At 72.3% G+C, this 57671-nt stretch carries 44 protein-coding genes and 2 pseudogenes (1 of these 46 running past the window's edge); 17 read left to right on the forward strand and 29 right to left on the reverse strand.

The annotated features are described in order from the left end of the window. Window positions 1–323: pseudogene (locus ACH4S9_RS36675) on the reverse strand (DNA-directed RNA polymerase subunit alpha); the annotation flags it as partial. Between the two features lie 163 nt (window positions 324–486). Here ACH4S9_RS36675 and ACH4S9_RS36680 point away from each other — a divergent pair. After that, complete coding sequence (locus ACH4S9_RS36680; RefSeq protein ID WP_311727027.1) at window positions 487–708, forward strand: hypothetical protein; 222 nt, start codon at window positions 487–489, stop codon at window positions 706–708. Between the two features lie 245 nt (window positions 709–953). On the opposite strand, the gene ACH4S9_RS36685 is transcribed toward ACH4S9_RS36680, so the two are convergent. Continuing rightward, the gene (locus tag ACH4S9_RS36685; RefSeq protein ID WP_398375940.1) at window positions 954–1484 is read right to left on the reverse strand and encodes a DUF6928 family protein; all 531 of its coding nucleotides are present in this window, start codon (window positions 1482–1484) and stop codon (window positions 954–956) included. 180 nt (window positions 1485–1664) lie between these two features. Here ACH4S9_RS36685 and ACH4S9_RS36690 point away from each other — a divergent pair, with 180 nt between their 5' ends. Beyond that, a complete protein-coding gene (locus ACH4S9_RS36690; RefSeq protein WP_311727025.1) occupies window positions 1665–2225 on the forward strand; it encodes a hypothetical protein in 561 nt (186 codons plus the stop codon). 42 nt (window positions 2226–2267) lie between these two features. Here the strand turns inward: ACH4S9_RS36690 and ACH4S9_RS36695 are convergent, their stop codons facing one another. Next, window positions 2268–2609 carry a VOC family protein gene (locus ACH4S9_RS36695; RefSeq protein ID WP_398375943.1) on the reverse strand — a complete coding sequence of 114 codons (342 nt, stop codon included), beginning with the start codon at window positions 2607–2609 and terminating at the stop codon, window positions 2268–2270. A 26-nt stretch (window positions 2610–2635) separates the two neighbouring features. Between ACH4S9_RS36695 and ACH4S9_RS36700 the strand changes: the two are divergent. Next, a pseudogene (locus ACH4S9_RS36700) lies at window positions 2636–3085 on the forward strand (aldo/keto reductase); the annotation flags it as partial. A 722-nt stretch (window positions 3086–3807) separates the two neighbouring features. On the opposite strand, the gene ACH4S9_RS36705 reads toward ACH4S9_RS36700, so the two are convergent. The 4 genes from ACH4S9_RS36705 to ACH4S9_RS36720 all read right to left on the reverse strand — a co-directional run bounded on the left by ACH4S9_RS36705 (window position 3808) and on the right by ACH4S9_RS36720 (window position 7151). Then, window positions 3808–4815: a DMT family transporter gene (locus ACH4S9_RS36705; protein ID WP_398375944.1), complete on the reverse strand. Its 1008-nt coding sequence runs from the start codon at window positions 4813–4815 to the stop codon at window positions 3808–3810. Between the two features lie 8 nt (window positions 4816–4823). Next, complete coding sequence (locus ACH4S9_RS36710) at window positions 4824–5432, reverse strand: TetR/AcrR family transcriptional regulator (protein ID WP_311727020.1); 609 nt, start codon at window positions 5430–5432, stop codon at window positions 4824–4826. Between the two features lie 260 nt (window positions 5433–5692). Then, complete coding sequence (locus ACH4S9_RS36715; protein ID WP_385349096.1) at window positions 5693–6133, reverse strand: PaaI family thioesterase; 441 nt, start codon at window positions 6131–6133, stop codon at window positions 5693–5695. A gap of 61 nt (window positions 6134–6194) precedes the next feature. Further along, entirely contained in the window at window positions 6195–7151 is a 957-nt protein-coding gene (locus ACH4S9_RS36720) for an SMP-30/gluconolactonase/LRE family protein (RefSeq protein WP_398375947.1), read from the reverse strand. A 292-nt stretch (window positions 7152–7443) separates the two neighbouring features. Here ACH4S9_RS36720 and ACH4S9_RS36725 point away from each other — a divergent pair, with 292 nt between their 5' ends. After that, window positions 7444–8508 (forward strand): LacI family DNA-binding transcriptional regulator, encoded by a 1065-nt coding sequence (locus ACH4S9_RS36725; RefSeq protein ID WP_311727015.1) that lies wholly within the window; start codon window positions 7444–7446, stop codon window positions 8506–8508. Here ACH4S9_RS36725 and ACH4S9_RS36730 read toward each other — a convergent pair. The 4 genes from ACH4S9_RS36730 to ACH4S9_RS36745 are packed head-to-tail and all read right to left on the reverse strand — an operon-like array spanning window position 8471 to window position 13150. Next, the gene (locus ACH4S9_RS36730) at window positions 8471–9877 is read right to left on the reverse strand and encodes a glycoside hydrolase family 32 protein (protein ID WP_385349089.1); all 1407 of its coding nucleotides are present in this window, start codon (window positions 9875–9877) and stop codon (window positions 8471–8473) included. The genes ACH4S9_RS36725 and ACH4S9_RS36730 overlap by 38 nt on opposite strands. Beyond that, the gene (locus ACH4S9_RS36735; protein WP_311727013.1) at window positions 9874–10728 is read right to left on the reverse strand and encodes a carbohydrate ABC transporter permease; all 855 of its coding nucleotides are present in this window, start codon (window positions 10726–10728) and stop codon (window positions 9874–9876) included. The genes ACH4S9_RS36730 and ACH4S9_RS36735 overlap by 4 nt, the downstream gene beginning before the upstream one ends. 14 nt (window positions 10729–10742) lie before the next feature. Beyond that, window positions 10743–11744, reverse strand: a complete 1002-nt coding sequence (locus tag ACH4S9_RS36740) for a carbohydrate ABC transporter permease (RefSeq protein WP_398375948.1) — start codon at window positions 11742–11744, stop codon at window positions 10743–10745. Further along, entirely contained in the window at window positions 11741–13150 is a 1410-nt protein-coding gene (locus ACH4S9_RS36745; protein ID WP_385349084.1) for an extracellular solute-binding protein, read from the reverse strand. Before ACH4S9_RS36745 ends, ACH4S9_RS36740 begins: the two co-directional genes overlap by 4 nt. 165 nt (window positions 13151–13315) lie before the next feature. Between ACH4S9_RS36745 and ACH4S9_RS36750 the strand changes: the two genes are divergently transcribed. Together ACH4S9_RS36750 and ACH4S9_RS36755 are read left to right on the forward strand one after the other, a co-directional pair. After that, the gene (locus ACH4S9_RS36750; RefSeq protein WP_398375951.1) at window positions 13316–14932 is read left to right on the forward strand and encodes a glycoside hydrolase family 32 protein; all 1617 of its coding nucleotides are present in this window, start codon (window positions 13316–13318) and stop codon (window positions 14930–14932) included. Window positions 14933–15184: 252 nt separating this feature from the next. Further along, entirely contained in the window at window positions 15185–16717 is a 1533-nt protein-coding gene (locus tag ACH4S9_RS36755) for an FAD-binding oxidoreductase (RefSeq protein WP_398375953.1), read from the forward strand. Window positions 16718–17330: 613 nt separating this feature from the next. Here ACH4S9_RS36755 and ACH4S9_RS36760 read toward each other — a convergent pair. The 6 genes from ACH4S9_RS36760 to ACH4S9_RS36785 form a co-directional block, all read right to left on the reverse strand. Next, entirely contained in the window at window positions 17331–18113 is a 783-nt protein-coding gene (locus ACH4S9_RS36760; protein WP_398375955.1) for a GntR family transcriptional regulator, read from the reverse strand. Then, window positions 18110–18652 carry a GntR family transcriptional regulator gene (locus ACH4S9_RS36765; RefSeq protein ID WP_398375957.1) on the reverse strand — a complete coding sequence of 181 codons (543 nt, stop codon included), beginning with the start codon at window positions 18650–18652 and terminating at the stop codon, window positions 18110–18112. The genes ACH4S9_RS36760 and ACH4S9_RS36765 overlap by 4 nt, the downstream gene beginning before the upstream one ends. Window positions 18653–19246: 594 nt before the next feature. Beyond that, window positions 19247–20647: a cysteine hydrolase family protein gene (locus ACH4S9_RS36770; RefSeq protein WP_398375959.1), complete on the reverse strand. Its 1401-nt coding sequence runs from the start codon at window positions 20645–20647 to the stop codon at window positions 19247–19249. 15 nt (window positions 20648–20662) lie between these two features. Then, entirely contained in the window at window positions 20663–22213 is a 1551-nt protein-coding gene (locus ACH4S9_RS36775) for a hypothetical protein (RefSeq protein WP_398375962.1), read from the reverse strand. Continuing rightward, a complete protein-coding gene (locus tag ACH4S9_RS36780) occupies window positions 22191–22970 on the reverse strand; it encodes a hypothetical protein (RefSeq protein WP_398375964.1) in 780 nt (259 codons plus the stop codon). The genes ACH4S9_RS36775 and ACH4S9_RS36780 overlap by 23 nt, the downstream gene beginning before the upstream one ends. A gap of 32 nt (window positions 22971–23002) precedes the next feature. Then, window positions 23003–23689: a hypothetical protein gene (locus ACH4S9_RS36785; RefSeq protein WP_358847900.1), complete on the reverse strand. Its 687-nt coding sequence runs from the start codon at window positions 23687–23689 to the stop codon at window positions 23003–23005. A 352-nt stretch (window positions 23690–24041) separates the two neighbouring features. On the opposite strand from ACH4S9_RS36785, the gene ACH4S9_RS36790 reads away from it, so the two are divergent. After that, window positions 24042–24764, forward strand: coding sequence for a 4Fe-4S cluster-binding domain-containing protein (locus tag ACH4S9_RS36790; protein WP_398375966.1), 723 nt, complete (start codon window positions 24042–24044; stop codon window positions 24762–24764). Window positions 24765–24810: 46 nt separating this feature from the next. Here ACH4S9_RS36790 and ACH4S9_RS36795 read toward each other — a convergent pair whose 3' ends face one another. Further along, on the reverse strand, window positions 24811–25986 hold the full coding sequence (locus ACH4S9_RS36795; RefSeq protein WP_398375967.1) for a macro domain-containing protein: 1176 nt from the start codon (window positions 25984–25986) through the stop codon (window positions 24811–24813). A 229-nt stretch (window positions 25987–26215) separates the two neighbouring features. Here ACH4S9_RS36795 and ACH4S9_RS36800 point away from each other — a divergent pair, with 229 nt between their 5' ends. From ACH4S9_RS36800 to ACH4S9_RS36815, 4 genes are read left to right on the forward strand one after another with little or no spacing between them, the layout of a single operon-like run. Continuing rightward, window positions 26216–28741, forward strand: coding sequence for a protein kinase (locus ACH4S9_RS36800; RefSeq protein ID WP_398375969.1), 2526 nt, complete (start codon window positions 26216–26218; stop codon window positions 28739–28741). Continuing rightward, a complete protein-coding gene (locus ACH4S9_RS36805) occupies window positions 28738–30399 on the forward strand; it encodes a hypothetical protein (RefSeq protein WP_398375972.1) in 1662 nt (553 codons plus the stop codon). Before ACH4S9_RS36800 ends, ACH4S9_RS36805 begins: the two co-directional genes overlap by 4 nt. Beyond that, window positions 30399–32516 (forward strand): AAA family ATPase, encoded by a 2118-nt coding sequence (locus tag ACH4S9_RS36810; protein WP_398375974.1) that lies wholly within the window; start codon window positions 30399–30401, stop codon window positions 32514–32516. Before ACH4S9_RS36805 ends, ACH4S9_RS36810 begins: the two co-directional genes overlap by 1 nt. Next, the gene (locus tag ACH4S9_RS36815) at window positions 32513–33100 is read left to right on the forward strand and encodes an FHA domain-containing protein (protein ID WP_398375976.1); all 588 of its coding nucleotides are present in this window, start codon (window positions 32513–32515) and stop codon (window positions 33098–33100) included. Before ACH4S9_RS36810 ends, ACH4S9_RS36815 begins: the two co-directional genes overlap by 4 nt. 46 nt (window positions 33101–33146) lie before the next feature. Here ACH4S9_RS36815 and ACH4S9_RS36820 read toward each other — a convergent pair whose 3' ends face one another. The 4 genes from ACH4S9_RS36820 to ACH4S9_RS36835 form a co-directional block, all read right to left on the reverse strand. After that, the gene (locus ACH4S9_RS36820; RefSeq protein WP_398375978.1) at window positions 33147–33779 is read right to left on the reverse strand and encodes an RES family NAD+ phosphorylase; all 633 of its coding nucleotides are present in this window, start codon (window positions 33777–33779) and stop codon (window positions 33147–33149) included. Between the two features lie 26 nt (window positions 33780–33805). Further along, entirely contained in the window at window positions 33806–34492 is a 687-nt protein-coding gene (locus ACH4S9_RS36825) for a hypothetical protein (protein WP_361192505.1), read from the reverse strand. Further along, window positions 34489–38016 (reverse strand): CHAT domain-containing protein, encoded by a 3528-nt coding sequence (locus ACH4S9_RS36830; RefSeq protein ID WP_398375980.1) that lies wholly within the window; start codon window positions 38014–38016, stop codon window positions 34489–34491. Before ACH4S9_RS36830 ends, ACH4S9_RS36825 begins: the two co-directional genes overlap by 4 nt. A 111-nt stretch (window positions 38017–38127) precedes the next feature. Further along, on the reverse strand, window positions 38128–38295 hold the full coding sequence (locus tag ACH4S9_RS36835) for a hypothetical protein (RefSeq protein ID WP_398375981.1): 168 nt from the start codon (window positions 38293–38295) through the stop codon (window positions 38128–38130). A 171-nt stretch (window positions 38296–38466) separates the two neighbouring features. Between ACH4S9_RS36835 and ACH4S9_RS36840 the strand changes: the two genes are divergently transcribed. Continuing rightward, window positions 38467–39663, forward strand: a complete 1197-nt coding sequence (locus ACH4S9_RS36840; protein ID WP_398375983.1) for a sensor histidine kinase — start codon at window positions 38467–38469, stop codon at window positions 39661–39663. After that, window positions 39651–40295 (forward strand): response regulator, encoded by a 645-nt coding sequence (locus ACH4S9_RS36845; RefSeq protein WP_398375984.1) that lies wholly within the window; start codon window positions 39651–39653, stop codon window positions 40293–40295. Before ACH4S9_RS36840 ends, ACH4S9_RS36845 begins: the two co-directional genes overlap by 13 nt. A 38-nt stretch (window positions 40296–40333) precedes the next feature. Here ACH4S9_RS36845 and ACH4S9_RS36850 read toward each other — a convergent pair whose 3' ends face one another. The 5 genes from ACH4S9_RS36850 to ACH4S9_RS36870 all read right to left on the reverse strand — a co-directional run bounded on the left by ACH4S9_RS36850 (window position 40334) and on the right by ACH4S9_RS36870 (window position 48534). Then, entirely contained in the window at window positions 40334–42430 is a 2097-nt protein-coding gene (locus ACH4S9_RS36850) for an FtsX-like permease family protein (RefSeq protein ID WP_398375986.1), read from the reverse strand. A 66-nt stretch (window positions 42431–42496) separates the two neighbouring features. Next, on the reverse strand, window positions 42497–42910 hold the full coding sequence (locus ACH4S9_RS36855) for a hypothetical protein (RefSeq protein WP_398375988.1): 414 nt from the start codon (window positions 42908–42910) through the stop codon (window positions 42497–42499). Then, complete coding sequence (locus ACH4S9_RS36860) at window positions 42907–43701, reverse strand: ABC transporter ATP-binding protein (RefSeq protein ID WP_398375991.1); 795 nt, start codon at window positions 43699–43701, stop codon at window positions 42907–42909. Before ACH4S9_RS36860 ends, ACH4S9_RS36855 begins: the two co-directional genes overlap by 4 nt. Before the next feature lie 136 nt (window positions 43702–43837). Continuing rightward, a complete protein-coding gene (locus ACH4S9_RS36865) occupies window positions 43838–44191 on the reverse strand; it encodes a hypothetical protein (protein WP_398375993.1) in 354 nt (117 codons plus the stop codon). Further along, window positions 44188–48534, reverse strand: coding sequence for a DUF6531 domain-containing protein (locus ACH4S9_RS36870; RefSeq protein ID WP_398375995.1), 4347 nt, complete (start codon window positions 48532–48534; stop codon window positions 44188–44190). Before ACH4S9_RS36870 ends, ACH4S9_RS36865 begins: the two co-directional genes overlap by 4 nt. Before the next feature lie 263 nt (window positions 48535–48797). Here ACH4S9_RS36870 and ACH4S9_RS36875 point away from each other — a divergent pair, with 263 nt between their 5' ends. Beyond that, entirely contained in the window at window positions 48798–49691 is an 894-nt protein-coding gene (locus ACH4S9_RS36875; protein ID WP_398375998.1) for a D-alanyl-D-alanine carboxypeptidase family protein, read from the forward strand. An 81-nt stretch (window positions 49692–49772) separates the two neighbouring features. Here the strand turns inward: ACH4S9_RS36875 and ACH4S9_RS36880 are convergent, their stop codons facing one another. Then, window positions 49773–51176, reverse strand: coding sequence for a serine hydrolase domain-containing protein (locus tag ACH4S9_RS36880; RefSeq protein WP_398376001.1), 1404 nt, complete (start codon window positions 51174–51176; stop codon window positions 49773–49775). Window positions 51177–51364: 188 nt separating this feature from the next. Between ACH4S9_RS36880 and ACH4S9_RS36885 the strand changes: the two genes are divergently transcribed. Both ACH4S9_RS36885 and gdhA read left to right on the forward strand, forming a co-directional pair. Continuing rightward, on the forward strand, window positions 51365–52096 hold the full coding sequence (locus ACH4S9_RS36885) for a TetR/AcrR family transcriptional regulator (RefSeq protein WP_398376004.1): 732 nt from the start codon (window positions 51365–51367) through the stop codon (window positions 52094–52096). A gap of 89 nt (window positions 52097–52185) precedes the next feature. Next, a complete protein-coding gene (gene gdhA / locus ACH4S9_RS36890; RefSeq protein WP_398376006.1) occupies window positions 52186–53529 on the forward strand; it encodes an NADP-specific glutamate dehydrogenase in 1344 nt (447 codons plus the stop codon). 16 nt (window positions 53530–53545) lie between these two features. On the opposite strand, the gene ACH4S9_RS36895 is transcribed toward gdhA, so the two are convergent. After that, window positions 53546–57205 (reverse strand): hypothetical protein, encoded by a 3660-nt coding sequence (locus tag ACH4S9_RS36895; RefSeq protein WP_398376008.1) that lies wholly within the window; start codon window positions 57203–57205, stop codon window positions 53546–53548. A 238-nt stretch (window positions 57206–57443) separates the two neighbouring features. Between ACH4S9_RS36895 and ACH4S9_RS36900 the strand changes: the two genes are divergently transcribed. Beyond that, window positions 57444–57671, forward strand: partial view of a hypothetical protein gene (locus tag ACH4S9_RS36900; protein ID WP_398376009.1) — the beginning only. It continues 576 nt past the right edge of the window; only the first 228 of its 804 coding nucleotides appear in the window; it begins with the start codon at window positions 57444–57446; its stop codon lies beyond the right edge, outside the window.

The raw sequence follows: 57671 nt of genomic DNA on the forward strand, positions 1-57671 counted from the left end.
GCGGCGGTGACCAGACCCGGGCCCTGCTTGCGCAGGTACATCACGACCGGCTCGTCGTGCTCCGAGGAGACGACCAGCTGCTTGATGTTGAGGATGAGGTCGGTGATGTCCTCCTTGACGCCCGGCACGGTGGTGAACTCGTGCAGGACCCCGTCGATCCGGATGCTGGTGACAGCAGCGCCGGGGATCGACGACAGGAGGGTGCGACGGAGGGAGTTGCCGAGGGTGTAGCCGAAGCCCGGCTCCAGCGGCTCGATCAGGAATCGGGAACGGAACTCGTCGACGACCTCTTCGGTCAGTGACGGACGCTGAGCAATCAGCACGAGGTATTGCCTCCAGTGTTTTGCGCCCGCTATGTGACGCCGTAGACACCACGAACGGTACGGGTGTCTGCTGGCCGGTCGGCAGGCTCAGCTCTTGCTGGAGTGGAGTCCAACGATCGACGAGGCAGCCACCAGCGCGGTTCGTAGGCGCATACTAGGGGCAATGACAAAGCCTGCTGCACCGAAGCGTCATTTGCCCACCAGCCCCTTCAAGGCCCCGGTCACGCCGGCCCCCAAGCACTTCGCCGTGGGCGACCAGGTCACACACGACATGTACGGCCTCGGCCGAGTGATCGGCATCGAGGATGGAATCGCGGCGCTCGTGGATTTTGGCTCGGAGCGAATGCGAATCCTGAGCCCGTACGCCAAGATGACCAAGTTGTAGGACCGCTGTGCCCGGCCACGGCACGCCAGGCCCCTTCAGGGACCTGTAACGAAAGCGAGACCTCTCATCGAACTGACGTCGCTGTTCTCCGCCCTGGAAGGGCAACCCCGCGGTACCACTCCGGCATCGCCGCCTCCTGCGACAAACCCCTTCCAGGCCCCGGACTTCGGGGAAGACGAGACCTTCCTGCCTGAGGAGGTACAGGAGCCCGCCCCGGGCATGCGCGCGGCGCGGACGAAGGCTGCTTAGCTCCCACGTGTGCGGTGGGCGGAGCCAGGCCCGTTCGGGTCCCGGACTCGGAAGCCGTGGAGTTCGATGCCGTCCGCGTCGACGTCGTCAGGTTCGGGACGGCCTTCCTGAATGAACCCGCAGAGCGCGCGCAGCGCGTCCTCACCAAGTTCCAGGGGATGGAAGGGCAGCGGATACGGCTCGTCGTCCTCGTCCGGCCAGGGGACGACGTCCGCCGGGCGCTCCCCGGCCCAGTAGGGAAGCTCGAAGGGGAACGGCTCCCCGATGTTCTCGATGATCCCGTCGTCCGGCGACAGGCTCAGGGAGCGGATGAGGCGTCCGTCGTCCCACACGGCGAACGCGAACCAGTCGACCACACTGTGCATCGCATGCAAGATCAACCGTCGTCCCGCGCTCGCGGCGACCAGATGCTCAGGGAGCCGCGACGGGGAATCGATCATCACACTCCGGTCGCAGACGATCTCGACCCCGGGCCAGCTCGCCGCGCAGGCCGTGCCGTCCCACCCGCCGCAACAGGCTCGGCGCATCTCCCTCGGCAAAGACGAGCAGACCGGTCTTGGCCCCCAAGGCCCCTCCCCACGGCAGCAACACTCAACAGTCGTCGCACCGTATCCGCCGGCTCCGACATCGAAGCCCCACGCAGGTCCTGACGCCGAACAGCTCTCCGCCGACCGCGCGGTACGGTCCGGTCTCGATCACGTCTGGCTATGCGGGTGGAGGCGCCGTCGATGCGTCCTGCGGGTGTCGTTCTGGAGGAATCCGAGCGGTCGCAGTGGAACTTCACGCCCTTCGTGGGTGTCGGTCCGCTGCGGTTCGGGATGGACCACGACGAGGTGGTTGCCGCGCTGGGCGTGGATCACGCCTCTGTCTCGGTTCCCGGTCGCTGGGCAACGTTCCACCTCCCGACCTCGCGCGGGGCGGCCCTCACGGCGTACTACGCGGACGGCCGCCGCCTCCACGGCATCGCCGTCGACGCTCTCCATGGCCCTCAGGTCACCATGGACGGCTTGCAGTTGGTCGGGCAGGTGCCGTCAAAGCTGGCGGTCCTCTTCGTCGACTACGTGGTGTCCCAGGGATTGAGGGAGGACGTGACTTGGTCCCAGGAGGGCGATCCCGGGGCGGATGAACTCGGGCTCGTGCTGCGCGCGCAGCGTGCCGGAGACATCCTGCTCACGCGTCCGGTCTTCGTGGCTCGTGAGTGGGCCAATCGCGCCTCGGACAACTGGGAAGGGCCCATTCCGCAGGAGGAGTGGCGAGTGCACGCGTGACATGAGGCCGAGTGGCCATCACTCGCGCGTCGGCCTCGGATTTCAGCGGGTCCAGGAGCGGGAGCAGAGGACGAGGCGGTAGCCGTCGGGGTCCGCGACGGTCACGCCGTGCTCGCCCCAGTACGGGTTGTGGGCGGTCACGCGGGTGCCGCCGGTGGCGAGCAGGCGGTTCACGAGATCCTCGTCGACGGGTTCTCCCAGGTAGACGACGAAGAGATCGTCGACGGTCGGGCTGGGTTCGAGAGGCTGCTCGGGGTCGTGAGTGAGTTCGAAGTGCCAGACTCCGTCGCGCGGGCCGAGCATGAGCAGGTCGTGCTTGCCCGGCGTGTGCTCGGTGGTGCGCCAGAGGACGTCGAGGCCGAGACCTTCGACGTAGAAGCGCATGGCGGCAGCGAGATCCCGGGACGGGTCCGCCGCACGACGAGTCCGCCGCCGAGCGCTTCGAGGCGCTCGCCGCGTTGCGTGAGGAGGGTTTGATCCGCCACCTCGGCCTGAGCAACGTCGACGCCGACCACCTCGCCCAGGCCCGTGAGATCGCCCCCGTCGCGGCCGTACAGAACCACTTCCACGCCGCCAAGCGCGACGATGCGCGGCTGATGGCCGTCTGCGAGGAGGCGGGCATCGCCTACGTGCCGTTCTTCCCCCTCGGCGGCGGCGTGAGCGACCTCACCGGTGACCGCATGGCCGAGGTCGCGGCCCGGCACGGCGCGACGGTCCCGCAGATCGCCCTGGCCTGGCTGCTCGCCTCCTCGCCCGTCACCCTGGCCATCCCCGGCACCGGCTCCCCGGCCCACCTGGAGGAGAACATCGCCGCCGGGTCGATTGCCCTCACCCGTGAGGATCTCTCCGAACTCGCCTGACGCCGGGCGGCCGAGGCGGAGCCCGCGATGTTCGGGCAGGACGCCGGTGCCGTAGTGCTGGCCGTCACCCGTACGGCCGCCGGGCACGACGAGCTCGGTGAACCCGACGATCACACCGTCCGCCACCCTGACGGCGGCGGCTGTGTGCAGGAGGTCGCCCCGCTTCCCGACGGCCCGGGCCACCGCTCGCACCCGGTCCACATCCCAGGTCACCGTGGAGTAGTCGGCGTCGTCCGTCGGCATGTCGTCCATGGCTCGCCGCGAGGCCGTGAAGGTCTCCGCGAGCTCGTCGGGGACGGTGCCGTCCCACGACTCCAGCCGGTAGCCGGGGCGCGGCTGTCGGATGGTTTCACGGAGGGCGGCGATGTCCACCCGCGCCAGCGCGAGCCGCGTGAAGATCATGGTCTGGACCCCGCGAAAGCCCAGTGCCGAGAGGAACAGGTCGCCGGGTGTGTCCGCTTCGGCCTGGGCCGTGACGTGGCGTCGGCTTTCGGCGCGGGCGGTGGCTGGACACGGTGCGGTTGGGGTCGAGGTCGGTCAGCTCGGTGATACGAAGCGACAAGGTGTCTCCGTCGTGAGGAAGCAGCAGATGGCACAGGACGGGGTCGGGTGCTGACGGCTCCTGCTGCGCATGTGCTGCACACCTTCTTGTCGACGGCGCCGGTCCACAGGTGGGCGGCGCGGCGAAGCTATCCGCCGCGGCGCGCCGAGCGCAATGGATTTCACGGGTGCGCGTCGGCGGGCTCTCCCGGGGCCTGTCCCGGCTCGACGACCGCCGGCGCCGGCTCCGCTCGTGGCCGCCGACGAGCCGTCCCGGTCGGCTGGGTGAGTACGGCGAGACAGCCGACGACCAGGGCTACGCCGACCCACCCGAGCGCGGGCAGGCGCTCGCCGACGACCAGTACGGCCAGGACCGCCGCGACAGCGGGTTCCAGCAGCGAGAGTGTGGTGGCCGTGCTCGCCGGGACGTGCGCCAGGCCCCAGCCGAACAGGACGTAGCCGATGAACATGGGCACCAGGGCCATGTAGACGCCGACCGCCGCGTTCGACCAGGAGTCCAGGAGCGGGCCGCCCGTGGCCAGCAGCACCGGCAGGAGCAGCAGGCCGCCGATCCCGAAGACGGTCCCCATGGCCGCGCGGGAGGTGACGCCGCGGCTGATCAGGCGGTGGGCCGCCCAGGAGTACAGGGCGTAGGTGAAACCGGCCACCAGGCCCAGCGCCACTCCGAGCACGGTCGACCCCGCGGAGCGGGCCCCAGCGGCGGAGTGCGCCCCGGCCGCCTCGGCCGCGCACAGCAGCGCCGTCCCGGCGAGGCCCAGCGCGGCGCCGGTCATCCAGCGGCGCGTGAGGCGGCGTCCGTCCACGGCTCGCTCGATCACGGCCGAGGCGAGCGGGGCCGAGCCGATCGACACCACGGTGCCGGCGGCGACCCCGGCCAGGTGCATGGAGGTGTAGAACGCCAGCGGGTAGGTCCCCACCGCCAGCGCGCCGAGCAGCACCACGCCGCGCTGCGCGCGGAGCCCCGGCGCTTCCCGGGCGATACGGGGGCCGGCGATGAGGGCCTGGAGCAGTCCGCCGAGACCCATGGCGACGGCCCCGATGGCGAGCGGCCCCACGGCTGGGGCGAAGGTCGCGGCGGTGCCCGTGGTGCCCCACAGCACCGACGCCACGAGCACGCACAGCGACCCCGCGCCGGCCGAGCCGACCGCGTGTCCGGCGGGACGCGTCACAGCCCGCGTCACAGCCGGTCCAGCATGTCGGCCGCCATCGTCCGCGCACGCTCCAGACGCGTGCCGGCGCCCTCAAGGCCGGCCCGCGCCATCGCTCCTTCCAGGAGGAACGCCAGATGCTCCGCCACCACGCGAGCCTCCTCGGGACGGTCGGGCAGCAGTTCCCCGACGTGCCCGGCGAGCAGGGACTCGACTTCCTCCTTGTGCCGGCGCACCACGGCCCGCCCCTCGTCCTCGGCGGGCAGCTCGGCAGCCGCGTTCAGCAGGCCACACCCCCGAAAGCCGTGCTCGTAGGCGAAGGCGGCGTGATCGGCGTACGCGTCGAAGACGGCCAGCACGCCACCGCGCCCGTCCCGGACCCCTTCCAGGCGCCGCCGGTACAGGTCCAGCCACTCCTCGTGCCGCGCGTCGAGGTAGGCCATCACCAGGTCGGCCTTGGAGGAGAAGTTGTTGTACAGGCTCATCTTCGCCACGCCCGCCTCGGCGGTGATCGTGTCGATCCCCGTCGCCGAGACGCCGTCCGCGTAGAAGCGGCGCGCCGCGGCGGCCAGCAGCCGCTCGCGCGCGGTCCCCCGCCGTTTGCCGGAGCGCGCTGCCGCGGTATCGGTGTCGCCCATCACGTTCCCTTCTCACTCATTAGGTAGGTCAGTCTACCTAGTGAATGGGAAGGGTGCTCGCCCGAGGGCCGGACGGCTCAGGAGTCCTGGAGCGCGGCCAGGACGATCGGCAATGTGCGGGGGTTGCCGCAAGGCGACTACGAACACCAGGGTGCGGTCGATCCGGCCGTGGGCGTCCAGGGATGACGTCTCCCGCCGCCCAGCCCGCGGAGAGGTTCCAGTCAGTGACCAGGGGGCGGGCCCGCCGGGGCCCGCCCCCGTCAGGTCGCGTTCGGCGGCTCGGTCGGCGGCGTCACCGCGATCGTGCCCTGCGCCACGGCGCACAGGGTCTCGACCCCCGCGCCGTCCACCGTGGACAGGTCGCAGCGGCACACGACGCGGGTGCGGCCGGCCCGGACGACGCGCGCCTCGGCCCGCAGCAGCACTCCTTCGGCGGGCCGCAGATAGTCGATGGTGAACCCGGCGGTGATCAGCCGGGCCCCGGCCACCGTGCCCGCGGCGAAGGTCAGCGCGTTGTCGGCGGCGTAACCGAGTACCCCGCCGTGCAGAAATCCGTGCTGCTGGCGCAGGTCGTCGCGGATGTCCAGCTCAAGCGTCGCCGCGCCGTCGCCGAAGGCCACCAGACGGGTGCCGAGCAGATTGCTGAAGGGCTGGGCCGCCAGCACCTTCCGCGCGAGCGCCAAGTCCAGAACCTCGCTCATCTCCACACCCCTTGCGCCGCTTCACTGGCCGAGCGACCATCGCGCGCGCCCGTCACGTCTGTCAACCGATGGAGACGGCGACGCCGTTGAACGTCGTCTCCGGGGTCTGGGGGGAGGTGAAGCGGGCGTTGACCAGGTAGAGGCGGTCGCCCCAGCGGGCGACGGTGGTGGGGACGTCGAAGCGGGGGTCGGTGACCGTACGGCGCAGGGTGGCGGTGCGGGCCCTGAGGTCGAGGTCGAAGACGCTGATCAGGTTGAGCCGGTTCTGGACGACGTACAGGGAGCGGCCGATGCGCAGAAGACCGTCGCCGTTGGCCACGTCGGCCGCGCCGACCAGGGCGATCTCGGTGGCGTGCCCGTCGGCCAGGTCGACGTGGTAGAGCCGGCCGGGCGAGCTGCTGACGACGATCAGACCATGGGCGTCGGGGGTGCCGACGACACCGTTGGCGTTGTTGACGTTGGGCGTCTGCACCCAGTCGCCGACGAGCGGCAGGCGACGGACCGCCCCCTTGCGGCCGCGCGGTACGCCATAGAGGACGGCGTCGCGCGAGTCGGTGAACCAGGCGCGGTCGCCGAGCAGGATGACGTCGTTGATGAAGTGCCCGGTGGTGTCTGTCAGCTGGTAGGTGGTCACGAGACGGCCGGTGTGGGAGTCCACGACCCGCGCCGTCCCGCCACCGCCTCCGGAGACGTAGAGCAGACCGTCCTCGTCCAGCTTCAGCCCGACGGCCGCCGTGCCCGTGGCGCCCTCGTGGATGACGCGGCCCTCGCCGGTGCGCAGATCGGTGCGGTAGACGGCGCCGTTGGCGCGCGAGCCCATATAGGCATACGGCCTGCGGCCGATGGCGATCCCCTCGGGCATGAAGCCGTCGGGGAGCGGGAACTCGGCCGGCCACGCGGCGGCCGGGGCCGCGGTGGCGGCCTGTGCCGCCCCGGCGCCGGCCGCCATCGCGAACGCGGCGACAGCGGCACCGCCGAGAACGGCGCGCCGGGACGGCTGGGGGTGGTTCCGGGTCATGGTTCCGGACCTCCGTGAAGGGTGGGGTGGGGGCGGGAGCCTGGGGGAGCCTGGCGAGGTCAGCGAATCCCCGGCAACGGCATCGGCATCGGCAACTCACTGAACTCTGTGCACATGGCGCTTCTGCTTCCACGCGGTTTCAGGTCACCCTCATGCGTAACGGGCCGCCGCCCGCCGGGGTTCCTCGGGGCGAGATGTGGACGGATAGGCTGGAGTGATCGGGTGAATCGACCCGCACATCAACGCGGACATCGACGCGGACATCAACGGGGACAGAGGGCGGCCGAGGGTCATGGGCAGGGGCGAGGGCGAGCACGCCGACAAGCTCGGGCGGCCGACGTCACGTGACGTCGCCCGGCTCGCCGGGGTGTCCCATACCGCCGTCTCCTTCGTGTTCAACGACCGTGCCGCGGGAAACCTCTCGGCCGCCACCCAGGAGCGCATCCGCCAGGCCGCCGCCCGCCTCGGCTACCGCCCCGACCCCGTCGCGCGCGGGTTGCGGAGCCGCCGCACCGCCGTAATCGGGCTGGTCACGGACGAGATCGCCTCGTCGCCGTTCGCGGGGCGGCTGCTGCGCGGGGCCATGGAGACCGCCTGGGACAGCGGGCATCTCGTCCTCACCGTCGACTCCGGCGGCGACCCGGCCAAGGAGGACGCGGCGGTCGCCGAACTCCTCGACCGGCGGGTCGACGGCATCATCTACGCGACCATGTCGCTGCGCCGGGTCCGCGTCCCGGAGGGCCTGCACCGCACCCGCTCCGTCCTCGCCAACTGTCTGCCCGAGGACGACTCCCTGCCGGCCGTCATCCCCGCCGAGCGCGCCGGAGGCCGTACCGCGGCCCGGCTGCTGCTGGACGAGGGGCACCGCAGGGTCGCCATGGTCGGCGGCCAGGACGACATCGCGTCGGCCGAGCGGCTGCGCGGCTTCCGTGACGCCCTGCGGGCCAAGGGGATCATCGTCCCCAAGGAGTGGGTCCTGCGGACCGGGGGCGAGATCTCCGGCGGGTACGAGGGCGCGGCGCGGATCCTCGACGGGGTCCCCGCGGACCGCCGCCCCACCGGCGTCTTCTGCTACAACGACCGGGTCGCGGCGGGCGTCCTGCACGCCGCGGCCCGGCTCGGGCTCGCGGTCCCCGACGAGCTGTCGGTGGTCGGCTACGACGACCAGGAGCACATGGCCGAGTACCTCGCCCCGCCCCTCACCACGGTCGCGCTGCCGCACCGGGCCATGGGCGAGGCCGCCGCCCGGCTGCTGCTGGAGGCCCTCGACACCGGGCGGACACCGCTCGCCACCACCCGGCGCCTCGCCTGCACGGCGATCAGCCGGGCGTCGGTGGGACCAGCTCCCACCCCGTGACGGCGGCCGCGGACCCCGCCACGACGAGCTCGCGCACATCGCCCGGGCGCCGGTAGACGCGCTCGGTGACCGTGGCCCGGTCGTCGGCGAACAGCTCCAGCAGCGAGCCGTCGACGAGCACGCGCACCTCCCTCGCCGGCGCCCGCACCACGATGGGCGCCGACCCCCCGGGCCCGAGGCCGGGCGTCCGGGGCCAGTCACCGCGGTCCAGCGTCACGGTGCCCTGATCCGGGTCCAGCCGCACCGTCAGCTCCGCCCCCGAGGCGGACCGCAGCAGACTCACGGTCGTCAGGCCGCGGGCGGTGACGGTCAGGTCGTACGCGTCCGGGAGCGGAGCCCGGCCCGGTGCGGTGACGAAGGGTTCGGGCGCGCGGAGCAGTTCGAGCTCCGGGGCCGGTACGACGCGCAGCGCGCCGTCCGGGTGTACGTCGACGACCCTCGGCGCGGTGAGGACACCGGCCCACCCGGCGCGCTCGATCTCGCTCCGCTCACGGGCCTCCCAGGACCAGCCCCACATCAGGGCCCGGTCCGCCTCCTCGAGCACGGCGGGTGCGTAGAAGTCCCGGCCGTGGTCGAGCCGTCCGCCGGTGCGCGCCTCGAAGCGCACATCGCCCTGGTCGTCCGTGTGCAGCCGGCCCGTCAGATAGCCGGTGGCGCGCGGCTCCTTGTCCCACAACGACACCACCAGCACCCGGTCCCCGCCCGCCGTGGCGTACAGCTGCGGACACTCCCAGCCGGCCGCCCGGTCTCCGAACGCCTCCGCCGCGACGGGGTCGCCGCCGTCGAGGAGCACACCGGCGAACCGCCAGTCGGCCAGGTCCTGGCAGTCGTAGAGCAGCACGGACGGGGTTCCGTCGGCGTGGCCCGCGCCGACCAGCGCCCACCGCCGCCCGCCCCACCGGAACACGAACGGGTCGCGGAACATCACCACGTCCAGGCCGGGGGGCGGTCCGGTCACCACCGGTGTGGGCAGCGGCTTCCAGTCGGCCAGCGCCTCGTCGTCCGGGTCGGCAGCCCGCGCCAGGCAGATCGCGCCCAGGCCGGTGTGGTGGCGGTCGACGCCGGTGTACACGGCCGTGGGCACACCGTCGTCGTCGACCACGCACCCGGACCAGCAGCCCGCCTCATCCGGCCCGCCGGGCGTCGGGGCGAGCGCGATCGGATGGTGCTCCCAGCGGACCAGGTCGGGGCTGGAGACATGGCCCCAGTGGACGTTGGCGTGGACCGGGGCGTCCGGGTTGTGCTGGTAGAAGAGGTGATGGCGGCCCCGCCAGCGGAAGGGACCGTTCGGGTCGTTGATCCAGTTGGCGGGCGGGCGGACCCGGAAGCGCGGCGCGCCGGGGTCGGGGGACTGAGCGGCGGGGCTCAACGGTTGACTCCTGCGGAGGTGATGCCCTCGCGGAGAGGGCGCTGGCCGACGACGAACACGGCGACGGCGGGGAGCATGGAGAGGACGACACCGGCGAGCACCACCGAGACGGAGCCGGTGCCGAGGTTGCCCTGGAGCGAGACCAGGCCGAGCGGCAGGGTGTAGTTCTGGCCGGAGGTCTCCAGGATCAGCGGCCGGAAGAACTCGTTCCAGTGGTAGTTGAAGGCCAGCACGCCGACGATCGCCAGGCCGGGGGCGGCCAGCGGTGCGTACACCGAGCGGAAGATCCGCCACGGGCCGCAGCCGTCCAGCATCGCGGCCTCGCCCAGGTCCTTCGGCATCCCCAGGAAGTACTGCCGCATCAGGAAGGTCCCGAAGGCGGTCGGGAAGGCCGGAATGATCAGGCCGAGGAGAGTGTCGGTCAGGCCCATCGACTTCAGCACCAGGAACACCGGCACGATGGTGACCTGGAGCGGCACCATCATGGTCGCCAGCACCAGGCCGAACAGCGGCTTCTTGAAGCGGAATTCCAGGCGCGCGAACGCGTATCCCGCCAGGCCGGCCGTGATCATCTGGCCCACCGCGATCAGCGCCGTCACCAGCGTCGAGTTGAGGGCGACCAGCCATACGTCGATCTGGTCGAAGACCCCGCGGTACGACTCCGTGGTCGGGTGCGTCGGGATGATCTTCGGCGGCAGGTCGAAGGACTCGGCCGGGGTGCGCAGCGAGGTGGAGACGGTCCAGATGACCGGCCCGAGGGTCAGCAGCGCGCAGACCGCCAGCCCGGCGATCCGGGCCCAGGGCGCGGCCGCGTACCGGGCGCGGCTGAGGGACAGGGTTGCTTGGCTCATGGGGCTCACCCGGCTCACTGGTAGTGGACGAAACGCCGGCTGAGCCGGAACTGGAGGGCCGTGACCGCCATGATCAGTACGAACAGCAGCACGCCCACCGCGGACGCCGGGCCGAAGCGGAGCTGCTCGAACGCGGTCTCGTAGATGACCATCACGACGGTGCGGGTGGAGTCGCCGGGCCCGCCGTCGGTGAGCACGTACGGCTGCTCGAAGACCTGAAGCGCGTTGATGATGCCGACCACCGACGCGACCAGCAGCGTGGGCGACAGCAGCGGCAGCGTGACGGCGAGGTGCTTGCGCAACCCGGTCGCGCCGTCGAGCGAGGCGGCCTCGTGGATCTCCTTGGGGATGTTGTTCAGACCGCCGACGAACAGCAGGAACGAGAATCCGAACTGCTGCCAGACGTAGACCAGGATCACCGTGGCCATCGCCCCGTTCTCCGACGTCAGCCATGGCACCGGGGCGATCCCGACCAGCCCGAGCAGCCAGTTCACGACGCCGAAGTCCTGGTTGAAGAGGTACTTCATCACCACCGAGATCGACGCGGCGGACAGCACCAGCGGGAAGAAGAAGGCCGACCGGAACACCGAGCGGAGCCACATGGGCATCCGCCCGTTCACCGCCAGCGCCAGCGCCAGCGCGATGAGCAGCTGGAGCGCGACCGCGAGCACCATGAACACGAGGGTGTTGCGGAAGGAGACCAGCACGGTCGAATCGCTGAACACCTCGCGGTAGTTGGCGGTCCCGGCGAAGCTCGGGTCGTCGATCACGTTCCAGTGGAAGAGGCTGAGGACGACCGAGCCGGCGATCGGTACGACCGTGAAGACCACGATCCCGACGATCGTGGGCGCCAGGAACAGCGCCGCGAGCAGCCGGGTGGAACGGTTGCGGGCGGAGGGCCGCGAGGGGTCGGCGGCCGGCGTCGCCCGCCGCTTTCGTACGCGCGGGGCCTGCGTGTTCGCCTGGGTGTCCGCCTGCGTGTTCGCCTGCGTGTTCGCCTGCGTGTTTGTCGTCATACGTCACGCTCCATGGCCTTCTCCAGGTCGCCCTGCATCCGGCGCAGCGCGGGGCCCACCGCGCCCCGCGAGGCCAGGGCGGTGCCGGTGTGCTTGAGCAGCACCTGCTCGACCTCGGCGACCTGCGGCGGCGCGGGGATCGGCCCGGTGTCGGGGAACTTGTCGAGGGTGTCGTAGAAGACCTGCCAGTGGTTCGGGCCGGTCTCCCGGTAGCGGGCGGGGGTGAGCATCGAACGGCGGGCCGGGGTGGTCTGGTTGGTCTTGAACAGCCGCATCAGGGTGTCCCTGCGGGCGGCGTACTTGATGAACTCCCAGGCCTCGTCCGGCTTCTTCGAGGTGCGCAGCAGCGCGTAGCCGGCGGCGCCGAACTGCATGCGCTGGGTGCGCCAGCGCGGGAAGTACTGCACGTCGTAGTCCGTCGCCTCCATGCCCGCGAGATGCAGACCGCCCGCCCAGAAGCCGCCCGCGGGCGTGACGCCGACCCGGCCGGTGGAGAAGACGCCGACGAGGTTCTGGCCGTTGCCGCCCTCGGGGCGGGTGCACAGGTCCTCCTGGATGAGGGAGGCGAGATAGTCGTACGCCTCCTCCACGCGGGCGTCGGTGGCCTGCGGGGTCGTCCACCGGAAACCACCCCCGCGCCCGCGCCGGGCGGCGGCCGGATAGAAGGAGTCCCACAGCCAGGCCCCGCCCGGCGCCTTGGACTCGGCGAGCAGATTGGTGCCGTTCGCGAACAGCCAGGGCACCACGCCGCCCCACAGCCGGTTGGTCCAGAAGTACGGCGTGAACCGGGAGCCGCTCGCCTTCTTCATGTCCCGCAGCAGCGCGGTGAAGTCGTCGCGGGTCCAGTCGGCCGCCGGGAAGCTCGCGCCCGCCCGCTTCAGCACCTGGTTGTTGAGGTACATGTCGGCCGCGTTGAACTCGACCGGCAGCTGGTAGAGGCTCCCCTCGTACATCATCGACTCCACCAGCGAGGGATGGACGTCGGCGAAGTACTCGCGCAGCTCCTCGGCGTCCCGCCGCACCCAGCGGTCCAGGGGGACCCCGAGGCGCCGCGCGAACAACTGGACGCCCTCGGTGGCGACGTAGACGAGGTCGGGGGCGGTGCCCGCCGCGATCTGGGTGAGGATCTTCGCGAAGAAGTCGGACCAGTCGACGGCCTGCACCGCGTTGATGCGCAGCTTGATGTCGGGGTGCTCTTTCCGGAAGCCCTCGGTGAGCGTGCGGATGGCCTCCGGTCCGTAGGCGGGGCCGAGGGTGGCGACGACGAGGGAGCCGTCGTTCCGGCCGGGGATGTCGGCGCCGGTGAGGCGGTCCCAGCTTGCCGCGACGCCGCCGAGAGCGGCGGCCGCGGCGCCGTACGCCCCGTACCGCATGAGGCCGCGGCGGGAGATGAGCGAGTCGGTCATCGGCGAGCCTAACTCGTGTTAGGAGGAAGTGACTCCCCGATGATGAGAACCCTGTTACGGGGCTGTCAAGGCGCAGGAGAGGGTTGACCTTTAACGAGTTAGGTCTAAAGTTCCGGACCACTGAGCCGCAGTCCCGACGACGGAGTCGGGGAAGGGAGGCGCACCATGCGCCGAATATCGGGCACATCCGGCAGCCGTGGCCCGTCCAGGAGGTCGCTGTTCCTCGCCTCGGCCGTGGGCGCGGCCGGCGCGTTGCTGCCCGTCACGGCGAGACCTGCGGCGGCAAAGCCCGGGGCGGCGAAGCCGGGGGCGGCGAAGCCCGGGGCCGCGTCCGCGTGCCCGGGCAGCTACCGCGCCGGGTACCACTTCACCGTCCCCGACCAGTGGATGAACGACCCGCAGCGGCCGATCTGGATCGACGGCGAGTACCACTACTACTACCTGTACAACCCCGACTACTCGACGGGTGGCACGACCGCGGGCACCACCTGGCGCCTGGCCACCAGCACCGACCTGGTCTCCTTCACCGACCGCGGCATCGCCGTGCCGAAGGACACCACCCCCAATGGCGACGTCTGGTCCGGTTCGGCGGTGGTCGACACGGACAACACGGCGGGCTTCGGCCCGGGCGCGGTGATCGCCCTGGCCACCATGTCACCCGACGACAACGCCAACACCCAGGCGCAGTACCTGTTCTACTCCACGGACGGCGGCCGTACGTTCACCAACCACGGCACCGACCCGGTCCTGCCCAACCCCGGGGTCCGGGACTTCCGCGACCCCAAGGTGATCCGCGACGAGGAGCGCGGCCGGTGGGTGATGGCGCTCGCCGAGAACAACAAGGTGGGCTTCTACCACTCCACCGACCTGAAGTCGTGGACTTACGTCAGCGGGTTCATCAAGGACGGCATCGGCGTCCTCGAATGCCCCGACCTGTTCCGGATCACCGCCGAGAACGGGACCCGGACGTGGGTGCTGGGGGTGAGCGCCAACGGCAAGGGCTCCGGGCTGCCGAGCACCTACGCGTACTGGACCGGCTCCTTCGACGGCACCACCTTCACGGCCGATGCCCCCGACCCGCAGTGGCTGGACCACGGCTGGGACTGGTACGCGGCCGTCACCTTCGAGAAGCGGGACGCGAACGGCACCCTCGACCCGGCCGCGCGCTACGCGATCGGCTGGCTGAACCACTGGGACTACGCCAACACCACGCCCACCATCGACTGCGACGGCTTCAACGGCACCGACTCGATCGTCCGCGAGATCACCCTCAAGCGCGCCGCGAGCGGCACGTACTACCTCGCCTCCCAGCCCATCGCGGCCCTCGACGACCAGGTCTCCCGCACGGTGAACCTCGGCGACCTGGAGGTCGACGGCCGGCGGGTGCTGGACTACACCGGCACCGCCTATGAGCTGACGACCGAGATCGCCTGGGACCAGCTCACCGGCGCGGGGCTCCAGTTGCGCCGCTCCGCGGACGGCGTCCGCCACATCGACGCCGGGATCTATCGCGACTACGCCTTCGTCAACCGCGGGTACGCGGTGAGCCCGGACTCCTCCGGCCGGTGGCGGGAGAGCCGCACCCCCTTCGACCCATCCTCGCGGATGGTCCGGCTGCGGATCCTGATCGACCGCACCTCCGTGGAGATGTTCATCGACGACGGCCGGTACGTCCACTCCTCCGAGGCCTTCCCGGACCCTGCCGACACCGGGATCGCGCTGTTCACGATCGACGGCGGCGCGGTGTTCAGGAACACCGTGATCCGCGAGTTCAGGCTCTGATCCACGGCGAACAGGCGAGCGTCGGGCAGGCCACTCGGACTCGGCTATCAGGCGGTGCGTCAGGCACGCTTTCGAGTGGCCGGCTCGCGGGCGGTCCATGACAAACGGCCAGGTCGGTGAACGATCGGTGGATCAGTCGATCCCGAGGCAATCGAGCCTCCGACCGTTTCGCGAAGGCAGGCCACAGTGATCAGCAGGCGGAACGCATTGCGGACAGGCACCCTGGGTGCCCTCGGCGCCGGGGCCGTGGCCATGACGGCGCCGACCGACGCGGCCGCCGCCGCGGTGACCGAGCCGGCGGAGCGGGTCAGCCGCCAGGACTGGAAGCGACTGGCCGCGTCGCTCTCCCCCGGTGCCACCCTCTACCGGCCCGCGAACTCCGGCTACCCTCCGCTCGCGATCCCGTTCAACCACCGGTACGCCGGGACCCACCCCGCCGGCATCGTCGCCTGCGCCACCACGAAGGACGTATGCTCGGCGATCCGCTGGGCCCGCGCGGTGGGGCTGCCCGCAGTGCCGCGCTCCGGTCTCGGCCACAACTACGCGGGCTACTCCACCACCACGGGCCTGCTGCTCAATATGAGCCGGATGAGGAACATCGTCACCACGCCGCGGCGGAGTGCCGCCCGCTCCCGGGCATACGGGCCGATCAAGGTCGCCCACGGCGCGGGCACCGTCACCGTCGGGGCCGGGGTCACCAACGGCGATCTGCATCCGCTGCTCGAGGACCAGGGCATCTTCGTGCCGACCGGCCGCTGCCCCTCGGTCGGGGTCGCCGGTCTCGTGCTGGGCGGCGGGATCGGCTTCAGCGACAAGATGTTCGGCCTGACCTGCGACCGGCTGGTCGCCACGACCGTCGTACTCGCCGACGGCCGGGTGGTCGAGGCCGGTGAGGACTCGGAGTCCGATCTGTTCTGGGCCTGCCGGGGCGGCGCGGGCAACAACTTCGGCGTGCACACCTCGTTCACGTTCCAGTACGAGCGGTTCCAGGGCGATGTGGGGTTCTACCGGCTCAGCTGGAGCCTGGACTCCGTACTGCCGGTGATGGCGACCGCCCAGCGGATCGCCCAGGAGACCGAGGACGACAAGCGATTCCACCTCCGCCTCGGCATCGGCACCCGCGGGCGCACCCGGAAGCAGATCCGCACGAACGCCAACGTCAACGCGATCGGCCAGTACTACGGAACCCTCGATGAACTGCGGGCCGTCCTCGCCCCGCTCCTCGCCATCGGCACCCCGGAGGAACGAGCCCGGAACTGCGCCGCCGTCCGCGAGGTCACCCCGGCTGAGGCGAGCACGCTGCTCAGCGCCACCACTCCGGTGGAGAATTTCGCCGCCAAGTCAGCGGTCCTGAACTCCCGGACGCTCCTCACCGACCAGCAGGTCGGCGCCGCGGCCGAGCGGCTGCTCGACTGGCCGGGCAGCGGCAACCCGGACGGGGCCGGGTTCGCGATGTTCGCACTCGGCGGGGAGATCAACCGCGTACCGCGCCGGGCGACCGCATTCGTGCACCGCGACGGCCTGTTCATCCTGGCCGCCGAGACCTCCTGGGCGGACTACGACTCCCCCGAGGTCGCCGCCGCGAACCAGCACTGGCTCCAGGAGTTCTACGCCGCCATCTTCGACGGGGCGCCCCCTGCGCACTCCTACCAGAACTTTCCCGATCCGAAGCTGAGGGACTGGCGGGAGGCCTACTACGGCGTCAACTACCCGCGGTTGGTCCGCGTGAAGCGGAGGTACGACCCGACCGACTTCTTCCGCTACCCCCAGGCAATCGGCTCCTGAGTGCTCCCGTGCCACCACCAGGCCGGGCCCCCGCCAGGCCGGGCCCGGGGGACAGGCCAGGTCTGACCGGGAGGGGTCCCCGCACGCCCGTGCCAGCCTCTGCCGCATGAAACGCTGGAAGTCCGCGATCGGGCTCGTCATCTGCCTTGGTGTGACAAGGGCGGTTCGGCATCGGGGCCCTTCACCCGGCCCGTGGAATTCATGAAGATGCGCGCACAGCGGCTGCCCGCCCGGGATCACGGCGATTACGTCCCGGCGCATGGATTCAACCTTGCCGATGCGTCCACCACCGACCTGCCAGAAGCCGATTTCGTCACAGGCCGGTACACAGCGCTGCCCTTCGCGCTGGGCCTGCGGGTCAGGGACTGTGTCCAGGCCGTGGCTGACAAGCGCGACGGCGCACGGCCCGTGTGGTTCTACGGGCTGAGCGACCGCTCCTGGGCCTGCGTGATGCCCGGTTTGGTCTCACGGTCACGCCAAAAGGACAGCGGGTATGGCTGGATGATCCGGCCGACTCCTGGGCCGTATGAGCAGCACCCCCCGGCCATCACGGCCCCCGGGGCGGGGGCGGGCCGCTCTGCGGCCGTAGCGCCCGCGGACGCTACGGCACCATTCAGGACGGCGAGAACTCGTATTGCAGCTCATAGAGGTGACCGGCCTTGGCCATCACCGTGGCCTCAATGGGGCGTTCGTCGTCGCTGTACACGACCCGCAACGTCCGCAGGACGGGCAGATTCCCCGGCAGACCAAGGACGGTGTACTGCTCCTGCGTGGGTACCCGGGCGGACACCTTGTCCACGCTGAGCCGTGGCGGGTACCCCAGTTCCGCCAGCAACGCCGGAGTACCGCCCTTGATCTTGCGGCGTTCCATCATCGCCGTCCCGTGAGCAAGATCCAGCGGATAGTACGACTTCACCAGTTCCACCGGCTCGTCATCCAGCGACAACACCTGCGCCCGCAGGAGCGCCATCCCACCCTCCGGAAGCCGTAGCGCCTCCGCCACATCGGCAGGCGGCCTCACCTCGGCGACCTCCAGAAGACGGCTGCTCCCGCGCGCCTGGTGCCCGGTGGCCGCCTCGCTGATCCACCGATACGGCTCACCCGACGCGGCCAGCGCCATGTACGCGGCGGGCCGCATGGTGCGTTGCCGGTGCTCCCGTACGGTAACGGCCGCCCCGGCCCTGCCCACCGCGAGGCCTTCGTCCTTCAGCAGTTGCAGTGCCTTCTGCACGGTCGCGTTCGACGCGCTGAACCGCTCCTTGAGCTGCGCGGTCGACGGAAGCCTGGCGCCCGGTCGAAGCTCGCCGGACATGATCTCGTCCCGCAGATCCGCGGCGATTCGCTCATGCAGCGACCGCCGGTCGACTGCGTCCTGATCGGCCTTGGGCACGGTCATCCCATCCTGAGTTCGTAACGAAGGCGCTGGCGGTGAGCGGGCATGGTGATGAGATCAGCCTGAATCGGCCGACCGTCCCCATCGAGGACGACCCGCTCAAGGCACATCACCGGCTCCAGCTCGCCGGTCCGCAGCAGCTCGCGCTCCTGCCCATCGGGCATCCGCGCCGTCACATCCTCCCGCACCCGTTGCCCCACGTACCCCAGTTCCGCGAGCAGAGCAACCGCTCCCCCACGGATCTTCGCCGTGCCCGCCAGGCCGGTACCCGCCGCGATGGGAGCGGGGTAGTAGGAGTCGGTCAGCTCGCAAGGCTGCTCGTCCAGATACATGATCCGCCGCCGCACGACCACTGCGGCCCCCGCCTCGATCCCCAACAGACGTGCCACGGCTGCGGGAGCGGACACCTCTCCGGCCTGGACGATGCGCTGAGTGCCCCGCCGCCCGTAAGCCGCGGCCTCCTCACTCCACACATCGGCTCGGTCTCCCCCGGCCGGCCGCAGGTAAGGCATCGACGTACTGGTCCACGCATCGCCGGCCAACGGGGCCTCCTCATATCTTGGTCGGTCCTCGCCAACCTCGCCGCTTTACACAGTAAGCGAACCGTTGACCACCACACAGTGGGGATCCTTGCCGCTTTTCGTGAATAGCGATAATGTCGCCCTGAGCTTACAGCGAGCCCAGAGGTGGTGAGTCACCGTGCCCCTGACACGGCAGCAGTTCTTCTCACGTCGCAAGCCGACTGTCCCCGCGGGTCGGAAGTTGATGAGCAAGGCCCACGCCGTCGCGTGGATCTTCGAAGCACTGCTACGACTGGTGTTACCGCCCGGGCCAATGGTGTGCCTCACTCGTCCTACCGGCCTCGCGTGGCGGTCGCACTGTGTCTCGGTACGCCCCGCTACCGCGTACGAGCGGCGGCAGCTGCGGGCCCTCGCCCGGCTGCACGCCCAACGCCAACGAGGCATCGCCCCCGCATAGGCCACGCCCCCGCGCCACCGGCACCAGAGTTTGCGGTGAATATCGGACGACGACACGCCGATGCCACGGCGTGTCTGTGTCTCATACTCACCGCAAGGTCGCCGGCAGCACTTCGCCAGATCGGTGATCAACCATGGCAGACGGACCCGGTGGCAGCCTCACGCTGAGCGCGTACGGCCGCGACGGGCGCCCCGGCCGCGGGTTCCCGGCCCGCCCGGCTGGTCGGTGCGCGGGGTCACGCCCAGGCCCTTGAGGCGTTCGAAGTCCGCCGCGTCGATCTTCTCCAGGACCTCCAGCTGCCGCTCCAGCGCATCGGACTGCGAGCCGAAGTCGTCATGTCGGCGCAGCGCGTTCGCGGTGGTGACGTGGTAGCGGGCGAGGGCGACCTTCAGGCTGCGGCTCTCCAGGACCATCCGGTAGATCGTCTCCTCCGCCAGGGCGTCCTGGACCGATCTGACGGGGCGGGTGAAGAAGAGCGTGACGATCTGGCCGGCGCCGAGCGCGCCGAGGACGGCCGGGCTCTCCCAGCCGACCCGGCCCGGGAAGAAGACGCCGAGGAGGGAGAGCAGGAGGGCGGTCAGCAGCAGACAGGTGCCCAGGCCCAGCAGGAACTTGGCGGCGAAGCCGACGGTGCGCTGGGCCTGTCTGAGGCGCTCGGAGGTCTGGATGCGGTAGTCACGCAGCCGGGCGTCCTCGTAGGAGAGGATGCCCTGCTTGTCCTGGATGTACGAGGAGTAGCCGGCGAACTCCGCGTCCTCGCCCCGGGCGAGCCGCCGGTCGTCGTCCGGGCGGGAGCCGAGGAAGCGGGCCAGCTCGGCGAGGCCGTTCATCACCTCGGTGCGCAGCACGCGCTGGCAGAAGTCCAGAGCGGTGAGGTGGCGTTCCAGGGTGCGGCTGGCGGTGAGGGCGTCGGAGACGACGAGTTGCCGCACGTCGTAGCGGGAGCGGATGCCGGTCAGCAGGAGCTGGATCTTTATGTCGGTGAGGACGCCGATCACGACGACGTGGGTCGTCTCGTGCCGGCCGTCGGCCAGGAGCCCGTCCAGCAGCGTGGCCAGCGGGGAGGGCTCACGGGCGGCGGGGGTGTCCTGGAAGTCGTAGAGGGTGTTGGACCGTACGTGGTGGACGCGCAGCCTGCCGCCCCAGCCGTCCTCGGCCGGTTCCGGAGCCAGCAGGTCGGTCAGGCCGTCGACGTACGCCGCGCCCCAGGTGTCGGCCTCGCAGTGCGCGCCGTACTGCCTGCGTTCGAGGTCGTACGCCTCCCCCGGGACATGCCAGTCGCGGACGTTGATCAGGTGGAGCGTCCCCTCGCCGTGTCCGCGCACACGGGAGCCGACGGTGGCGTCGAGGAAGCGGGCGAGGGGCGAGCGGCTCAGTTCCGCCTCGGGCAGGACCCGGCGGTGGCCCTCCGTGCGGAGGGCGTCACCGCCTTCGCTGTCCAGCAGCAGCTTGGAGACCGCGCTCTCAGGCAGTGACAGCTGACAGTCCAGATTCAGGAAGAAGTCGTTCTGTAGGCACTGTGTGATGAGGATGTACTGCTCCTCGCCCGCCGGTTCCATCGGTCACCCACCCCCTCAGTGCGGCAGCAGCGGCCACTGCCGCGACAGCCGCATGGCGGCCTCGGTCACGGCGGGGTCCGCGGACTGGACCGCGAGGCCGTCCAGATAGGCGTGGGCCGCGGCCTCGTACAGGTCGTCGACGGCGTAGAGGCGCGCCTCGTGGGCCGCGCGGCGGGCTCCGGCGCGGTTGTCCAGGGTGGCCTCGGCCTCCTTGGCGCGCTCGGCACCGGCGATGTCCGCCTCGGTCTCCCGCTCCAGCTCCCGCAGTTGCTCGGCGGTGGTGCGGTACGCCGCGAGATACGGGTGTTCCGCGCCGAGACCGATCAGGAAGGCGATGCCCCCGGAGAGCAGCAGCAGCGCCACGAACATCAGAGAGACGCTGTGCGGGTCCAGGTGCAGGGACTCGATGAGGCTCGGCTGGTTGCTGATGCTGTCCCTGACGTCCTTGGGCACATCGGACGGCAGCTCCAGCGGGGGCTCCTCCTGGAACGCCACCTTGGCCCGCAGATCGCCCAGCGCCCAGGCCCCGTACGCCCAGACGCCGATCAGCGCGAGGGCGGGCACGGCCGACAGCCGGACCGCGCCGGTGGCGGAGCGGTGCCGCAGGATCCGGCCGCCGATGTGCGGGGCGAGGATCATCGCCACGGCGACGGCCACGGTGAGGCTGACGGAGAGCAGATTGGCGAAGGCCCCGACGCCGTGCAGATTCTCGAACACGGTGTAGTAGACGGGGAACTCGACCGCGATCAGCAGCACCAGCACCCCGATCTTGATCCACCGCGGCATGCCGGGGCGGGCCGCCGCGCCCTCCCAGGCCGCCCTGGTGGACAGGGCCCGGTCGGCCGCGTCGGGCTCCTGCGCCGCAGCGGGGTCGCGCTCGGACACGGCCTGCCAGCGGTCGTGGTCCCGGGCCGTCTCCGGCTCGTGGTCGCGATGCTGCGCCGCTGGGGGGTCTGTGGTGGGGTTGTTGGCGGCGTCGGTGCCGTCGGACCAGTCGGGGGGCATCCGGTTGCGCAGCCAGCGCCGCTCGAAGCTGCCCCGCACGGTGTCGCGGAAGGTCTGCCACCGGTCGGCCCGCCGCGCGAGCCGGTCCAGCTGCGCGGTGGTGACCATCTGCTGCTGCTCCAGGACCGTGCGCCGCCGGCTCCCCCGCGCCAGCCGTTCGCCCGCGGCGGTGGCCGCCGCCCGCACCCGGGCGGCCTCCAGCGCGCCGTCCTCCTCGGCCCGTGCCGCCTCCTCGGTGAGCCGGTGCCTGACGCGGTCACGCAGGCTGGACAGCTCGGCGAAGTACGGGATCCGGTCGGGGCTGCCCAGCACCCAAGGGTCGAAGACCTCCCGGGCACCGGCCGCCGCGCCGCGCTTGCGGGCCCGGTCGAGCAGCCAGGCGCTGTCGTTGGCGCGGACGACATCCGACTCGACGGGGTCCGGCTGCGGCAGGGCACCGTCGGGGAAGTGTCGCGCGGCCGCGCGGCCCCGGCGGCGCCCGCGGTCGGAGTCGGGCCTGCGGCGGCGCAGTCTCAGCCGCCGCGGCTCCTCGTCGTCGCTAACGGTATGTGGTGTGGACACGTGCCTTCACCCTCCCCTCCAGGAGCTCCGTCCAGAAGGAGTTGAACTGGTCGTACCGGGCGGTGTCGGCGCCGTACTTCATGCCGTAACCCACCGGGTAGATGTCGGCGCCGGACAGCTCCGGCTTGTGGTGGGACTTCAGGAAGGCGTCGATGGTCTTCCCGCGGCTCGCGGCGGTGGACAGATCCTGCCGACCCAGCCGGAAGTCCGGATCGCCCTGGTCGAAGTCGCTCACCACCAGCACATCGAACGAGTCGTCGTCGCCGGACGGTTTGGTCAGCGCGATGCGCGACAGGCCGCCCAGCACATCGGAGCCGGGCTCCTGCTCCTGTGCGCAGCGCAGCAGCTTCAGCGCGCTGGAGAGGGCGACCGCCCGCATGGCCTTGCGGGTCCGGTCACGGTCGGCCGTCTTCGAGGTGTCCGGGTCCAGATCGAGCGGGCTGACCTGGCACTTGGACGCCTGGGACACCTTGGTGATCGGGGCGAACGACGTCTTGCGGCACTTGTTGTCCGACAGGAAGGTGTTCAGCGTCGCCTCAAGCTTGGCCTTTGCGTCGAAGCCGGTCTTGGTGGCGGCGGCCGAGCCCGAGCCGTCGACCACCACGCCGCAGGCCTGGGAGTAGCGCTTCGGTTCGTTGGACACCGCGTCGCAGGCCGTGGCGGCGGTCGCCGCCAGGGCGAGCACCAGCGCGGCGGGCAGCGCGCGGCGCGTCTTCGGCGCTGTTGGTGCCTTTCGCGCCGTTGGTGCCTTTCGCACCCTTGGCGCCTTCGGCGCAGGGCTGTTGCCGATCATCGCGCGCTCCTCGCGTCGGCACGGTCGGCGTTCTGCCGCTCGAGTATCTGGAGCGCCCGGGACGTGGCCGTCCTGGCGCCCTCGTCGTCGTCGGCCAGCAGCCAGACGTCGGGCCGGTGCCAGGACTGGTCAAGCTCCACCCGGCCGGGCAGCCAGTCCCCGGGCGGGCGCCGGACGAGGCGCACGAACTGGGGGTGGGAGGCGCGCACCGCGTCCCAGTAGCAGGCGAGTTGCTGGTTGGCCTGGTCGGCGACGGCCTGCGCATGCGACCGGCAGCGGTCGACGCTGGTGCGCCACTGGCCCACCCACTGGCCGTACCGCGCGAGCGCGGCGGGCCTGGGGTCCTCACGGACGTCGTACTGGGTGACCACGCGCACCGACTCGGCGCGCAACTTGCTGATGAGGGCGTGCTCCTGCCCGATCATCGAGGAGCGCATCTGCTCCATGGCCCGGCGGGCGGTGGTCCGCACCTCCATGACATACGCGGGGAGCGGCAGTTCCTCCGGGTCCGGCGGATCGATGAGCACGGGCGGCTCGTCCCGCCGCCCCTCGAACTGCCGGACGGGGATGCGGGGCACGCCCCGCTCGCCGTCACGCTTCCCGCGCCATCGGGCCCTGAAGCGCGCGGTACGGCCGAGGTGCCCCCGCCGCACCACGCGGTTGACGCTGTCGGTTCTGATCATGGATATCTGTCCCCCGATTTCCCTCGGCGTGGAATTCGGCTCCGGAAGGCCGCATCATGGGTGCGGAACTCCGCTTCCCTTCCCGAAGCGGCACGGCAATCGAACCGAATACCTGTTTCAGACCGTAACGGTCAGGTCATACCCGGGAATGCTCCCCGCCCGGGCCGCTCCCGAAAACGCCCGGAAGCCGCCCGGAGAACGCCCCCGTAGTCGCCTGACGCCAGGTCATACTGGAATGGTTCCGAAGGACTTCCGAGGGACTTCATCGAATCGATCATGGAATATCGATCATGGAATTGGGAAGGAACGCGCGGAACGCGACGCCAGGCGAGGCGGGAAAGGAGACAGGCCGGTGGAAAACGTCCCCATGGGCCGGGAGCCGGTGCCGGCGCCGGTGCTGCTCCGGGTCAGCCAGACACACTTCCCGGTCGAGACCCTGGGGCCCGGGCGGCGGCTGGGCATCTGGCTTCAGGGGTGCGGGCTGGCCTGCGCCGGGTGCATGTCGCGGCACACCTGGGATCCGGAGGGCGGCAACTCCCGTACGGTCGCGTCCCTGCTCGGGCTGTGGCGCGCGGCGCTGGCGCAGGGAGCCGACGGGCTGACGGTCAGCGGCGGCGAGCCGCTCGATCAACCGGCCGGTCTCGCGGCGCTGTTGGCCGGAGCTGCCGAGGCCCGCGCGGAGGCGATGGCGCCGGGCGGCCCGGCGGCCGGTCGCGAGGTCGACTTCCTTCTCTACACGGGATACGAGGAGGAGGAAGTGGAGCGCGACGCGGCGCGCTCCGCCGCGGTCCGCCACGCCGATGTCGTGGTGACCGGACGTTTCCGGGTGGCCGAGCCCACCGAGTTGGTGTGGCGCGGCTCGGCGAACCAGCGCATGCTGCCGCGTACGGCACTGGGGCGGGCGCGCTACCAGGCGCATCTGGCCCGGGCGGCGAGCGGGTCCCGTCTGCAAGTGGTCGAGGGGGAGGGCGATGTGCGGCTCTACGGGGTGCCTCGGCGCGGCGAACTTGCCGCGCTGGAGCGGCGGCTGCGGCAGGTGGGGGTGCGCCTCACGAGGCCCAGCTGGCGGCCTTGAGGGGTGGCGGGGATTGTCGCGGTGTGGGTGGCCGCCGTCTGGGCGGTTACAGAGCGCCCACGGCCTCGGCTATCTCCCGGCTCCTGACCACCAGATGCACCCGCCAGCGCGCGTCCCGGGCCAGTTCGTCGCGGATCGCCCAGCGCAGCCAGGTCGCGCTGACCGCCGGCGCCAGGCCGCCCCGGCCCGCGCCCAGCAGCGGAAAGCAGATGGACGACAGGGCGGGCTGGTAGCGGTCGCGCTCGGCCCGGGCGAGCGCGAAGCACGCGCCGACCGCGCGGGCGATGGTCTCCGGGCGTACCTGGTACGTGTCCTCCTCCGGCGTGGCCACCGCCGCGTGGTAGATCCGCCGGACCCCGCGCGCGGCGAGCGCCCCCGACGACGTGGGCACCACCGTGCCGGGCCGGACCGGCAGCCCGGGGCGTCCATGGGCGCGCAGCCACGCGGCAAGTTCGCGCGCGAGCACATCGTCGACGATCTCCCCGGCGGGGTCGCGCACGGCGGCGGCGAGGCGCAGCGCGCCGGACACGGTGGGGCGGAAGGTCTTCGACATCTCCAGATAGACGTTCTCCGAGGAGACCAGCACCTCGATGTCCCGCAGCAGTTCGATGGGCGACACATGGACGGTGAAGGTGCTACGCGCGTCCACCGGCACGCTGTCGACCCGCAGCGGAGGCTCCTGACCGGCCCGGCGGCCGCCCGGTCCGCCCTGACCGGCCTGTCCGCCCTGCCCTCTCGGCCCGTCCTGCTCATGCTCGTACGGCCCTTCGGAGGGCAGCGGGCCGCCCGTCGGCTGTCCGCCGGAGAATCCCAGCCGCTCCCGCAGGACGGTCAGCACGGCCTCGGCGAGCTGCTCCATCACATCCCGTTCCTGCCGCTTGCGGAACCCCTCGGTGCTGACCCCGTACACGGCGGCCGCCAGCTTGCGGCGGTCGGCGGCGGCGTCGCCCCGACGGTCGGGGAGCAGCCCGAAGGTGTGGGCCGCGGCGCGGCCGAGCACGCCGTTCTCCCCGAGCCGCCGGACGGCCTCCTTGAGCAGGGCCTCGATGCCGGCCGGGGCGTCGTCGGGGCCGTCGCAGAAGCCGCCCGCCACGGCCGCCGCGCGCAGCGCCGGCCGATCGGTTCTGCGCAGGTCGGCCAGTCCCGGCCTGCGGATGCTTTTCAGTTCGTTCAGGAGTTGATCGTATGTGGGCAGATCCGGCGGAAATGGCTCCTGACTCATGGTCACCAGGCTAGCGACGGCGACCCGAAGAGGAAATCTGTCCCACGACCGCCGTGCCAGGCCGGATAGCGCTGTAGCCAGTGCACCGCGCTTTGCCGTCCTTTGTGGTTCTCGGCAATTCCCGGCCGAGCCGGCCGAGCGGGAACACATTTCCGATTTCCGGAGCCATGAGAGCCACGACTTTCTTGATCAACAAAGGCAACGCCCGCCCGCGTACGAGGTGACCGAGATGACCCAGCCACCTGAGGACCCGCCCGCCACGGAATACGAAGAACCCGGGGAACCCGCCCCCGGCGAGGAACACCGCACGCCCGAGGAGTACCGGGAACACGGCGCCGGACCGCCGCCCACCGAACAGGAGGACCCACCAACCCCATCGCCCCCGCCCACGGCCGCGGCCGCGGCAGCCGGGGCGCTCACCGAGGACGAGCTCCCCGGGACGGGGCCCGCGCAGGTCGCGCACGGGGGACGCGACCTGCGCGGGGACACCGCCCTGCTGCCGCTCTCGCTGCGCGACCGGTTCCGGCTGCGGGCCGTGCTGCGCCGCCCCGAGCACCCGTACCAGGCGGCCGTCTACCGCGTCGAGGACGACCGCGGCACCCACATCCTCAAGTGGTACCACCGCGGACACGGCCCGGACCGCACGGTGTGGGAGCTGCTCCGCGACCGCCCGCGCCGCCACCTCACCCACTTCACCGAGACCGACGACACCGGGGCGGACGGCCATCCGTACGACCTGGCCCCGTCCTACGGCGAGACCGATCTGGCGAGATATCTCAGGGACAACCCGGGCCCCGTCGACCCCGCCCTCATCCACCGCGTCGTACGGCAGCTGCACGAAGCCCTCACGACCCTGCACGAGCTGAACATCGTGCACCGGGACCTCAGCCCGGCCAACGTCGTACTCGGCAGCCTCGATCCGGACGCCCCGAACGCCCCGGACCTCGCCCTCGTCGACTTCGCCGTCTCCGCCTACGAGCCCGCCGAGCGCTACACCCGCAACGAGCGCTGGGTCGGCACCGCGCTCTACATGTCACCGCAGGCGTCGCTGCGCAACCAGCTCATCCACCCGCCCGCCGACTGGTGGTCGCTCGGGATGATCGTGGCCGAGATGGCCGGCGGCCGGCACCCCGTCCCCTTCACCGACAACGACTTCGTACGGGAGGAGATCAGCTCCCGCGCCCCGGACCTGGCGCTGGTCACCGACGCCCGGCTACAGCGGCTCTGCAAGGGGCTGCTCACCCGCGACCCCGAAAACCGCTGGGGCACCGACGAGGTGGCGCAGTGGCTGGTGGGCGGCACGCCGCCGATCGCCCCCTGGGAGGAAGGCACCGCCCCCGGCGCATCCGACCCGGCCGAGGACCCGGACATCGAGCCGTTCGCGTTCCTCGGCGAGCAGTACACCCGGCCGAAGCAGCTGGCCAGGGCGTTCAGCGAGAACTGGCGGCAGACCCTGGACACCCTGGCCCGGCGGCGCACCAGGGGGGAGTTCACCCGCTGGCTGCGCCAGTTCGAGAACAAGCCGGGCTACGACGGCGACAAACTGGCCGCGCTGCTCGCCCGCCTGGAGCCGCAACAATATGCGGCTCCGCCGCGTGAACCGGGGCCCGCCACGCTGGTCCGCCTGATCTCCTGGCTCGGCCCCACCCTCGACGCCTCCTATCGCGGAGTGCCGCTCGACCCGCCCGGGCTACGGGAGTTGCTGCGGGCGGCCGGGCGCGGCGACGAGTTCGCCCTCTCCGTCGTCAAGGACCTGGCGGACCACACCATCCTGCCGCTGCTGGAAGAACGCACCGGCGGCGAAGGGCTCGGCGATGTGCAGCAGCGGTGGCTGACGGCCCGGTCCCGCTGGGAGCACACCGTCGAGCAAGTGATCACGGAGTCGCCCCTGCTGCGCGCCGCGCGCGCCGAAGTACGCGCCGCCACCCGGCTCGACCACACCCGGCTCGCCGCACTCCTGTCGCTCGCGGCGGCCCCCGTGCCACACCGGCGGCGGCTCCTGGACCGGGCCGCCCGGACCCAGGCCGAGCTGCCGCAGCCGGTGGCCTGGTACGGCCGGCTGGTGCGCGACCCCGAAGACCTGGTGCGGATGCAGCTGGCCGAGTGGCTGGCCGGGTTCGCCGCGCAGGAGTCGGAGGAGGCGCAGGGCCGGATCGACGTACAGCGCGCCGCCCTGCGCACCGAGCGCGACCTGGACGTGGCCACGCTGTGGGTGCGCAGACAGGACATGCTGCCCACGCTCGGCTGGGCCCTCTGCGGGGCTCTCATCCTCGTCTGCCCATGGATCCTCATGATCGGCGCGAGCGACCTCGCGGGGTGGTCCCCGCAGAGCACCGTGCTGACGGCCTGGATGCTGGCCCTCCCGGCGGCCGCCATCGTCCCGGCGCTGGAGATGTGGGCGGCGTACCGCATCGGCAGCCCCTTCTACCACCCGGACCGCTCCCTGGCCGGGCTGCTGATCCGCCGCGCGCTGCCCGCCGCCCGCTTCATACGCAGCCCCGGCGCCCGCTTCCCGGTCCGCGGCCTGCTGCTCCTGCTGCCGCTGGGCCTGATGTGGCTCACCGTGGTCTACGCCGCCTGGGTGTGGCCGCTGGCCACCGTGGCCGCCCTCGCCTGGTGGACCTGGCACCGGCTGCGCCGCTGGCGCCGCTACGTCGCGGAGTTGCGCGGCCGGGACGGCCGTCCCGGCCGGGCAGCCCACCCCGGCCGCCGGAGGACGGCGGCCACCACGCCACGGACAGGAAACGTCACATGAGTTCAGCAGCAGCCCTCGCCAGTGTCGACGACGTGGTCCCGTATCTCTTGGAGCCCCCTCCGGATTTCAGCCTCATTTCGGAACCCAGCACCCTTCCGCAGGCCGTCCCGAACACGGTGCCGGACACTGGGGTACCGCACGATGTCGCCCAGAACCCCGGGCTATCGGGCCATATCGACACGGGAGTCGGCCAGCACGTCGTCGACGCCGTCCACAACGCCGCCGGGCACACGGTCGGCGCGGCCATGCACCAGCTGCACGACATGGTGGTGCCCGCCCTGATCGGCCTGGGCTCGCTCGGCGGCGCCCTGCTCGTCGGCCGCGCCACCATGGCCAGTGCGCAGCTCCTCGCGGCCACCGCCATCCGCGCCGCCAAGGACCAGGCCGAGCTGGAGCAGCGGCAGCTGGACGCCCGCCAGGCGGCCGAGTGCTGGAAGAACGCCGCCTTCGCCGCGGCCCGGGCCAACGCCCGCCTGGGCGCACTGCGCGCCCGGATCCGGCGGTCCGGCCCGGCCACTGGCCCCGGCGGACCGCCCGGCCTGCCCGACCTGCCGCCTCCGCTGAACCTGACGGGCATGAGCCTGGAGCAGGTGTGGTGCCGGCTGGCCGACACCGACCGCCAGGTGCGCCGCGCCGAGGCCGCGTACGCACGGGCGACGATGGAGGCCGCCGGCCGCCCGGTGTCCGTACCTGCCGCCGATGGCGACGGGGGCTGGCACGCCAGGCTGCGCGCCCGGCGTCAGCAGGTGCTGGAGGAGTACGAGCAGACACCCACCGAAGCCGAGCCGCAGACCGTCGCCCCACAGCCGCAGCCCGCCGCGGCAGCGGGCGCGCTGACCGAGGACGAGGTACTGCGGCGTGGCGCCGACCTGCTGGCCACGCTCCCGCACCACATATCCGCGGCGGACTACCGGCTCGTGGAGGAGCAGATCGCCAGCGCGGCGGAGGTCGTCGCCCGGCGGCCCTCCATGGCCAAGCTCCATCTGCGGCAGGCCGCCCGCTTCGCCCAGCAGAAGACACACGAGGCGGAGCAGCTGCGGGAGAACGAGGAGTGGGCGGCCCAGCGACTGGCCTTCCTCCGGGACGTACCACCCGGCGTCCCCGGCCCGCTGCCCGACGCCACGGCGGAGATCGCGGTCCTGGAGAGCTTCCTGGACAAGGGCGGCACTCTGGAGGAGACCGAGCGCCTCCGGGTCGAGGCCCGCGTCGCCGGGCGGGTCGACGCGTACCAGCGCGCGTACACCGCGGAGGTGATCCGCGCGGCGGTCGAGCACTCGGAGCCCGAGGCGGTCAGGCGCTCCACGTCCGGAACGGTCCAGGTGATCGACTGGACCCCGCCGGACTGGGGCGACGAGCACTGGCTCCGCATCAGGGTGGACGCGGACGGCTACGCCCGTGTGGCCACCATGCACCGCGACCGCGACCCGGCCGAGGAGACCGACGCCGACCGCGACCTCGACTGGCAGCGCTGCGTCGAGTCCTCCGAATACCTGCGGGAGTTGCAGCGGCTCACCGAGCAGGTGGGCCTCCGCCTGCCGTTCGTCTTCGACAAGCCGCCCAGGCGGCCGGATCCGCTCGGCGGGGCCCAGCCGACCGTTATCGACCGGCTCCCGCCCAAAGTCCGCCACCGCCACCACGACGACGAGGAGCCGCGCTGATGACCGAGACAGAAACGCCGACCGCGGCCTCTCCCACATCCACGGCCGGGCTGCGCCGGGGGGACCGCGGGCTCCCGGCCTTCGCCGAGGAACTGGTCGGCACCCTCAGCGTCCACTCCCAGTACGTGCTGCACGGCAGCATCCGGGACGTCCACCTCGTCCGGCACGACAAGAACCCCGACGACGGCGGCGCGGACCGCCAGTACGACGCCCACCACACCCTCACCGAGGTCCTGTGGAACGCCCTGTGGCAGGAGGGCTACGAGGCGCTGATCCGCTTCGACATCGCCGACGGCTTCACCGTCGTGACCGGCCCCGCGGCCCAGGAGGTGCGCGAGCTGCTGCACGGCCGCGACACCCCCGGGGCCGCCCACGCCCGGCGCGCCGACACCCCCGTACACCTGGCCGAGGCCGAAAACACCCTGCGCTCGATCGTCACCGGCTGGAAGCAGCCGGGGCAGCGGGCGAAGAAGACCCCCGACGGGCGCCCGCGCCCGGACACGCCACAGCGGCAGCACCCGTACCGCGTGGTGCTGCTGATCGACTACGCCGCCCGCATCCCCACCGACGTCACCCGCCTCAGCGACCCGGAGCGGGACTTCTTCCTCAACTGCCTCAAGCTCGCCGAGGACGCCCGGCCGATCCCGGACCAGGACAGCGGGCGGCGGCTGTTCAACCCCCTGATCTGGCTCGCCGACGGCGAACGCGACCTGCCCACCTGGCTGGTGGCCGGCAGCGAGCGGGTCCGCACCATCGGCATCCCTCTGCCCGACCTGGGCAGCAGGCGGCGCATGGCCCAGCTGCTCGCGGAGGAGCACGTGGCCAAGTCCGGGCGCGGGGGCGCGGACACGGGGGGTGTGAACGGGCAGATACGGCTCGACAAGGAACAGCTGGGCACGCAACAGCCGGGCGGCGCGGAGCGGGCGCCGGACGAACACGACATCGACACCTTCGCCAGGGCCACCGCCGGGCTGACCCTGCGCGCGATGCGCGAGAGCGCCCGTATGGCCCTCGACCGCGGGCTGTCGTTCGCCGAGATGCGGGACGCGGTGCGGGTCTACCAGCTCGGCGTCAAGGACAACCCCTGGCAGGCGGATTACGTCCGCGAGCAGATCAGGAACGGCGAGGCGTACATCCGCTCGCGGGTGAAGGGCCAGGAGAAGGCGGTCGGCAAGACGCTGGACATCCTCAAGCGCGCCGCCCTCGGTCTCTCCGGCGCCCAGGCCTCCCACCCCGGCAGCCGCCCGCGCGGTGTGCTCTTCTTCGCGGGCCCGACGGGCACCGGAAAGACGGAGCTGGCCAAGTCGGTGGCCACGGTGCTGTTCGGCACCGAGGACGCGTGTCTGCGCTTCGACATGAGCGAGTTCTCCTCGAAGCACTCGGTGGACCGGCTGCTCGGCGCGCCCCCCGGATACGTGGGCTACGAGGCGGGCGGCGAGCTGACCACGGCGGTGCGCAACGACCCGTTCCGGGTCGTGCTGTTCGACGAGATCGACAAGGCCGACAAGGGCGTGCTCGACAAGTTCCTCCAGGTGCTGGAGGACGGCAGGCTCACGGACGGGCAGGGGGTCACCACGTACTTCAGCGAGTGTGTGCTGATCTTCACCTCCAACCTCGGGGTCAGAAAGCGGACCGGCGGCGGGAGCGGGCGCGGGGGGCGGGTGGCCGAGCCGGGCATGCCGTACCACCAGCTGGAAGAGATCATCCTGACCAACGTCAAGGAGCACTTCGTCGAGGAGATCGGCCGCCCGGAGCTGATGAACCGGCTCGGCGGCAATGTGGTGGTCTTCGACTACATCGACGCCAAGGTGGCCGCCGAGATCTTCGACTCGCAGGTCGGCAACATCCAGCGGGTGCTGCGGGAGGAGCAGGGCGTGCATCTGCGCCTCTCCGACGAGGCGCACCAGGCGCTGTCCGCCCACTGCACGGCCGACGTCGACAACGGCGGCCGGGGCATCGGCATGCTGCTGGAGACTCATCTGATCAACCCGCTGGCCCGCGCGCTCTTCGACCAGGAGGCGCTGGCGGGCACGGCGGTCACCGTCACCGGCGTACGTCCGGCCGCGGACGGGACGGTGGCCCTGGACCTTCGGGTGGTGCGGGGGGACGGCCGGTGAGCGACGGAAATGGCTGGTGGCAGGAGCGCGACAGCGAGGACGAGGAAGGGGAACAGCCGCAGCATCAGAACCAGGAACGGGGACCGGAACGGGAGCCGGAGCAGAAGCCGGACCCGAAGCCGGAACCGACGCCCGTCATCGAGATATCCACACCCTGCTGGAACTGCCGTGAACCGGTCGCCCCCCGGGACCCCGACTGCGCAGCCTGCGGCCGCACGCGCACCCATGCGCTGCTGGTCTGCACCGATCCCTGTCTGGAGCTCAGACACGGGCCCGGCCCGCAGCCGCTCGCCCTGGGCCGCCACCCGGACTGGGCGCCGGACACCGCCGCCCTCTTCGCCGACCGCCCGAAGGTTTCCCGCCGCCATGTGTCGATCGCGGTGGAGGCGGACGGAAGCGCCTGGGCCGAGGAGCCGCCCGAGGGCAGCCACAACGGCACCTTCATCAACGGCGCCAAGCTCATGCCGGGCATCCGCACCCCCCTGCGCGACGGCGATCAGCTCCGGCTCGGCCTGCGGATCAGCATCACCGTACGGCTTTACGGCCCCGACCACAGCAACGGCCCCGGCCCCGGCCCCGGCTGAGCCGGGCCGGGGCGCGGGGCGGCCACCCCCGTGCCGCCCCGCGCGCTCACATCCGCATGCCGGGCGGCACGATGACCGCCCGCAGCGGAACCAGGAGTTCGTTGGCCACGCGCATCCCCTCGAAGGTGCCCAGGTTGTGGGCGTGGCCCGGCACCGCCTTCAGCGGCTCCGCCCCGCAGCGGTCGCCGAACAGCACCAGGGCCTGCTCGGGACGGTTCCGCCGCGACTGCCACAGCAGCCCCTGGGCGCGCGGCACCTGCCGCCGTATCTCCCGTGCCCAGGCGCGGGTCTGCGCGTAGCCCGGCCCGTCGGTCTCCAGCAGCCACGAGGTCTGGAACACCGCGGCCAGATCTCTCTCCGAGAACAGCCGCACCAGGACCAGGTCCTCGGTCACCCGCAGCTTGGCCAGCGAGCGGATCGCGGCCTGCGCCCACGGCACCTGACGCATCCCCTCCGGACCGCTGAACTCCACGTCCCGCAGCAGCACTTCGGCCAGCGCGGTGGTCGGATCCAGGCCCGCGTACAGATACGGGTACGGGTCCTCCGAGGTGCCGTCGAAGCGGCTGCCGCCGAAGTGGGCGTGCGCGGCCACCGGGTTGAACTCCGTGCAGGGGAAGGTGGTCTGGTGACACCGCCACAGCTCGGTGCCCGCGTCCAGACCGACCAGGGTCGGACTCATGCGCGCGCCCTCGGGAGGCGCCTGCTCTACCATGCGCCGTCTCCCACCAACGCGGCGGCCGCCTCGGTCAGCAGCGCGTCCGGCACCCGCCCCACCAGGGCCGCGGGCGCGTCGCGCAGCCACGTGTTGCCGCCCAGCCACCAGTCCGCCGCCCCCCAGGGGTCCTGGTCGGACAGCAGCATTCTGTTGATCCGCTGCACGACCGGGCGGGGCTCGCCGGTATCCGGGTCGAACTGGAAGTCCGGGTAGCGATGGCCGAGTTCCGGGTGGGTCAGCCGGATCAGCCCGGCCCTGGCCGGGTCCTCGGCGGCGGCGCCCGTGAGCTGTTCCGGGCCGCGCGCGGGGGCGGTCAGCAACCGCTGTCTGACCCCCCGGGCGATCTCGGCGCTCACGGGGTCCAGCGTCGGCCAGTCCACCGACTCCAGGAGCCGGATCACCTCATCCAGCCGGTCCGCGTCCGGCAGGACCGCCGCGCGGGCGGCACCCGCCGAGCGGAACTGGTCCAGCCGCCTGCGCAGCTCGTTCTCGCGCGGCAGGGCCAGCAGACACAGCCGCACCTCGCGCAGCGCGAAGCGCATGGCCCGCGTGTCGTCCCCGACCTCCCGGAGCCGTCGCACGCTGTCCTGGAAGCGGGCGTACTCCGCGGCGGTGAGGGACGCTTGGATCTCCGGCAGATGCCGACGCAGCAGTTCCAGGAGATCGTTGGTGGTCACGACCGTCCTCCTTCCACGGTGGCGTGCGGCGCGGGGTTGCCCTGGTGGATGAACCCGGCCCAGGACACGACCCGGGCCAGCCCCCTCACATTGCCCTCCGTCTCCGCCAGCAACTCATCCGTCAGCCCCGGCACGGGGCGCCGGTCCGGGTCGAGCATCCACAGCTGCGCGGCCCGCAACGCGTCCGGCGGCGCCAGCCCCGTCACGGTCAGATGGTGATGGAACACCACCATCAGCGCCGCCGACGCACTGTCCGACACCTTCCACCGCGAACCCACCACATCCGTCGCGCCCCGCGCCAGCAGCGCCGTGGTCGGGGTCAGCGCCTCGTCGTGATCACGGCTGCTGAGGTCCGTCTCACAGGCGCTGAGCACGACCAGCGGCCCGGCAGCGGACCGGTTTTCAGCGGACACGACCGGTACGTCGAGGATGCGGGTGACCGTCAGCCGCCCCGAGTCCGCCTCCCCCTCGGCAAGATGCAACGCCGAGTCGGTAGGCCGCAGCCCCGCCAGGCCATGCACCACAAGATGCAGCAGCGAGGCGGCGGCCGGACCACCCGGCAGATGGGACAGCACATCCTCAGCCGTAGCCAAAGCCCCCTCGGGCGCGTCCTCATGCCAGCCATAGAGCAGAGCATCCGGATAGTAGGCGGCCCGCAGAGCCGCCACCTCGTCCTCCGCCCACATCAAGTCGCCACTGGGATCGGCCACCAGCACCGCACGCTCACCGGCCGCCGTCCGACCACGCCGCGCCGCCCGCAGAAACTCCCCACCGGACGCCGCATACGACACGACCACGCTCTCGCACACATACCTGCGCGAAGACGACGGCGACGCCGGAAGCCGGGCAGCATGCCAGGGCACCGCACCGAGGTTGCCGCACGGCACCAGGACGAGCCGAGCAGGGCGCAAGGCGGTCAGCACCGGATCGAGTACGGCCTCGCCCGCCCAGTCGCACAACGCCTCCAGCGCCGCCTCCCACCGCCGATGGGCCTCGGCGTACGCGTCCAAGTCGCCCTCAGGCACGGCCGAACGCCGCGCGCCCGCATCCAGATAACGCTCCAACGGCTCCCGCCCGAGCGCGCCGAGGCCCGGCAGCTCCAGCGTGGTCGGCCGGCCCGTACGCGGTACGAGCACGGCCACACCGCCAACCGGGCCCTGCCCGGGCACCAGGTAGACCAGCGCGTCGGCGCCGACGACCCGCAGCCCCTCCCGTAGCTCCGCGACCCCGGGGGCGCCGAGCAGTCCGCGCAGCCCCTCCGCCCCGCCGCCGGGCCGCCGCAGCGCGTCCAGGGCGCGGCGGCGCAGGGTGCTGGGGATGGCGAGGCCGGGGGCGGGCTCGGTCGGCATGATGCGCGCGAGCGCGGTCCGGACATCGTCCGGAGTGTCGGTGCCGACACCGCCGCCCGTCGGCGCGGCCTGAGGCGGGAGGTCCCGTACGGCGCTCCGCCACTGTTCGGCCAGCTCCGCCTCGCCCCGGGCGGCCAGCTGCTCCGGAACCCCCGCCGCCGCGGCGGCGGCGCGCAACACCAGCCCCCGACCGTTCTCCAGCGCCTCCACCGCCTCGCCGATCCGACCGTCCGCGGCGGCCCATCCGGCGGCGAGCAAGCCGCGGCTGGCCCCCGCGCGGGCCACTTCGAGACCGTGTTCGGCGCCGAGTTGCAGCAGGACGTCCTCGGCGAGCACCCGCAGCGACTCCTGTGCGGTGGTGACGGCGGCGGTGAGGTCGTCGCGCTCCCGGTCGCCGCGCAGGTGGTACGCCTCGGCCAAGTCCCACAACACCTTCTGGCGGGTGTCCGGGCTGGTGCGGTCGGTGAGGTCGCGGCGGGCCTGTTCCAGCTCGCCGATCGCCTCCTCCAGGACGGAACCATCACCGGTCGACGTGTGGACGGCCAGCAGCGCGTAGACGAGGGCCTGCCGGATACGGATGTGCCAGTCGGCCGTCGAAGCGGGGCCCTCCAGGGCCCGCCGGGCCCGGGCCACGGCTTCCCGGACCCGCGCGGTGTCGGGTTCGACCACGGAGAACAGGGTCAGTGCGGGGGCCCAGGCCGCGTCCATCATGGGCCGGGCGAAGGCCGGGACCTTCGGGTGCCGCGTCGCCTCCTCAAGGTAGGCGACGGCGGTGCGCAGGGCGGTGACCCCGCCGTCCAGCAGGGCCAGGCTCAGCTGGACCTGGCCGAGGAGGAAGAGCACCAGGAACCGCCATTCGCTGCGGTCGTCGGTCTCCTCCAGCAGGTCGAGCAGTTCGCCGAGCAGGTCCTCGAGCTTTTCGCTGTCCCGCTCAGCCAGGGCCTGGTTCGTACGCATATGCACATGCATGCACTGGTTGCAGATCCGTAGCCCCTCCGCGCCGGGCCCGGTGGCGTGTACCGAGTCGAACACCGAGGAGGCGGGGTCGAAGAGCTGGTCGAGGTGGGCGCGCGCCTGGTCGCGGTCCTTGAGGTTGCCGCCCAGTGCGGTGGCCGCGGCCAGCAGACCGGGCGAGATGAGGTCGGCCATCCAGCCCACCCGGCCGGATCCCCCGTCGCCCACCGCCCCGTTGATCAACTCCGCCGCCTCGGCCAGCCGGTCGGCGTCGCCCGTGCGTACGCCGTGGGCCATGTGGCTGAGCGCGGCCCGCATCGCGGTCTCCGCCTCTTCGCCGTCCGGGCCCTGGCTCACCGACTCGACCAGGGTGTCCAGGTCTTCCGGCCGGACGGTGCCGGGAACTTGGAGCTCCATCAGAAGAACGGCCTGGGCGAAGGTAAGGGCGGCCTCTTCGTCTGTGAAGTCCGTCGGTGGCTCGGCCCCACCGCCTTCGCCCGCTCCGTCCGTGGCGAATTCGGCAGCCATATCGCTCAGGTTCCGCAGCAGCACGGAGTAGCCGCCGGGCAGCCGCTGCGACATCTGGTTGGCCAGGTCGGCCACCTGCTCGAGGTCTCCGGCGCGCGCGACGGCTTGGGACCGCTCAAGGGTCTCGGCGATCCACGACATGGGCTCGGCGACCTTCTCGGGCAGCGTCGGCGCCAGTTCGGTCAGCAGTCCGACCAGCTCCGCGAGGTCGCCGGTGAGTTCCGGGTCGCCCGTCGATATCCGGCGGCCCACCTCGAAGGACTCCATGAGCTGGGACAGCGTGCCGTTCCACCCGGTCACCATGGCGGGCGTCAGCAGCAGCTGGATCTGGTCGAGGCCGGCGAAGGCCTTATCCCGTGGGCCGAGCGCCCCGGCGGCGCGGGCCGCGCGCAGCAGCCGCAGCCCTCGGGCCCGGTCCTCGTCCGTGGGGGCGCGCTGGTAGCGATCGGCGTACAGGCCGCCGAGCCTGGCCCGTACGGTGCACAGCAGCGGGTCGGCGTCCGGGACGGCGGCGGCCAGCTCCGCTTCGAGTGCGTCCAGTTCGGACCGTACGCCGTCGGCTCGCGCGGGGTCGGGTGGTGCGGAGGGAGGCGGTTCGCCGTCGGCGAGGCGGTTCGACGCGGTGCACGCGAGGGCCTCGGCCGCGGCCCGTTCGGCTCTGCCGCGTAACGCCGCGATGTCCTTCTCGTCCACGAGCCCGTCCCCCTTCGCCGCGCGAGGCTCCGTCCATCATCGGCCCATGAGCCCGGACGCAGGAGGGGTTTGATCGGCTCTGCCGGAAACCGACCGGAAGTCGGCCGCGAATCACCCGGCGTGCTTGTCGCGCAGCACGTACAGGCCCGCGGCCGAGCTGATCACCACGATGCCGGTGCCGATGCTGACCAGCATCTGGGTCACACCGCTGAGGGTGATGCTGGTGAAGACGTTGGCGACGAGGGCGATGGCCAGGACGGCCCAGAGCAGAGACTTCATCGTGGATTCCTTCGGTGAGCGGTTCCGGTGAGCTTGTGGGATCCACAATGCCGTTCCGGGCATGGGGTGTTGGAGGGAGTGCTCTCCCGAACTCATGGTGTAGCGCGCTACACCAACGGCCGGGGTGCCCGATCGCCCGCGCCCCCGCGACCGTTCACCTAGCCTGAGGCCATGCGCGAGACGGTGCACCAGGCGGGGCGGGCCACGGCCCAGTTGATGCGGGCGGCCGGGCTGGCCCTGGCCTCGTATCTCTACGTCGCGTTGCTGCTGTTCACCGCCGTCGCGACGGCCATCGTGGTCGGCGCGGGGGTGCTGCCGGAGACAGTGCTGCTGCTGCGCAGGATGGCCGGGTTCAAGCGGCGGCAGGTGGGGGCCTGGTCGGGGAAGCCGGTGCCCGAGGCGTATGCGCCGCTCACCGGCGAGCTGACCGAGCGGGTGCGCGCGGCGGTCCGGGACCCGTCCACCTACCGGGATCTGCGCTGGCTCTTCGCGCACTTCGGCTACGGCCTCATCGTGGCGTACGTCTCGCTGATCGTGTGGTCCGTGGGGCTGTTCGTCGACGGGGTGTGGTGCGGGCTGCTGAAGCGCCCGGCCGTGGTGCTGCCGCTGATCTCGCGCCTCGCCGACCTGGACGCCGCCTGGTCGAGCGCGCTGCTGACGCCGTCGCCCGAGGCCCAGCGCAGCGCCCGGCTCGCCGAGCGCGTCGAGGAGCTGACCGCCACCCGGGCGGGCGCCGTGGCCGCGCACGGCGCGGAGCTGCGGCGTATCGAGCGCGATCTGCACGACGGCGCCCAGGCGCGGCTGGTGTCGCTGTCGATGCGGGTCGGCCTGGCCAAGCGGGCGTACGACAAGGACCCCGACGCGGCGCGCCGGCTCCTCGACGACGCGCAGAACCAGGCCGAGGAGGCGCTGACCGAGCTGCGCCACGTCGTCCGCGGCATCCACCCGCCGATCCTCACCGACCGCGGTCTCGTCGGCGCGGTGCGCGCGCTCGCGGCCAGCAGCGGGCTCGACGTGGCCGTGGACGCGGCCGGGATCGAGGGCGAGGACGTGCCGCGCGCCCCCGCCGCAGTCGAGGCCGCCGCGTACTTCGTGATCGCGGAGGCGCTGACCAACGCCGCGAAGCACAGCGGGTCGCGGCGCGCCTGGGTGGAGCTGATCCGTACCCCCGGGCGGCTGCGGATCGTGGTGCGCGACGAGGGCCGGGGCGGCGCCGAGACCCCGGCCGCGACCCCCGGCGGGGGAATGGGCGGCAGCGGATTGCTCGGGATGCGCCGCCGGGTGGCGGCGCTTGACGGGACCATGGAAGTGTCCAGCCCCGTCGGGGGGCCGACCGTGATCGAAGTGGAGCTGCCGTGCGCGTGGTGATCGCCGAGGACAACGCCTTGCTGAGGGAGGGCCTGGTCCTGCTGCTGACCTCCGCCGGACACGAGGTGGTGGCCGTCGCGGGCAGCGGGCCCGAGGTGCTGCCCGCCCTCCTCGAACACCGCCCGGACGTGGCCGTCCTCGATGTCCGTATGCCCCCCGGCTTCCGCGACGAGGGCCTGCGCGCGGCGCTCGCGGCGCGCAAGGAGATCCCCGACCTGCCGGTGCTGGTGCTGTCGCAGTACGTCGAGGAGACCTACGCCGCGGAGCTGCTGGGCGGCGGCGCGAGCGGGGTCGGCTATCTGCTGAAGGACCGGGTCGGCCGGGTCGACGAGTTCCTGGACGCCCTGGAGCGGGTCGCGTCGGGCGGCACGGCGCTGGACCCGGAGGTGGTCACCGAGCTGCTGACCCGCCGCCGCGACGACCCCCTGGACACCCTGACCCCGCGCGAGCGCGAGGTGCTGCACCTGATGGCGGAGGGCCGCGACAACGCCACCATCGCGAAGAGGCTGGTGGTCTCCGACCGCGCGGTCAGCAAGCACATCGGCAACGTCTTCGCGAAGCTGAGCCTGCCGCCGAGCGACAGCGGGCACCGCCGGGTGCTGGCGGTGCTGGCCTATCTGAACAAGGGCTAGGCCGAACGCCCCGCCGCCGTCCTCCGCCCGGCCTCCCCTCAGCCCTCGGACGGGCTCGCCCCCGGGTAGCGGCCGCGCAGCGCGGCCCAGGACGGGGGGAGGGTGCCCGCGGCCGTGGTCACGGCGACGACACCGACGATCACGAGTGCCTGGGCCGGGGGCAGATAGGGGACCGTGCGGGCCATCGCCACGCTGAAGGCGAGGAGTGGCACCGAGGCCACGACCGCGCCCACGGCCAGGCCCGTCAGGGCCGTGGCGCCCGCTTCGAGCCGCAGCATCCGGCGCAGTTGGCGGCGGCCGGCTCCGGCGAGGCGCAGCAGGCGCAGTTCGGGGCGGCGGCCGATGGTGATGAGCGAGAGGGTGCTGAGGACGGCGATCGCCGTGAAGGCGCCGATCGCGGAGACCGCGGCCACGGTGACCACTTCGCCGAGCGCCTGGTCCGCCGCCTCGACCTGGATCGGCGCGGGGTCCCGCTCCACCCGGGTGCCGGGGACCGCCGCGGCCAGGGACTTCGCGAGCGCCGCGCGGTCGGCGCCGGGCGCGGCCGCGACGAGGACCCGGCCCTCGCGGGGCGTGGAGGTGTGGGCCAGCAGCTCGTCCCGGGAGAGGAGGAAGTCGCCGAGGGCGAGGGACCGTTCGTAGACCGCGACGACCCGCAGCTTCGCCTCCGTGCCGTCCCCGAAGCGGAGGGTGACCGTGGAGCCGGGCCGGGCGTCGAGGGAGCGGGCCCGGTCGGCGCCGACGGCGACGGTGCCGGGGCGCAGCGACCGCCAGGTGCCGTCGCGCAGGCCCGGGTCGAGGGTCCGGGGGAGCCGCTCGGGGGTGACGCCGAGCACCGGGAGCCGCTCGAGCCGGGGGTCGCCGGCCTCGCGGTGGGCCAGCACCACCGTGCCGGGTACGACGTCGGTCGCCGCCCGCACCCCGGGCACCTGGCGGATCCGCTGTACGGCGCCGTCCGGCAGCCCGCCGTCCGCGCGTACCGCGAGGTCGGCCCGCATGGCGTCGCGGGCCTGGCCCTGGCCGGCGTGGGTGAGTGTCGCACCGCCGGAGAGCTGTACCGCGGCGAAGGCGGTGACCAGGATGATCGGGGTGAGGGCGGCGCCGAGGCGGGTGGCGGAGGCCGCGCAGTTGGCGGCGGCGAGGTGACCGCCGGGCCCGCCGAAGCGGCGCAGCGGGGCGCCGAGGATGCGCATCGCGCCCCGGGCGATCCACGGTCCGAGCAGCGCGCAGCCGATGACCATGACCACCGCGGCCGACCCGGCCGCCATGGCCGCGGTCTGGCCGGACTGAAGGACGGCCGTACCCGCCGAGCTCACCCCCAGGAACAGCAGCACCAGCCCGGTGACCCGGCGCGGCGTGCCGGGGGCCGCCTCGCGCAGCGCCTCCGCGGGGCGGAGCCTGGCGGCCCGGGCGCAGGCGATCCAGGCCGCGACGCGCGCGATCAGGATGGTCAGCCCCGCGGTGACCAGGGGCGCGGGCCACAGCCACAGCGGGAGGGGGAGTTCGAGGCCGTCGGGCAGCGCGCCGCGCGCGTCCAGCAGCAGGCGCAGCGCCTCGTACGCGGGGAGCGCCGCCAGGGCGCCCAGCAGCGCCGCGCGGACCGCGACCCGCCCCACTTCCCGCCCGACCGCGCCGCGCAGCTGCCGCGGCGTGGCGCCGACCGCGCGCAGCAGGCCCAGCTCGTGGGAGCGCTGCCGCAGCGCCTGTACGACCGTGGAGGACACGACGAGCAGCGCGACGAGGACGACGATGACGGTCACGGACGCGAGCATCTCCAGCATGCCCTGGCGGGCCGGGGCGACGTCCAGGAACTCGGGGTTGCCGCGCCCGTTCCCCGCCAGGACCCGGACCTTGGCCGAGTCGCCGTCCGCGCGCCGCCCCACGCTGTGGATCTCCGCCGCGTCCAGCGCGTGCCGCACCCGGCCGTACAACGCGTCGGTGCCCACGCCCGGTTCGGCGATCACCCCGATGGCGTCCAGGGTGTCCGGGTGGCCTGCCAGGCGCCGGGCCTCGGCCGCCTCGAAGTAGACCGCGGCGCCAGGGCCGTCGGCCAGGCCCACGACGGTGTACGCCGCGTCGGCGCCGGCCACGCGCAGCGTGACCCGCTCGCCGAGGCGGGCCCCGCCGCCCGTCACGACCTCGCCGGCGCGGCGCGGAGCGCGCCCGTCCCGCAGCTCGTACGGCGCGAGGCGGGCCGCGTCTCAGGGGCGGCCGGTGAGGGCCTGCCCCGCGCGCCCGGCCTGGAACACGTCGTCGGCGACGGCCGCCCGTACGCCGGGCACCTTCCGCACCACGCCCAGCGCGCCCTCCGGCACCCGCACCCGCTCGGTGAGCCCGGCCCGCGCGGTCTGGGGGTCGCTGCCCCACGGCTTGGTGGTGAAGCGGGTCTCCTGGTCGCCCGTGACGACGAGGTCGGCCGCCGCGTACCGCTCCACGCGGGCGTGGCCGAGCCCGGCCGAGGCGAGGGCGAGCCCGAAGGAGCCGAGCAGCAGGGAGGTGAGGGCCAGCGCGGCGAAGACGGCGGCCCACGCCTTGCGGTGCGTACGGGCGGCGCGGGAGGCCAGCAGCTTGGTCACCCGCGCCCCTCCCGGAGAGGCCCCGGCTGACACGCTCATGCTCCCAGCCCTTCATATGCCGCGTCCCGTCCGAGGTCTCGCATCATGCGGCTCACCTCGTCGGCGCCCGGCCGCTCCAGCCGCTCCACGACCCGCCCCCGCGCCAGGAAGAGGGCCTCGTCCGCCCAGGCGGCCGCGGCCGGGTCGTGGGTGACCATCACCACGGTGTGGCCGTCGCGGTCGACGGCCTGCCGCAGCAGCGCGAGCACGCCCTGCGCGGTGGCCGGGTCGAGCGCGCCGGTGGGCTCGTCGGCGAAGACGATGTCGGGCTCGGTGACCAGCGCGCGGGCGATCGCCACGCGCTGGCGCTGCCCGCCGGACAGCTCCGTCGGCCGGTCCTCGCCCCGCTCCCCGAGCCCCACCGCCGCCAGCGCCCGCACGGCCCGCCCGTCGGGCTGCTCGCCGCCGAGCAGCAGCGGCAGGGCGACGTTCTCCGCGACGCTGAGCGACGGCACGAGGTTGTGGGCCTGGAACACGAACCCGATCCGCTCCCGCCGCAGCCGCGTCAGCGCGGTCTCCTTGAGCGAGGCCAGCTCGGTGCCCCCGATGCGCACCGTGCCCGCCGTCGGCCGGTCGAGCCCGGCGGCGCACTGGAGCAGGGTCGACTTCCCGGATCCGGACGGCCCCATCACGGCGAGAAACCGGCCGCGGGGCACCGTGAGATCGACGGGGTGCAGCGCGACCACGCCCCGCCGGTACTCCCTGCTCACCCCCCGCAGCGTGAGCGCGTCGGCCACCGGCCCCGCCCCCGCCGCGTCCAACGTCCCCGAACCGCCCCGCTGCCTGCGCATGCGTACGTCCTCCCCCTTGCTCGGATGCCTCGTCTCGTCCACTCACGAGGCTAGGAACGGGCGGGGGCGCGGGGCAGAGAGCACGGTCCCGTTCCGGGGGTGTAGCGGGCTACACCACGTGCGGTATCACCAGGACTCAGGGGCGCCCGCTGCTCGGCTCGTTGCCCCCGGCGTCACGTACCGCGCGCAGGGCGCTTTCGATCGCGTTCCGAAGGTGGGATCGCGCGTCTCCCGCGTCGGCCTTGCGCAGCAAGGCCGACAGGAAGTCCGGGTCCGGGTATCCGCCTTCCCCGGGGTCCTTCGTGGCCCACAGCTGCGACCAAATGGCGATCATCATCTCGTTGCAGGCCTGAGCCTCTCGCAATTCACGTTCGCCGTCTCCGGTGAGGACATCGCGCGCGGAGATCCCCAGCCGATGCCCCAGGGCCACCAGGAACATTTCCCTGGACCCCGAATTCAGCGTCGCCAGAACCTGATCCCGAACACTCATTGATCCATATCCCAGAAATCTTGATCCGACATCGGCTGCTTTCCACCATAGGACTCGCGCGGCAGCGAATCGACGTCGTATCCACGCGACCGCAGAACCGAGACCCTCGTGTTTCCATTCATGATCGTCCCATCCGGCTTGACGATCAGCGGTTCATGCGCGCCGGGCCTCAGGGACCAGACGATGTCCTCGGTGTCCTGCTTGCGCCAGAACTCCAGGGAGCTCTTGTCGAGCGAGCTGTCCGGATGCAGCGAGGTCAACGGGGGTGGTTTCTCTCCGCACCCTTCCAGGCCGAGCGGGTCCTGCCAGGTGTGGGGGTTGCGCACATAGGCCTGGGGGCTCGGTGCGGGGGCCAGGCCGAGGGGGTCGGGGGTGAGGTAGCGGGCGGTCTCGGGGTCGTAGTAGCGGTGGAAGTTGTAGTGGAGGCCGGTTTCCGGGTCGGCGTACTGGCCGGGGAAGCGGAGGGGGCAGTCCGTCGCATCGGGTGGGGTGGGGAGGGGGGTGCCCCAGAGGGTGGTGCGGTGTTGCCAGGCCAGGTGGCCGTCGGGGGTGATGAGTTCGGTGGGGGTGCCGGTCGGGTCGGTGACCACGGCGTGGAAGCGGGTGGAGCCCGGCTCGCGGTCGGTCTGGGTCAGCGGGCGGTGGGTGCCCGGGGTGTGGTCCCAGGTGGTGGTCGCGCCGTCGTGGGTGGCCTGTTCGGCGAGGCGGGTGCCGTCCCAGGTGAAGGTGAGGGAGGTTCCGTCCGGGCCGGTTTTGGAGATGCGGCGGCCGAGCGGGTCGTAGGTGTACGTCCACTCCTCGCCGCCTGGGGTGGTGGCGTGGGTGAGGCGGTCCTCGGCGTTCCAGGTGTAGGTCCAGGTGCGGGTCCGGCCGTTGAGGAGTTTGCGGGTCTTGCGGGTCAGGCGGCCTGCCGCGTCGTGTTCGTAGGTGGTGCGGCCCGCCCGGCTGATGAGAGTGCCCCGGTAGGCGCGGTCTCCGGTGGTGGGGTGGTCGGGGGCGGTGGCGTGGGTCTGGTTGCCTGCCGCGTCGTAGGCGTACTTCTCGCTCCAGCCGTGCGCCTGGACGCCCGTCGCCCGCCCCATGCGGTCCAGCGTGAAATCTCGGGTGCCGGTGGTGAGTTCGCGGATCTCGGTGACGTAGCCGTCGGGGCGGTAGGTGTAGGTGCGGTGCTGGAGCAACTGGTCCTGGGACACGGTGGTCAGGCTCTGGGTCGCCAGACGGCCGGCGCCGTCCCAGCCCTGGGCCAGGGTGACATCCCCCGTGGCGCGCCGTGTCTCGCGGCCCGCCGCGTCGTGGGTGAAGGCGAGGGTGTGGCCGGCCGTGGTGAGGGTGGCGGGCCGGCCCGTCGCCTCGTGGGTCCAGGCGGAGGTCAGGCCCGATGGTGTCGTGCGGTGGGTCCGGTTGCCCGCCGCGTCGTAGGCGTACGTGGTCGTGAGGCCGTTCAGCGCTTCCGAAACGACGCGGCCCATCGGGTCGCGTTCCCAGGTCAGCTCCGCGTCCGCGTTCGCCGCGTGGCGGAGGGCGCCGCTGGGGTCGTACGCGTACCTGGTGACCTCGTCCGTGGTCTCGTCTCGCTGGGCGATCACACGGCCTGTCGCGTCGAGGGTGTAGCGCAGTGTTTCGCCCAGTGCGTTGGTCCGGGCGGTGAGGCGGCCTGCCGCGTCGCGTTCGTAGGTGCGGGTGGCGCCGTTGAAGTCGGTTTCGGCGACGAGGCGGCCGGCGGGGTCGTACGCGTAACGCCACTGCTCGCCGAGGGGGTTGGTGACCTGGGTGAGGCGGAGTTCGGTGTCGTGGGTGAAGGTGTAGGTGGCGCCGTCGGGGTCGGTGCGGGTGGCGGGCAGGTCGAAGTGGGTGTGGGTGTGGGTGGTGGTGTGCCCGGCTTCGTCGGTGTGGTGGGCGAGGTTGCCCTCGGTGTCCCACTGCCACACCTCGCGGGCGCCGTCCGGCCCCTCGCGCCAGGCGGGTTTGCCTTCGATGGTCCAGCCGTGGCGGGTGGTGTGGCCGAGGGGGTCGGTGACCGCGGTGATCCGGCCGTGCGGGCCCCGGCGGATGCGGGTGGTGTGACCCAGGGGGTCGGTGACGGCGACCGGGAGGCCCGCCGCGTCGGTGGTGACCTGGGTGGTGTGGCCCAGCGGGTCGGTGACCGACGACAGGTGGCCGGAGTCGTCGTAGGCGTAGTGCGTGGTGGCGCCACTCGGGTCGGTCGTGGAGGTGCGCGCACCCCGGTGGTCGTAAGTGTGGCGCCACACGGCGCCGCCCGGCTCACGGACCTCCACCGGAAGGCCCCAGTCGTCGTAGACGGCCTCCGTCACGGTGCCATCAGGCTGTTCGACGGCTGCGAGGCGGCCCTCGTCGTAGCGGTAGCGGGTGGTGTGGCCCAGGGGGTCGGTGACGGCGATGGGGTGGCGGTTGTCCTCGTCCCACTCGGTGCGGGTGGTGTTCCCCAGCGGGTCGGTCTGGGCGATGACCTTGTAGGCCTCGTTGCAGACGTAGGTGGTGGTGTTCCCCTGCGAGTCGGTGTAGCGGGTGGTACGGGCCTCGGTGTCGTAGTGGAGGCGGCCGGAGAGGATGCCGTCCGGGCCGATGCCGCGCAGCACCCGGCCCCGGTGGTCGTAGACGTAGCCGTACGTCGTGCCGTTGCGGTCCGTCCACGACGTGACGCGGCGCCGGTCGTCGTACCGGTACCGCAGCGGCAGGCCCGTGGAGTTGACCACCTCGGCGAGATTTCCGGCTTTGTCGTAGCCGAAGGAGATCAGCGTGGTGCTGCGCTCGTGCTCGTCGCCGTGCAGCAGCCGCAGCGCGGTGATCCGCAGCAGCGTCGGGTCGGTGTCGACCGCGATCCGGTAGCCACCGGAGTGGACGATCTCGGTCGGCGCGCCCTGCTCGTCGTAGGCGATGTCGATGCGGTCGCCGCCGCCGGTGCGGTCCGTGATCGCGGTCAGGATCAGCTCGCGGCCGCCTGCCGGAAGGGGCGCGAAGTGGACGGTGCGGTTGTGCTCCGGGGCGGTGATGGTGAAGGTGCTGTCGGGCTTGCCGTCCCAGCGCAGCGGCCAGCGCGGCCCTGACGTGGGCAGCGTCGGGACGTCGAGCTGCGGGATCGGGTAGGTGAGGAGCATGCCGTCGTCGGTGACGTAGATGACACCGGCGTCGTCGATCTCCAGACGCTGGTCGAGCGTGCCCGCCCAGGTGCGGCCGAACCAGCCCCCACACGGGTGCCCTGAGACGTAATGCCGCTCCAGAACCAGAGGCAGTGCGCCGGGCAGGCTGACGTCGGTGGCGGACATCACCATCTCGCCGGTCGCCACATCGATCGGCTCGCCGGTGGTGCACTTGTCCCCGCCGGGGGTGCAGTTCCGCTTGGGATCGCTGTCGGTGCGCCTGCGGGCGCTGCCGTCGCGGCGCAGCCCGCGCTCCCGGTTGAGGAGGCGTTGCGCGGCGTTCTTGGCGGTGGAGCTGGCGCGGCGGGCGGTGCCGGCTCCACCGGTGGCCAGGGCGAGGAGGAGTTCGGGGGTGAGCTGGCCGGCGGCGCGGGCCGGGTTGCGCTGCCACTCGTCCCAGTTCGTGACAGCCTTCGCGAACTCCTTGGGGTGTTCGGCGGCATAAGCGATGCCGTCCTGAATGCCCGCCAGGTGGAGGCCGAGGCCCTCGGGCCCGTCGTTGACGAGGTCGTCGAACCCCTCGTACCACCCGTACACGGTGTCGCCCGCGCCGCCGGCGAAGTCCCCGAGCCCCTTCTTGAACTTGTCCCAGCCCTTCGGCGCCGGGGGCTTGTCCGGGGCCTTCTCCGCCGCCTTGGCCAGTTTCTTCTTCGCCGCGTCGATGACCGGCTGAAGCTCGCCCTCCAGCTTGTCCAGCCGCCGGTAACACCCCTCCAGCGCGGCGATCCCCGGATCGTCCTCCGGCGGGCGCTGGGGCAGCGGATCGTCCTTGCGGTTCTCGGCGTCGATGTAGTCGTTGACGTCCTTCCAGTACTGCTTGGACGCCGCCCGCGCCGCGTCCGCGTCCCGGATGATCGGCTCGACCCGCTTCTGCACCGAGCGCAGCTTGTCCGCGTACGAGTCCAGGGCGTTCGCGGCGGCGTGGAAATAGGTCTGCGCGGACTCCAGCTCCCGGGGAAGCTTCTCCGTCGCCTTCTCGAACCCCTCCGACCCGGCCCCGGTCCAGTCCATCAACATCAGGACATCCAGCTGGCCCTGCCCGTCCTTGAACGCGCCCGCATAAGCCCGCAGCTTGACGACCAGGTCATCGACATCCGACGGATTGCCGTAGATCACCTCGGAGGGCTTCGCGCCCGGCGGTATCCGTTCGGCGGCACCGCCCTCCGTCGAATCACCCCGGGTCACGCGATCGTCCCCCCTCGAGCCACCGTCACGCCCTCAGCCCGTGCTCACCGCGGCACGGAATCCTTGATCACGCCATCGTCGGAATGATGGCACAGGCGCCCCGCACCCCCCTGTCAGGCACCAGGACACGTGCGGTGCCCCCATCCGAACGAATGGGTTAATGTCACGGGGGGGCACATCCATTGGCCCGTCTCATGCGTCTCCTCTTGAGCAAGCGGCACTCTCATCTTCGCCACCTCGCAGGGGCATTTGGAGTATCAATCTTGAAAACCGGCATCAAGGGTATTCGTCGCGTTTCCGCCGTGGCCGTCATCGCCGCGGGAGCCGTCCTCTCCGCCGGGGCGCTCGCCCCCGTGCAGGCCGCCACGGTCGCGACCCCCACGATCACCGCCAAGGGCGGCTTCGTGATGAACAACGGCACGGGGAAGTCCCTCTACACCAAGGCAGCGGACACCCGCCTCTCCACCGGCTCCACCACCAAGATCATGACGGCCCGGGTGGTACTCGCCCAGCCGAACCTCAACCTGGACGCGAAGGTCACGGTCCAGAAGGCGTACAGCGACTACATCGTCGACAACAACTGGGCCTCCTCGGCCCGGCTGATCGTCGGCGACAAGGTCACCGTCCGCCAGCTGCTGTACGGCCTGATGCTCCCGTCCGGCTGTGACGCGGCGTACGCGCTGGCCGACAAGTTCGGCACCGGGTCCACGCGGGCCGCGCGGGTGAAGTCGTTCATCGGCAAGATGAACACGACCGCCAAGAACCTGGGCCTGACCAACACGCACTTCGACTCGTTCGACGGCATAGGGCACGGCGCGAACTACTCCACGCCGCGCGACCTCACCAAGCTCGCCAGCAGCGCGATGAAGTACTCCACGTTCCGTACGGTCGTGAAGACGAAGACGACGAAGCAGAAGGTCACCACGAAGAGCGGTGGCTACCGCTACATGGAGTGGACCAACACCAACCCGCTCCTCGGCACCTACTCGGGCGCCATCGGCGTCAAGACCGGCTCGGGCCCGGAGGCCAAGTACTGCCTGGTCTTCGCCGCCACCCGCAACAGCAAGACGGTCATCGGCACCGTCCTCGCCTCCTCCTCGGTGGACAACCGCACGGCGGACGCGAAGAAGCTGCTGAACTACGGCTTCGCGAAGTAACCCCCCGCACACCGCTCGGGCCCGCCCGCGACCGACGACCGGTCGCGGGCGGGCCCTTGTCGTGCCGTGGCCGCGCGCGGCTCAGGCGATCTTGGGCGCCGCGCGCATGCCGATGTAGCAGCAGGCGGTGGAGTCGGGGAGGGTGGCGAACACCACGGGCATCCAGTCCTCGCTGAAGGAGGGGCCGGCGCCGGAGGCGGCGAAGACGGTGTCGGAGAGCGGGATCAGATCCGCCTCCAGCGGCGGGGAGAAGTCCTTCATGCCGTCGACGAACTCGTACACCAGGTGGGGCGTGCCGGCGCGCTCGGTGACGGTGATGACGACGCCCTCGCGCCGGTAGGTGCCCAGGTGCGGGGCGATGTCCACCGCGGGCGGATGGGCCGGCGGGGCGAAGGGCTCCGGCATCCGCACCCCGGCCAGCTCGCCGAGCAGCTCCCGGAAGAGATCGGCGTACAGCCGGCGCGCGCCGCCGCCGTTGGTCAGCAGGGCGATGGCCACGCCCGCCTCCGGCACCACGCGCAGATACGCGTACTGGCCGATCGAGGCGCCGTCGTGGCCGTAGCCCGGGGTGCCGAACCAGTCGTACAGCGTCCAGCCCAGGCCCCATCCGTCTGCGCTCACCGTCCACTTGTCGGGGACATCGACCTCGCGCCGCCCCATGGCCGCGACGGTCTCGGGGGCCAGCACGCGCGTACCGTCCGGTGCCGTACCGCCGTCGAGGTGCATCCGGGCCAGCCGGACCACATCGCCCGCGGTGGCGCAGACCCTGCCGTACGGGCCCGCCGAGCGCGGCATGAGGTCCCACGCGGGCGCCGGCTCCGGGTCCTGGCCTTCCTCGCCCAGGTGGCCCATCGCGGCCCGGAACCGCAGCACCTCCTCGGGGAGGGTCATGGTCTGCTCGAGCCCGAGCGGGGCGAGCAGCCGGTCCTTGAGCGCCGCGTCCCAGGTCTGGCCGGTCAGTACCTCGATGATGCGGCCCAGCACGTTGTACCCGACGCTGCTGTACGAGACCGCCGCCCCGGGCGGACAGTCCAGCGCCACCCCCTTGGCGGCCTCGACATAGCGGGCCAGGCAGTCGTCACCGCGCCCGGTGTCCTCGGTGAAGTCGCAGGTCAAACCGCTGGTGTGGCTGAGCAGTCGGCGGACGGTGACAGCGTCGGTGGCCTCGGGGTCGGCGGTGGCGAACTCCGGCAGCACGTCCACGACCGGTGCGTCCAGGTCGAGTTCGCCTGACTCGACCAGCCGCATCACCAGCGTGGCCGTGTAGACCTTGGCGATCGAGCCGAGCTGGAACACCGAGTCCGTGGTGGCCGCCACGCCGGTGCCCCGGTGCAGCACGCCGCTCGCCAGCTCGTGGATCTCCCCGTCGGCCAGCACCGCCAGGGTCGCGCCGGGCACATGGCAGGCGGTGCGCAGCTCGTCGAGACGGGACTGCCAGCGCGTGGTGTCGAAGGCGGTGGCTTCCTGGCCCTTGATGCTCGACATGGCGTCTCCCTCGGTGAAGGACGGCGTGCGTCCGAACGGTGTGCGCTACGCCGAACACTGTACGGAGACCGCACAGTGTTCGCAAGGCCGCACACTGTACGCCCGAGCGGCTATCCTGAGCCGCGAGCCGCGAGCCGCGAGCCGCGAGCCGCGGAAGAAGCGGAAGAAGCGGAAGAAGAGGAGGCCATATGCCGAGCGACACGAAGCGACCGATCCCGTCGGTATGGACCCGTCCCCAGCGCCCCAGGCGCGAGCAGCCCGCGCTGAGCCGGGACCAGATCGTGTCCGCCGCCCTCGAACTGCTCGACACCGAGGGCATCGACGCCCTGAGCATGCGGAAGCTCGGCAGCCGGCTGAACGCCGGAGCCACCTCGCTCTACACCCATGTGGCCGACAAGGGCGAGCTGATCGAGCTGGTCGTGGACGCGGTCTACGGCGAGATCGAAATCCCGGAGGCCACGGACCCGGCCCACTGGCGGGAGGCCGCGACCCGCTGTGCCCAGGGCCTCAGGTCGGCGATCCTGGCCCACCCGTGGATGGCCTCCGTGCTCGGCGGGGCCTGGGTGACCCAGCTGGGGCCGAACCTGATGCGGCTCTCCGAGAACATGCTCGCCGTCTTCGAGCAGGCGGGCCTCCCGGCGGCCGAGACCGATCCCGCCGTCTCCGCGCTCACGGCGTACGTCATCGGCATGGCCACCAGCGAGGCCGCCTGGCTCACCACGCTCGCCCGCAGCGGCCAGAGCGAGCGGGAGTGGGTGGAGCAGCTGTGGCCGGCCGTCGAGGACGCGGCACAGGACCATCCCAAGCTGCGCGAGCAGTACGCCGGGCTCCGCGGCAAGGACCCGCGCGAGACCCGGGACGAGAAGTTCGACTACGGGCTTCAGCGGGTCCTCGACGGGCTGGCGGCCCGGCTCGGCTGAGCGGGGCGGATGACCGGATCCCCCGGCCCGCCGTCGCGCTCGGCGCGGCGGACCGGTCCCGGCGGGGTCCGCTGCCACACTGAGCGGCCATGGACGTCACCGCTCGTATCGAGTCCGTGTACGCGCAGATCGTGCGCCGCAACCCCGGGGAAGCGGAGTTCCACCAGGCGGCGGGCGAGGTGCTGCACACCCTCGCGCCCGTGCTCCGCGCGCATCCGGACCATCTCGACGCCCGGATCGTGGAGCGGCTCTGCGAACCGGAGCGGCAGATCATCTTCCGGGTGCCCTGGGTGGACGACCAGGGGGACATCCATGTGAACCGGGGCTTCCGGGTGGAATTCAACAGCGCGCTCGGGCCGTACAAGGGGGGCCTGCGCTTCCACCCCAGCGTCAACCTGGGGATCGTCAAGTTCCTCGGCTTCGAGCAGATCTTCAAGAACGCGCTGACCGGGCTGTCGATCGGCGGCGGCAAGGGCGGCGCGGACTTCGACCCCAAGGGCCGCTCCGACAGCGAGGTCATGCGCTTCTGCCAGTCCTTCATGACCGAGCTCCACCGGCACATCGGCGAGCACACCGACGTCCCGGCCGGGGACATCGGGGTGGGCGGGCGCGAGATCGGCTATCTGTTCGGCCAGTACAAGCGGCTGACCAACCGCTTCGAGGCCGGCGTGCTGACCGGCAAGGGCGTCGGCTGGGGCGGCTCGCACGCGCGCACCGAGGCCACGGGATACGGCACCGTCCACTTCGCCCAGGAGATGCTGCGCACCCGCGGCCGCCAGTTCGACGGCTGCGATGTGGTGGTCTCCGGCTCCGGCAATGTGGCCGTCTACGCCATCGAGAAGGTGCACGCCCTCGGCGGCCGCGTGGTGGCCTGCTCCGACTCCTCCGGATTCGTGGTCGACCGGGACGGGATCGATCTCGGCCTGCTCAAGGAGGTCAAGGAGGCCCGGCGGGCGCGGATCGCCGAGTACGCCCGGGCCCGGCAGGGGGCGGTGTTCTCCGACCGGGGCTCAGTGTTCGAGGTCGACTGCGACATCGCCCTCCCCTGCGCCACCCAGAACGAGCTGGACGAGCAGGACGCGGTGACGCTGGTGAAGAACGGCGTGCTGGCCGTGGCCGAGGGCGCGAACATGCCCTGCACCCCGGCCGCGGTCGAGATCCTGCGGGAGGCCGGGGTGCTCTTCGGCCCCGGCAAGGCCGCCAACGCGGGCGGAGTGGCCACCTCCGCGCTGGAGATGCGGCAGAACGCGGCCCGCGAGCGGTGGACCTTCGAGCAGACCGAGGCCCGGCTGGCCACCGTCATGTCCGATGTCCACGCGCTGTGCCGGGCCACCGCGGAGGAGTACGGGGCCCCGGACGACTACGCGCTCGGCGCGAACGTCGCGGGGTATCTGCGGGTGGCGGAGGCCATGGCCGCGCACGGCGTGGTCTGAGTCCAACACCGGATTCTCACGCCGGGCACACCCGGCCGGACGGCTGGTCCGGCAGATAGGTGGCGCGTTCGCGCCGGGTGAGGTCCCGGTCGACGGTCCCGCAGATCTTGCCGATCGCCTCGGACGGCCGCCGGAGGTCTAGGTTCCACAGCCGTACGGTCTCGTCGTCGCCGCCGCTGGCCAGGGTGCGGCCGTCCGGGCTGAACGCCACCCCCCACACGCCGTCGGTGTGCCCGCGCAGCGAGCCGCGGGGCTCGCCGCTCTCCGCGTCCCACAGCCGTACGGTCTCACCCCCGCTGACCAGGGTGCGCCCGTCGGGGCTGAACACCACCGAGAACACGCTCTCGGTGTGGCCGTCGAGCACCTTCCGGGTACGCCCGCTCGCCACGTCCCACAGCCGCACCGAGCCGTCCATGCCGCCGCTGGCCAAGGTGCGGCCGTCGCGGCTGAACGCCGTGGACGTCACGCCCGCGGTGTGGCCCTTCAGGGTGCGCAGCGCGCGGCCGGTCTTCGCGTCCCACAGCCGCACCGTGCGGTCGACGCCGCTGGTGGCAAGCGTGCGGCCGTCCGGGCTGAACGCCACCGAAAACACGCCCTTGTCATGGCCGCGGAGCACCCGAAGGGCCCGGCCGCTCGACACGTCCCATAGCCGGGCGGTCTTGTCGTTGCTGCCGGTGGCCAGCGTGCGGCCGTCGGGACTGAACGCCACAGACCGTACGAAGTCGGTGTGGCCGTGCAGGCCGCGGCGGATCCAACCAGTGTCCGGGTTCCACAGGTGGATCACTCCGTCGAAGCGCCCGGTCGCCAGGGTGCGGCCGTCCGGGCTGAACGCGAGCGACGGCATGTCCTCACGCGACCCGAGGGTGAGGGAGCGCCGTTGTTCGCCGCTCGCCGCGTCCCACAGCTTCACGGTGTCGTCGCGGCCGTTGCCACTGGCGAGGGTGCGGCCGTCGGGGGCGAACGCCACCGACAGCACACCGCCGGGCTGTCTGGCCAGGATGTCCCTGGCGCGGCCGGTCGCCACGTCCCACAGCCGCAGCAGCCCCTCGTCCCCGCCGGTGGCCAGCGTGCGGCCGTCGGGGCTGAACGCCACCGACAACACCGGGCCGTCGTAGCCGAGGGAGAAGGCGTCCCGGGCCAGGCCCGCGTCGAGGTCCCACAGCCGCACATGAGAGCCGCCGCCCCCGGTCGCCAGCGCCCGGCCGTCCGGGCTGAACGCCAGCGAACGCGCCGGGCCAAGCTCGGGGAGGGTGTCCCGGAGTTCGCCGGTGCCCGCGTTCCACAGCCGGACGGAACGTTCGCCCCCGCCAGTGGCGAGCGTGCGGCCGTCTGGGCTGAAGGCCACCGCGAGCACACCTTCCGAGTCGCCGGTGAAGCTCGTGCGGAGGCGGCCGGTCCCGGTGTCCCACAGCCGTACCTTCCGGTCGATGGCGCCCGTGGCCAGCGTGCGGCCGTCCGGGCTGAACGCCACCGAGACGACCGTGTCGGCGTGGCCGGTGAGGGTCGCGCGAAGACGGCCGGTCCCGGTGTCCCACAGCCGCACCAGCCCGTCGGAGCGGCCCGTGGCCAGCGTGCGGCCATCCGGGCTGAACGCCATCGTCATCATCATCCCCGCGCGGGGGGTGAGGGTGCGTCGCACCCGCCCGGTGCCCGCGTGGCTCAGCCGCACCTCACGGGCGTCGGCGACGGCGAGCGTACGGCCGTCCGGGCTGAACGCCACCGACGTCACCTGGCCGACGTGGCCGGTGAGGGTGTCCCGGACCCGTCCGGTCGCGGCGTCCCGCAGCAGCACCGTGCCGTCCTCCCCGCCCGTGGCCAGCGTGCGGCCGTCCGGGGCGAACGCCACCGACAGCACCTCGCCCTTGTGCCCGGTGAGGCGCTTCTGGGCGGGGAGGGCGGCCGCGGCGTACAGGCTGTCGGTGGCCTCGGCGGTGGGGTGGGTCCGATAGGCCCGCACGGCCAGCAGCGAGGCCAGGTCGGGGTTTTGGTCGAGCAGCGCGGCGGACTGGGCGGCCAGTTGCCTGGACTGCGCCAGTTGCCGCGCGGCCTGGGCCTTGTGCTCCTCGCCGACGGCCGTGTTCCGCTGCCAGAAGGCGACCCCCGTGGCGACCAAGGCGAGGCACAGGGCCACGGAGACCGCCGCCAGAACCTGGCGCAGCCGCCGCCGCTCCTTGCGCAGCCCCGCGCGGCTCTCCGCGAGGAAGGCGTGCTCGGCCGGGGTGAGGTCCGCGGCCCGCTCGGGCGGGCCGAACGCCTCGTCCGCCTCCGCCAGCCGCACCCCCCGGTACAGCGCGCCGTGATCCCGGCCCAGCCGCTCCCAAGCGAGGGCGGCCTCGGTCAACTGGCGGTGGAGGCGCAGCCGGTGCCGGTCCTCGTCGATCCAGTCGCGCAGCCGGGGCCAGGCGGTGATCAGGGCCTCGTGCGCGAGATTGACGACCTCGTCGTCGAGGGTGATCAGCCGGGCGCGGGCCAGCCGCTCCAGCACCGCGGCCGCCTCGCCCGGCCCGTCGGCCTGGAGCTCGGCGCGGTCCGCCGGGCGCCGGGTGTCGGGCGCCCCCTCGCCCGGGGTGACCAGCCGCAGCAGGATCCGCCGGGCCGCGAGGGCCTGTTCGGGCGGCAGCCGGTCGTAGAGGTCCTCGGCGGTCTGGGCGACGGCGCCGTGGATGCCGCCGGTGGCCTCGTACGCGGCCATGGTCAGGGTGCGGGCGCGGCGGCGGCGCCAGGTCTCCAGCAGGACGTGCGACAGCAGCGGCAGCCCGCCGGGCTCGTCGGCGACCTCCTCGACGAGCCGTGCGGTCAGGGCGCGTTCGACGATCAGCCCCTCGGCGGCGGCCGGTTTGACGATGGCCTCGCGCAGCTCCGCCGGGGTCATCGGGGCCACCAGCAGCGTGGCGTCCCGCAGCGCGTCGGCGAGGGCACGGTGCCCGGCGCAGTGGCCGAAGAAGTCCGCGCGCACGGCGACCACGACGCGTAAGCGGCGCTCGGGGTCGCGGGCGGACAGCAGCAGCTCGATGAACTCCGCCCGCTCGGCCGGGTCATGGCAGAGCGTGAAGGTCTCCTCGAACTGGTCGACGACGACCACGGTGTCGCCCCGGCCCCGGGCCGCCGTCAGCGCCTGGGCGTGGGCGCGGGCGGGGTGCGGGCCGGGGGTGAGGATGCGGAGGGCGGCGGGGCGCCCGGCCGCCGGGCCCGCGTCCTGAAGGGCCGGGATGAACCCGGCGCGCAGCAGTGAGGACTTCCCGCTGCCCGAGGCGCCCACCACGGCCGCGAACCGTCGCTCCCGGATCAGCCCGACGAGGTCCTCGGTGAGCCGGTCGCGCCCGAAGAACCGCTCGCGGTCCTCCGGCTGGAAGCGCCGCAGCCCCGGGTAGGGCGGGACGGCGTCGTCGTCCTCCTCGGGCGGCCGGCACAGGAGTTGGTCCGTCACCTGCTGCCAGCGCCGCTCCCACGCCGCGCTGTCCCCGCCGCACGCGGTCACATACGCCAGGGCGACCGCCAGCGAGGGAAGCCGGTCGCCCGAGGCCGCCTGGGCCAGGGTCGCCGTCGAGTACTCGGTCCTGCGCGCCATCGCCCGATAGGTCAGCCCGCCCGCGCTCTGCCGCAAGGCCCGCAACTCAAAGGCGAATCGCTCCACCGGCCCGGCACTCGGGTCCAGCGGACTCTCCTTGCGCCCCACTCGCCACCCCTCCCCGTCATGGCCTGGCGTTTCCGCCCGGCGCACGCCTCCCACCCGTACCGGACGCCGCCGGGACGGCAGCCGTTCCCCCCCTCCATGAATTGTCCAGCGCCGCGAATGGGGCGTGCCAGACAACGTTCGGCCGCGAAAACTCGAGGTCAGACGGGGTCGCACCGGCCGGACAACGCGACCGGCCCGCGTACCTCGTCAGTCCATCGCGAACGAGGGGAACAAGCACATGCACACGAAGATGCGACTGGTGGGCGCCGCCATGGCGGGGGCGGTTCTGCTCCCGATCGGCGCGTCGTCGACGGCTTTCGGCCAGTCGGCGCCGGCGGGGGCGCCGGCCGCTCGGGGCTGTGTCGCCAAGTCGGCCGACGACGTCAAGGCGCAGACCCAGCAGGTCACCGCGCTCATCCAGAAGCTGGAGGGCCAGAGGATCTCGCAGGACCGGATCGACGCGAAG

The organism is Streptomyces sp. NPDC021225 (genome assembly GCF_044332865.1).
Lineage (GTDB): Bacteria > Actinomycetota > Actinomycetes > Streptomycetales > Streptomycetaceae > Streptomyces.

Coding starts and splice junctions, on each gene's coding strand:
- ACH4S9_RS36680 (WP_311727027.1), top strand. CDS start 487: ATGACAAAGCCTGCTGCACCGAAGCGTCATTTGCCCACCAGCCCCTTC.
- ACH4S9_RS36685 (WP_398375940.1), bottom strand. CDS start 1,484: ATGCGCCGAGCCTGTTGCGGCGGGTGGGACGGCACGGCCTGCGCGGCG.
- ACH4S9_RS36690 (WP_311727025.1), top strand. CDS start 1,665: ATGCGGGTGGAGGCGCCGTCGATGCGTCCTGCGGGTGTCGTTCTGGAG.
- ACH4S9_RS36695 (WP_398375943.1), bottom strand. CDS start 2,609: ATGCGCTTCTACGTCGAAGGTCTCGGCCTCGACGTCCTCTGGCGCACC.
- ACH4S9_RS36710 (WP_311727020.1), bottom strand. CDS start 5,432: ATGGGCGACACCGATACCGCGGCAGCGCGCTCCGGCAAACGGCGGGGG.
- ACH4S9_RS36715 (WP_385349096.1), bottom strand. CDS start 6,133: ATGAGCGAGGTTCTGGACTTGGCGCTCGCGCGGAAGGTGCTGGCGGCC.
- ACH4S9_RS36720 (WP_398375947.1), bottom strand. CDS start 7,151: ATGACCCGGAACCACCCCCAGCCGTCCCGGCGCGCCGTTCTCGGCGGT.
- ACH4S9_RS36725 (WP_311727015.1), top strand. CDS start 7,444: ATGGGCAGGGGCGAGGGCGAGCACGCCGACAAGCTCGGGCGGCCGACG.
- ACH4S9_RS36735 (WP_311727013.1), bottom strand. CDS start 10,728: ATGAGCCAAGCAACCCTGTCCCTCAGCCGCGCCCGGTACGCGGCCGCG.
- ACH4S9_RS36740 (WP_398375948.1), bottom strand. CDS start 11,744: ATGACGACAAACACGCAGGCGAACACGCAGGCGAACACGCAGGCGGAC.
- ACH4S9_RS36745 (WP_385349084.1), bottom strand. CDS start 13,150: ATGACCGACTCGCTCATCTCCCGCCGCGGCCTCATGCGGTACGGGGCG.
- ACH4S9_RS36750 (WP_398375951.1), top strand. CDS start 13,316: ATGCGCCGAATATCGGGCACATCCGGCAGCCGTGGCCCGTCCAGGAGG.
- ACH4S9_RS36755 (WP_398375953.1), top strand. CDS start 15,185: ATGACGGCGCCGACCGACGCGGCCGCCGCCGCGGTGACCGAGCCGGCG.
- ACH4S9_RS36760 (WP_398375955.1), bottom strand. CDS start 18,113: ATGACCGTGCCCAAGGCCGATCAGGACGCAGTCGACCGGCGGTCGCTG.
- ACH4S9_RS36770 (WP_398375959.1), bottom strand. CDS start 20,647: ATGGAACCGGCGGGCGAGGAGCAGTACATCCTCATCACACAGTGCCTA.
- ACH4S9_RS36785 (WP_358847900.1), bottom strand. CDS start 23,689: ATGATCAGAACCGACAGCGTCAACCGCGTGGTGCGGCGGGGGCACCTC.
- ACH4S9_RS36795 (WP_398375967.1), bottom strand. CDS start 25,986: ATGAGTCAGGAGCCATTTCCGCCGGATCTGCCCACATACGATCAACTC.
- ACH4S9_RS36800 (WP_398375969.1), top strand. CDS start 26,216: ATGACCCAGCCACCTGAGGACCCGCCCGCCACGGAATACGAAGAACCC.
- ACH4S9_RS36805 (WP_398375972.1), top strand. CDS start 28,738: ATGAGTTCAGCAGCAGCCCTCGCCAGTGTCGACGACGTGGTCCCGTAT.
- ACH4S9_RS36810 (WP_398375974.1), top strand. CDS start 30,399: ATGACCGAGACAGAAACGCCGACCGCGGCCTCTCCCACATCCACGGCC.
- ACH4S9_RS36820 (WP_398375978.1), bottom strand. CDS start 33,779: ATGAGTCCGACCCTGGTCGGTCTGGACGCGGGCACCGAGCTGTGGCGG.
- ACH4S9_RS36835 (WP_398375981.1), bottom strand. CDS start 38,295: ATGAAGTCTCTGCTCTGGGCCGTCCTGGCCATCGCCCTCGTCGCCAAC.
- ACH4S9_RS36840 (WP_398375983.1), top strand. CDS start 38,467: ATGCGCGAGACGGTGCACCAGGCGGGGCGGGCCACGGCCCAGTTGATG.
- ACH4S9_RS36855 (WP_398375988.1), bottom strand. CDS start 42,910: ATGAGCGTGTCAGCCGGGGCCTCTCCGGGAGGGGCGCGGGTGACCAAG.
- ACH4S9_RS36860 (WP_398375991.1), bottom strand. CDS start 43,701: ATGCGCAGGCAGCGGGGCGGTTCGGGGACGTTGGACGCGGCGGGGGCG.
- ACH4S9_RS36865 (WP_398375993.1), bottom strand. CDS start 44,191: ATGAGTGTTCGGGATCAGGTTCTGGCGACGCTGAATTCGGGGTCCAGG.
- ACH4S9_RS36880 (WP_398376001.1), bottom strand. CDS start 51,176: ATGTCGAGCATCAAGGGCCAGGAAGCCACCGCCTTCGACACCACGCGC.
- ACH4S9_RS36885 (WP_398376004.1), top strand. CDS start 51,365: ATGCCGAGCGACACGAAGCGACCGATCCCGTCGGTATGGACCCGTCCC.
- gdhA (WP_398376006.1), top strand. CDS start 52,186: ATGGACGTCACCGCTCGTATCGAGTCCGTGTACGCGCAGATCGTGCGC.